The sequence below is a fragment of the Lysinibacillus sp. RU7 genome (assembly GCF_057837305.1).
Map to the genome: position 1 here is coordinate 57672 of NZ_JBYQFK010000009.1, position 57671 is coordinate 115342.

A 57671-nucleotide genomic window follows, 5' to 3' on the forward strand; every position below is an offset into this window, starting at 1 on the left:
TCAATTTCGATACACTTGCAACGAAAGCGTTCCAATATGCAAGTGATGAAAAAATTATGGAAGCATCCCAAGCGTCCCTATTCATTATCGCAATTAGTGCCCTTGCCATTTTTATCTTTAACAAGTTACTTGAAAAGGAGCAGAGCTAACATGTACTTATCGATTAATAATTTGTGCTTCTCGTATCCTTCTGCCAAGACAGAAACAATCCAGTCATTTACAATTGACATTGAAAAAGGTGAGGTTATTTCCATTTTGGGGAGAAGTGGTAGCGGGAAAAGTACAATTTTGCGCATATTAGCCGGGCTTGAATATGCAAGTAATGGCTCTTTTCATGTGCAAGATGAAGTCATCTTTGACAGTAAAACCTTTATACAGCCTGAAAAGCGTGGCATCGGCATGGTGTTTCAAGATTATGCCCTGTTTCCACATATGACGGTTGGGAAAAATATTTTATTCGGTATTAACCACTTACCGAAAGGCGAACGTCGCAAACGGTTAAAAGAAGTGCTACAGCTAGTTGAAATGGAAGAATATGAAAATAGATATCCTTATCAGTTAAGTGGTGGGCAGCAGCAACGTATTGCAATTGCACGAGCGCTCGCACCCAATCCGCGTTTGCTATTATTAGATGAGCCATTTAGTAATTTAGATACCGAGCTACAAGTAAAAATCAGAAAAGAATTACGTGACATTTTAAAGCGGGCAAAGATTACATCGATTTTTGTGACGCATGATGAGGATGATGCCCATGCTATCGCGGATCGTATCGTGAAGCTACATCACGGCAAAATCGAGCAAATGGGTCGTCCATGTGATATTTTAAAAGAAGACACAAAAATGGTATTATCTTAAGCTTTAAATGACCAAAGTAGGTAGAGCACTGTCTCTACCTACTTTTTTTATGACACTACTTATATTTATATATGCATTTTAATGTTCCAGCATAGGGATTGACTTTAACAATCAGCCTACATGTTGTGTGCTTTTAATCGGATACCATAGCTTTTTGATCGTTCAATGTCGACAGTTTTAAGATGATTTATATAGCTTAAATTTTCGTTAAAAAAATACTCGTACTTTGATCGAGCGACTCGGCCGTTTTAGCAATCTCGATAAACCCTGCTGTTGTTTGTTCAATTTGTTCGGCGCTCGCGTGTACATTGGCCGTAATCGATTCAATACTTGCAGCGACCGAATCAATTTTTTCAATAATGCCTTCTACATTATTTTTTACTTCTCCAATGGATTTTGACACTTTATCGGATAAATTACGTACCTCTTGTGCTACGACGTTAAATCCTCGACCATGCTCCCCTGCCCGTGCGGCTTCAATCGCTGCGTTTAATGCTAACAAGTTGGTTTGTGCTGCAATTTCACGAATCGTTTTCACAACGGCAGTAATTGATTCTGCTTCTTGTTGTAATACTTTTAAATTTTGTTGATTTTGGTCTGCTACTTCTTCAATCTGCTGAATATTACGTAAAAGCGTCATACTATCGTGATGACCGATTTGAGACTTTTCATTTAACACTTCTGCCGTGTCCTTTAAGTTGCTAGCTAATTGTAATACTGTATTATTCCGTTCTGTAATGTCCGTTGCAATTTTACTCACACCGATGACTTGATTACGCCCGTCCGATGAAAATATAGGCATGTATGTAGCCTCTAACCAAATCGTCTTACCTGATGCGTGGCGACGTTCAATTTTGTCTTGAAAACTTTTCCCTCTTAACAGTTCACTCCAAAAACGCGTATACGCTGGGCTATCTGCAAACTCTGGGAAACAAAACATACGGTGATTCATGCCAATCATTTCTGAAGCGTTGTAGCCCATTGTTTTTGCAAATTGATTGTTTACATATTCTATTTCTTTGTTTGTATTGAAATGGATAATGGCTAGGTTTTTTTCGAAGGCTCTCATAAGATGTTGTTCTGTTACTAATTCGGTATGTCTTGTATTTTTCATAAATATCTCCTATTGATGGATTGGATTGCATACAAATACTTTTATGATTCAAAAAATAAAAATATGACTTATAGAACTACTTCAATCATTCTAAGCAAGTCATAAGAACTTCATTTCATATAAAATACACTTTATATACTATTGAAAAGGGACGTTATTACTATAATATGAGTATTATACAATTCACCGTTCTGTACATCAAATATGTGATTTCTAGCGTTCCATCATAACGATTGAATTTTAAAATTAACCTATATTTTGCGAGCTACTACCTTATGTGCTTGCATTTTGGCTAAAAAATGAAGGTTTTTTGACCGGATACCGCGGCGTTTTGCTCGGATACAGTAGCCTTGTGACCGTTTAACAAGGGCTTTTGCTCGGATAACGCAAAGTTTTGCTCCGATCCGCGTTTTTTGACCGGATGATAGTAGTTGATTATGCTATAAATGCTACAATAATTGGTGTTTTAAGGATAGTTTATATAGAAGTGAAACAAAATTTACAGTAAATGATTCTTACAAAACAATGAATACTATTGTTACATCTGTAAAGTGAATGTCATAAAATTCTTATGAAAATTCCACCTCAGTTGTTGGTATAAAAGCATTTCATGTAGATTTAACCAGTTTTCTAAAGCGTTACAGTTATATTAAAGGTCTGTTAAAACACACATTTTAATAGTTTTTTGATGTATGATGAAGTCAGTTCCAAATTCGTTTCTGCCTGTATCCTCGCAGAAGCGAAAAAACATTTCGCATGACGTTCACATTCCGCAAAAGTAGAAAAGCTACTTTTGAACGTGTATCCGAAATTCACTCACCCAACATTTGGACATTGTAAGAACACCTCTATAAGAAACGTGAAAAACCGCGCTTCCTGCTCAAGAAGCGCGGTTTTCATATAGTTTAAAAAATCAACCTTAATATGAACCCATACCACCACGGACATTTGTTACTTTTTCATGGCCTAGTTTTTTTAATTGTTTACAAGCTTGTGCTGAACGCATCCCACTTTGACAAATAACGACGATTTCTTTGTCTTTTGGTAATTTTGATAAATCGGAGCCAAGCGGCATATTTTTAAATTGCTTAATATTTCGAGCTTTAAATTCCCCTGGTGTACGAACATCAATAAACACCTTGTTTGAATCACTTAATTCTTGTTTTAACTGATGTGCTGATATCGATTTTACGCCTTTCGTTGGCTTCATACGCCACACTAGAAATAGTACAATGACTGCTATGATAATTCCGGTTTCCATATTGCTCCTCCTTATACCGCTATGGGTACATTAGTGTATCTTAAACACTTGTTAACGACTTTTTACAACTAAGTTAATCGCTTCTTGAATTGTATCGTTCATTTCATCTTCTGTATCTGCATTTTGAATACATGTCATCAGATTGTTACTTACGATTACACCGATTGTACGGTCTACGCCTGAACGAACAGCACTTAACTGTGTAATGACGTCTTTACAGTCCTTCTCTTCTTCCATCATGCGTAAAATTCCGCGAAGCTGCCCTTCAATTCTTTTGATCCGATTCATTGTTTTTGCATCGTACTTCATTGAATGCGCCTCCTTTTTATAGTTCTATTATATACCCCTGCAGGTATTAAATCAACTATCTTTATTTTAATGTATCAGTAATCTTTTCTAATGTCTCATTATCAATAGGCCCAACAATTCGTTCTACGACGCGCCCCTCTTGATCTAGAACATATGTAGTCGGAATCGATAAAATATTATATAACTCCCCTACCTCATCCACTTGATCTAATAAAATGGGATACGTTACCCCGTAATCACGAACAAACTGTTCCAGTACTTCTACTCCATCATCACGCTTTGTTAAATTCACACCTAATAATACAACGTCCTCTGTACTATTCTCATGAAACGATTGCAAGTGGGGCATCTCTGCTTTACACGGCGGACACCATGTCGCAAAGAAATTAAGGACTACGATTTTCCCCTCATAATCAGATAACGATACCGTCTCCCCGCTCAGTGACTGTAGTGTAAAATCTTGCTGGTCTCCCGCTACCTTCGTTTGCTCCGGTAGCGTTTGCTGCATCACAATTGCCATCATCGATAGTACAAGGATCTGTACGAGGAAAGAGCTCAGCTGTTGCTTATACTTTAGCAATCCATATATCACTATAACACCTAGTACATACGTGATGACTGTTACACTATTCCATTCGGTTGCAAGCTGTAGGAAAAAGGTCGTCACTACTAGCGCTAATCCATTTGGCTTCCACTGCCAAAATACTAACAATACTAGCCCAAGTAGCACGATGAGCATATCCTTTACGAATAAGGCCTGAATGAAAAATATGAAGGTAAACAGCTTCCCCCATATTTTTAAAAAGTCCTCATCTACTATACGTTTTCTGTATAATTGGACTGCCCCGACAATCACACCGAGTATATGCCCTACGTATCCGCCGTTAAAGTACAGTACCGATAACGGTGCAGCGATAAAGGCTGAAAAAGAGAGCGGAATATAGCTTAACTTCCATACGAGCACGTATGTAAAGACGGCATCACTTAACGCTTTTATTTGCTGGTTTTTTCTATATAAAAGAGATAATACGAGCAAAGCAGCCACTACGCTCATCCATAATGCCGGCACAGTTGCATTGCCTATAGTAATATAGGACATCCATTCTCCCCTCCTTTTTGATCAGTTTACAATACGCTAAAGGTTCTATCGATGAAAAAGGGGATTTCACTAGCTATCCGCCTATGAATCCCCTTTAGTATTCTATACAAAACTATTTTACTTCTAAAACAAAATATCCGCCCAAATTTTAATAGCAGTTGCCGCAATCATGAGTGCTAAAATAATTTGTAGCACTTTTGTATTCATTGTTTTCCCTGCTTTTGCACCCAGTGGAGCGGCTAAAATACTCGCGATAATCATAATGAAGGCAGGCCAGTAATCCACTTGCCCCGTCATTAATTTCCCTACGCTACCACCGATGGATGAAATGAATGTTACAGCTAGACTTGTAGCAATCGTCATACGTGTTGGAATGTGTAAAACCGTCAACATAATCGGTACTAATAAAAATCCACCAGCTGCCCCAACAATCCCAGAACCAACTCCGACAATGAGCGCTAAACCTGCTGCTAACGGTTTATTAAACGTGACTTCATTTAGTGGCTTATCATCTACTTGTTTTTTCGGTATAAACATCATCACCGCTGCGATTAATGCAAGCGTACCATAAACGATATTCACGGCCTCTTCCGATAAAAAGCCAGAACCATAACTACCGATGAAGCTACCAATTAAAATAGCTCCACCCATGTAAATAATTAACTCTTTATTTAAATAACCACCTTTACGGTAAGCCCACACACCTGCAATAGAGGCGAATAATACTTGGACTGCGCTAATTCCCGATACTTCATGTGCTGTAAACGCAGCTAAACCGAACATCGGTGGAATATAGAGCAACATTGGATATTTAATAATCGACCCTCCAACACCTAGCATCCCGGATAAAAAAGAACCAATAAATCCTAAGGCGAAGATGACGAGGATATACGTCATAGAGAAATCCATCGCTATTCCTTCTTTCTAATAGAAATAGCGAGTAAACGAGTTACCCGCTATTTGGTTTGATTATGCTTTTTGAATGTAGAAGTAAAACACGCCTGCTTCTTCTTTTTGTTCTACAATTGTGTGTCCACCAGCTTGTGCCCATGCTGTGAAGTCATTTAACGCACCTTTGTCTGTTACTAATACTTCTAATACTTCACCAGAGTTAATTGTATCGATCGCCTTTTTTGTTTTTACGATCGGCATTGGACATGCGAAGCCTTTTGCATCTAATGTTTTTGTAATATTCATGTTAAATTCCTCTTTTCTTTGATTTTGTAAGCGATTTTCAATTTTGCCCATCAGGACAGTTGCTTGCCTCTTGAGCATGAGGCAAGCATAGCTATAGCATTTCATTTTCTTTAATTAGCGTACTGCGCAACGATTTGAGGCCGACACGATGTCGGTCACATATCCGTTGCCGTACGGATACGGCGATGTTAGGATATGCTCCTCTATTTCCTACCGAACTGCGCAGCGGTTCGGTCCAATCTCCATTTCCGTTTGCTCATCGTTGTCTGGTGTCATTTTACCCATGTTCACTTGACGGATTTGTTGGTACGCATTTGGTTGTGGTGGTAAATTGTCTGTTACTGTGCGACGGAATTCTTCTTCGTCCTCGATGTTTAAGCCGTGGTTTTCAGCGAATAAGTCACCTAAACGTTTTGAAACTGTCCCATCCACGTTTAACTCTTCGATAATCATAAAGTGTGCTGGTAAAACGATTAAGTCTTCTGCTAATTCACGGTAACGCTTATACAGTGTTTCGCGTAAATCGCCTACCCAGTCCTCTGCTAAACCAGCTAAGTCTGGACGACCGATTGAATCGATGAATAAAATATCACCTGTTAATAAATATTTTGAATCGATGACAAATGAAGTCGAACCGATTGTATGACCTGGTGAGTAAAGTGCGCCCACTTCAATTTTTGATGCGCCAAGTGCTACTGTTAAACCATCTGTTAATGGTGTATATTCGAACACAACTTCTTCCGCGTCTTTTGGTGGTAAGTAGTATGTTGCGCCTGTTTCAGCTGCAATGTGACGACCACCTGAAATGTGATCTGCATGTAAGTGTGTATCAAATACGTGCGTAATTTTCACACCTTTTTCCTCAGCAAATTTAGTGAATACTTCTGTGAAGCGTACGGCATCAATAATTGCCGCTTCGCCTTCGTTAATAGCCATGTAAGAAAGACAGCCTTTACCTAAGCGAACGAATTGATATAATTCACCGCCACCAGCTAAGTCCCCTACTTTGATTGGCTCAAGGTACATTGACCAGGATTTCATACCGCCTTCTAAATAAGCTACTTCACGTCCTGCATCTGATAGCATTTCCGCTACCATAATAGACGAACCTTCTTTTGCACATACAACTAATACGTCTTTATCTGCTGGAATCTTTGGTAAGATTTCTTCCACACCATCTAATAATTCGAAGTAAGGAATGTTTAAATACTCAAATTTATGCCCATCAATCTTCCAATCTTCGAATGCATCTGCATTACGAACATCTAAAATAAATAACTCTTGATTGTCGATTACTTTACGTGCAACGTCTGCTGCTGTCCATTTATTTACTGTCATCTCTATTTACCCCCATAGGTATTATTTTTTCGTTTTTTTTATGCAGCGAGGTACTTTCCTCACTGCACGTAATAGCCCAAAACTCTTAGAACGTTAACGTTGGTGCTGCATCTTTGGCATATTCTAAGAATGTTACAGCGCCACCTACTTCAATCCCATCAACAAAATCTTCCGTTGTCAGACCCATTACATCCATTGTCATTTGACAAGCGATGAATTTTACACCTAGTTCTTGTGCCATTTCCACTAATTGTGGAATAGCCGGTACATTTGCTTTTGCAAATCCTTCTGCAAAATGTTCTTTTCCTGCTGGCATCTCTAATGCTTGCATGCCTTGTTTATGAATTAAGTTTAACCCTTCGAATGTAAAGAAGATCGCTACTTCTTTTTCAGAAGCGGCTGCTGCCGTTGCAATATTAAATACTTTATAAGCGTCGAACATGCCACCGTTTGCGGCAATAATAGCTACTTTATTTGACATAATTAGTTTCCCCCTAATTGATTAAATAGTTTTTTCTACTTCACTGTTCCACTCACTCATACCTGGTAGAACGTTATATACTTTTTTGAAACCTGCATTTGCAAGCATTTGTGCAGCCATATCCGAGCGTGTACCTGTACGGCAAATCACGTAAATTTCTTGATCCATATCTAATTCCTTCATGCGGGCTTCTAATTCACCCATCGGAATCGATTTTGCGCCTGGTACGTGACCAAAAGCATATTCTGCGGCTTCGCGAACATCTAACACGATGCCTTCGCGAGACATAATTTCATCGTTTGAAATCGTTTGTTCAAACTTTTTCTCCGCTTCTGCGGCATTTTCCGGATTGCACTTACGAATGTAGTGATATAACACATCGCCCTCTTCGTGCGTTCCGATATATTGATGTCCTACTGTGTTGGCCCAAGCGGCAATATCCGCTTTTGAACCTTTATCCGTTGCCTGCACTTCTAATACTTGCCCTTCGACTAAATCATTCATCGCTTTTTTCGTACGAACGATTGGCATTGGACAAGCAAGACCTTTTGCATCTAACTGTACATCCGCTTTAATCATTGATTCATCCTCCATACTATATAGGGTATTATTTTCTTCAAAAATTTTTTCGTGATACTTACTTAAATAAATAGGTTTACATTTCCGTCTTCGGCGTCCGCTAAATATGCTGCTACACCTGCATACTGTACGCCGTCTAATAGCTCTTCTTTCTGTAAACCTAGTAAATCCATTGTCATCGTACAAGATACGAGTTTAATGTCTTGTTCTTGGGCCATCTCAATTAATTGCGTTAATGTTAACGCATTATGCTTTGCCATGACGTGCTTAATCATGTTCGGCCCCATACCCATCATTTGCATTTTAGATAAGCCGAGCTTTTCAGCACCGCGCGGCATCATTTTGCCGAACATTTTTTCAAGGAAGCCTTTTTTCACTTGAACAGGCTCTTGTTTTCGTAGCGCGTTGATACCCCAGAATGTATGGAAAATCGTCACTTCATGGTCATAGGCCGCAGCGCCATTCGCAATAATGTAAGCTGCCATCGCCTTATCATAATCCCCACTAAATAACACAATCGTTGTTCTTTTCTTTTCCATTTCGCTCTCCTTCATACCTTATAGGGTATTATTTTATTGAAAATAAATAGCCGCTACCTGTGCGACTTTTAGTATTGTTTTACCTTACATCACTTACTATATACCCTAGTAGGTATATTGTCAACAACATTGTGTAAATAAATTTTATTCTCCACCATCCAATGAATATTTATGGTAGAAAACGTTTAAATGACATTTTTTTGTCATTTTTACTTCACAATTAAAAGGTTATTTTCCTATATAATTTAGAAAAGATTTGAAATACAAACATAGAGGTATGAGAAATGAAAACAACGGTGAAACGAAAATTATTTTTATCCTTTGGCGTCGTACTTGGATTAATGTTGATTATTTCTACCATTTCCCTATATTTTCTAAATAACAATAAAGCAACATTAACAGATATCCAAAAGGACTCTGAGTTAATTACGCTTTACGATGATATTTCATTCCAAGCGGTTCGTGCCAATGCAGCCATTCGCGGCTATATGTTATACGGGAATGAGCAGATGCTATCGAACCATTATGAAATCCGCCAAACATTACACAAATCAGCCGATCGCATCGATGCATTAGGCTATGGGAATGCAGATTACGATCAGTTCATTAGTCAATTGACGGAGTGGGAAACAGCGATTGATAATGACATCATTCCTACCTACCAAGCGGGGGATACAGAAAAAGCCTATGCGATATCGGTTCCTATATTGGGGCAAGGTTCACAAAATTTAGTTGTATTTGGAAAATCCATGTCCACTGCTGTCAATGAAGAATTACTAAAGAAAATTGAAGATACAACAACACGGAGCAATACTATCATCCTACAAATTGGTGTACTGGCATTAGTATCTCTCATTATCGGTATTGCCGTTTCTTCTATTTTTGGCCGCCGTGTAGCCGAAAACATCAATACGTTATCTGATAAAATGAAGGAATTTTCACAAGGGAATTTAAATACAGAGCTGTCATTCAAAACAAAAGATGAATTTGCAAGTTTAGCATCCTCATTCAATCAAATGGCAGCAGATTTAACCTTTTCAGTGAAAGGCATTACCCATGCTTCTGAGCAAGTCGCGGCCACATCTCAGGAATTAACAGCTAGTAGCTATGAAGTAACACAATCAACAGAACTTGTGACGAATGCTATGCAAGAAATCACTTCAAAAATTGAACAGCAAGATCACTATACAAAAGACCTGAAGCATTTATCTGAGCATATCGGAAAGAAGATGGAGGATATTACAACAAGTATTCACTCTGTTAATGCATCTACTTCGAATACTAAAACGTTATCAAACGAAAGTTATCATTCTATTGACGCTGTCACAACACAAATGGATACCATTTCAGAAAATACACAATTACTGAATTCACGTATTTCTGACTTAGATGAAAATGCAGAGGCGATTACGACCGCCGTTCAAGTGATAAAATCCATTGCAGAGCAAACAAATTTACTCGCATTAAACGCAGCGATTGAAGCAGCTCGTAGTGGCGAACACGGAAAAGGATTTGCGGTTGTAGCCGAGGAAGTGCGGAAATTAGCCGATGAATCGCATGTAGCAGCCATTCAAATTGAAAAAGTGGTCGCACAAATTACGGAAAGCACGCGCTTAATTGAAGAAGATATTACGGAGAGTAGTCAATCTGTTGATGTAGGGTTAGAAAAAGTATCCACTGCACGTACAAACTTCATTTCCATTAGTGACGCTATTCATAACGTAACAGAACAAACAGCAACTGTTACAAAAGCGGTACAAGTCATTTATACAGATGTCGAATCGCTTGTAAAAGAAATTGATTCAATTGCAAAACTGTCCATTGAATCCAATGAAAATGTGCAAAGCATTGCTGCTGCCTCCGAAGAGCAAATGGCAGCGATGGAGGAAGTATCTGCCTCATCAGCTCACCTTGCGAAAATGGCACAAGATTTACAACAAACCATTCAGCAATTTAAATATTAATAAAAAGCGTGCCGACCTGTTTCGAGCACGCTTTTCCTTTTCTTCTTCCTCAAATACTGCTGTTTACGGCTCTACCTTAAACCAACCCGGCACATTCGTAATCATCGCCCAAAGTGATGGTGGGATATCTAGCTCCTTTTCTTTACTTCGGTATAATGCCGAATAAATTTTATCTTGCTGCCCACTTGCAGCCTTTTGATACCATTCCGGATCCATAATCATTGCATGCCCGAGTGATACGAGAGGCACCAGAGTCAGGGCTTCTTCTACTTGTTCTACCGTTTGTAATCCCCCTACACCAATGATCGGCATGCGGTCCCCCACTGCTTCTTGAATTAACTGGATGCGCCCGCGCCGATCTTGCGTATCCCGCATAGAGCCTGCATGGAATTGGTTAACCGATACATGAAGATAATCGATTTCTTTATCAGCTAACGCATTGATAAATAATAATGTGTCGTCCATCGTAATTCCTGGCTCTTCACGTTCTTCGGGGCTAAAACGATAACCTATAGCAAAAGGCTTTGTTGCGCATTTCGCGACAGTTTCTTTTATAGCATCTACGACAGCTAATGGAAATGCCATACGAGCCTTCACGTCCCCTCCCCACTGATCCGTTCGACGATTCGAATGTGGTGAGAAAAATTGTTGCAGTAAGTACGTGTTCGCTCCGTGTAGCTCAATGCCATCAAATCCAGCTTCAATCGCACGGCGCGTCGCCTCTGCAAAATCGTCAATGGTCTTTTCTATTTCTTCTAGAGTTAACGGCCTTGGGGTCTCTGCATTCGGGCGTAAAGCAGGAATATTGCTCGCCGAAACCGGTTGCGTTCCCAGTAATGTAGCGTTTGACATACGACCCGCATGAAATATTTGTAAAATAGCACTAGCACCACCCGCTTGGATAGTCTGCGCTAACCGTGTTAAGCTTGGAATCCGTTCGTCACATTCCACACCAATAGAATGTGTAAAGCCTGGCGCTAACTCATTAATCGAAGCACATGCCGTAATCACTGTGCCAACACCCCTAGCACGGCGGTTATAATACATTAATTCCTCTTCGGTTACATCCCCATTTGCCTGTGAAGAAGAAATCGTCATCGGTGCCATGAGTACACGATTTTTTAATGCAAGACCAGAACGCAATGTAAATGGTTGTGTAAATTTCATCTAATCACCCCTTCTAAAAACATTTCATCGTAGAAAATAGTATCGCTTCTCTAGTTAATGATAACCCCTTCAAAACATTTCATGTTGTACAACAAACATACAACTAAAGTATTAACTTATTTCAAGGCACTAATCTAACAAAAAGAGGGTGTCTACTTTCTAGACCCCTCGTTTGTAACAGTTTCGCCTCAAAATACCTTTTCAGACGGAACCGTTCGTTATTATTTAAAATTATATTGTGTCACAATCAGTTCGCGACCTGTTTGGACATCTGTGAAATATTCGTACAGGCAAATGCCAAGGAATGAACCGGAGACATTAACAACCTGATCCCACCCTGCGCCTTGTAATGCCATTACCGCATTGTAACTACGCTGTGCAGAGCGGCAATGTACATAAACCGGCTTGTCTTTTGGAATTTCGTTCATGCGTTCACGTAATTGACTAAGCGGAATATTCAGTGCACCTTTAATATGGCCGTTAGCAAATTCATTTTCTTCCCGTACATCGACAAAGAGTGCACCTGCTTCGTAAAGCGCACGTACTTGTGACACTGGTACTTGACGGAAGCGACCAGCCATGATGTTATTCGCCACTAGCGCAGCCAGATTCACAACATCTTTCGCTGTACTAAACATTGGCGAGTACGAAAGCTCTAGCTCTTTTAAATCTTCAATTGTCCCGCCCATCGTAATGAGTGTGGCAATGACATCAACTCGCTTATCTGCATTCCCTTTACCAATTGCCTGCGCCCCTAAAATACGACCTGTTGGCACTTCATACACTAATTTCAAATGCAGCGGATTACTTGTTGGCATTAACCCGACTTTATCCGGTGCAATGACATACACACTATCCACTTGAAAGCCTGCTTTTTTCGCTACTTCCTCTGTTAAGCCTGTAGCAGCCCCATTTAAGTCGAACACTTGGATACTTGATGATCCAATGACCCCTTTATTGATGTTGGCTATCCCGTAAATATGATCAGCTGCTGCACGTGCTTGACGCTGTGCTGGACCAGCTAACGCTAAACGAACTGGTTTATGTAGTAAACGGTGATACACTTCGATTACATCGCCCACCGCATAAATATGTGGATCACTTGTCACATAGTTTTGATCGACTTTAATGCCACCAGATGTACCAATTTCTAATCCCGCTTCCTCAGCGAGCGTTGTTTCAGGGCGTACACCGATCGCTAACACAACGATATCAGCCTTTACCTTTTTACCCGAAGCAAGTGTGACCTCTTCTGCTGTAATACTGCCTAGTCCATCTCCAACGATGACCTGAACCCCTTTATCCACCATTTCCTTTTGTAAAATTTGCGCCATATCAAAATCGAATGGACGAAGAATTTGAGGGGCACTTTGTACAAGTGTGACATTCCGACCAGCAAGGCGTAAGTTTTCTGCTACCTCGACACCAATATATCCCCCACCGACAACCGCAATATGTTGGGCATCATTTTCTACGATTGCTTTTTGCAAGCGCTCAATATCGACAACGTTTCTTACCGTAAATACATGCTTCAGTGTTGCACCTTCTACACGTGGGACAATCGGCGCTGCCCCTGGCGATAACACTAATTTATCGTAAGTCTCATCGTATTCTTCTGTTGTAATCAGATTGCGAACAGTAATTGTTTTTTCTGCACGATTAATGCGGATCACTTCAGAATGCGTGCGCGCATCTAAATTATATTTCGATTTAAAAGAGTTCGGATTCATTAACACGAGGCGATTACTGCTTTCCACAACTCCACTTAAATGAAAGGGCAATGAACAGTTTGAAAACGATACGTGTGGCCCCTTTTCAAACATAATGACCTCCGCTTGTTCATCTAAACGGCGAATTCGTGCTGCCGTAGAAGCCCCCCCTGCTACACCACCGACAATTAAAATCTTTTTACTCATCTCAAAAATCCTCCTTTGTCCTTCCCTCACCGAACACGTTATACCCATATAGTTATAATAGGGAAAATCATACTACTTCCCTTGCATTGTAGCATGATTCATTCTCGTTTTCTTGCACTCTTCAATTTTCAGATTTCATTCTAAAGACTTCATTCACATCCCCATTAACACATCTAGTATAGGCTAATAACACAAAAAACTCTAAATAATGTAACAAATATTACAACTTTATTAACTCTATACTCATAGTATTTATGATATATATTAAATTAACTTAATTTACATTTAATTCACATTTAGGGGTTGTCAATATGTCTATACGAACTAGGGGTTTGCTCTCATTTGCTTTTATTTTTTTAACACTAATCATTGTAGGAATCGTTCAGTATAATAATGCGGATTCTCAAATGAAACATCTTAAGGAAATCGAAAATACTACATTACAAACGACTTTCTTAACAGAAGAATTAAAATTAGCAGTCGTACAAGTCCAACAGTATTTAACAGACATTGGTGCTACACGGGGACAAGATGGATTAGATGACGGCTTCGAATTAGCTGAAAAACATAGTCAAATTGTTTATAAAAATTTAAATGAATTAAAAGAGTTACAGCCAGAAAATTCAAATCGACTAAATGAAATCGAAGAAGCCTTTAACGTTTACTATCAATCCGGGAAACAAATGGCACAAAATTATATTGATGGTGGACCTGAACAAGGGAATAAAATTATGGGTGAATTTGATGCGACCTCAATTGCGATTAATACAATGGTCGATGAATTAAAACAGGCAAACGTCACTCAAACAACAAATAGTTTACAGGATATTCAACAATTAATTGATGATAATACAAACTTTTTTATCCTGACGTTTTCGTTTGTCATTTTAATCGGGATTATAATCGCTCTCCTATTAAGCCGTTCGATTATCAGCCCACTGCAACAAATTATTTATTCAACAGAGCAAATTGCTAAGGGAGATTTAGGGACGTCTGTACGCTTAAATCGGAAAGATGAGCTTGGGAAATTAGCAGAAGCATTTGAAGAAATGCGCTTAGAATTGCGGTTACTGATCACAAAAATTGATGATGCATCGGATAAAATGCTTGCTAATGCCTCATTATTAACTCATAACATGGATGAAAATGTAGCAGCAACAGAAGATATTACAAAAGCGATGCAAGTAGTGTCAGAGGGAGCAGAATCTCAAGCAACTGATTTAGCCCATTCCTCTAATTACTTAGAAGAAGTATCACAAGGCATACACGAAACAACGAAATCAGTTCAAACCGTAACAGACTTAAGCCTTCACGCAAAGGAAACGGCTCAGTCTGGTAATGCCGTTGTCCAACAAACACTGCAACAAATCCAGACAATTCAACAAACGGTCGATCATGCTAATAATGTCGTGTCTCACCTCGGCAATAAATCATCGGAGATTAACCAAATTATTTCGATTATCACCGATATAGCAGATCAAACGAATTTACTCGCTCTTAATGCAGCGATTGAATCAGCGAGAGCTGGAGAGCACGGCAAAGGCTTTGCTATTGTGGCAGACGAAGTAAGAAAACTAGCTGAGCAATCGGCTCACTCCGCTAATGATATTCGATTATTAATCAATGAAATTCAAGTGGAAACAGAAAAAGCCATTCAATCTATGACAGGTGGGATAAAAGCCGTTGAAGTGGGGAGTAACCTTGCGATGAAAACCGGCGATGAATTCCAAAATATCACAAACATTATCGAAGAGATTTCTGGAAAAACGGTGAATGTGTTTGGTGTCGTGGAAGAAGTTAATACAAATACAGCCAGCATTGTAGAAACAATTAACCATATCACTTCGATATCTGACAGCTTAGCAAATAATGCACAGGAAGTTGCAGCAATCGCAACGGATCAATATGAATCATCCGTTGAAATTTCCACATCCGTTGCTCACCTAAACGATATGGCAAAAGACTTAAAAAATACGATTAGTGAATTTAAATTATAGAAAACGCCAGCCTAAATGATTCATAGGTACTTTCTCATCTCGTATAAAAGCTGTTATGCCAGCTTTTATACGGCATTATTTTTATAAATGTGAATCATTTTTCTTATCTCCTCCAATATCCCCAATATTTTTTGAAACCTCACACTTTCTAAAACCTTTCAACTAGATAAATCTGTAATTTCGCTTGTGTAAGTTTTTAATTAATCCTTTTGACTTATTTCTTATGTATCCCCCTCTCCCTAAATATCAACAATGCTATAATTGGATATTATTAGGAATGGAGGGTGTACAATGAAGCAATGGTTATATATTTTTATTATTGGTATTGTGCTTTTAAGCTTTTCACCAACTTCTCAAGCAGCTACTCTACAGGATAATGACTCCTTTTATAAAACACAGGTTTTTCCTGATGTAAGTCCATCGGCATCTTACTACAACGCCGTTCAGTGGGCGTACCATAATAAAATCATCTCAGGGTCTAACGGCAAATTTAACCCGACCGACACATTAAAAGAGGCACAATTTGCGAAAATGTTTGCAGAGTTTTTCCAGTTTCCTATCTCAACACAACAAACCTCCAATGACTGGACTGCTACTTATTACAATCGGTTATTGACTTACAATGTTCCTTTAAATGGCTATAACTCGACAACTGTTCGGAATCAACCTATTAATCGTGGACTAGTAGCACGTATGATTGCGCATGCATTAGGACAAAAATCAGATTTAACGAGTGCGGTTACGTATTTAATGGAAACAGGAATTTCAACTGGACAAAATTTAAACGAAACAGATCCCGTAAAACGCTTCGGTGCCTCTAACACATTAACGCGCTCACAAGCGGCTGCCTTTTTATACCGCATGTATGAAAATGGCTATGTGGAGCTAGAAGCTACAGCAACGAGCAATGCTAGTGGTACGGTCACGAACAGTCCTACTAACTCCAAGGAATACTTTATGGGTGGTGCTATTACAGCACGCGTAGTAAACAATGATTATAAAAGCTATGAATTAGAATTTGTTTCAGATAATAAAGTCATTGGTGGCTATTTAACAAAAGATGGGGCAACTTTTGAAGGGTACACACTCGGTAGCGCTTTATCTGGCAATAAAAACGTCGAAAAAAATGGAAAAAAGATCACCCTCTTTGTCGATACACACGCAAAAAATAAAATTGATGCAATTTATTGGACAGAAAATTCGAGTACGATCGATTTAAAATTAAAAGCGTTACAAAATGATACATCTGCCAAGAAATATGAGCAGCTAGCACGTTTAATGGTCGAAATCACGAATGTTTCACGCGCAAAAGCTGGGATTGCTGCACTCACATACGATACGAAAGTAGCAGCTGTTGCGAAAGCTCATAGTGTAGATATGGTTAAGCATAAGTATTTCGCTCATAATTCACTAAATGGTTCAACACCTTCTGACCGGATGGAAGCAGCTGGACTTGATTATCGAAATACGGGTGAAAACTTAGCAGATGGGTATCCAACCATTTTCCATGCACATAATGGGCTATTTAATTCACCTGGCCACCGAAAAAATATTTTAAATAAAGAATTCAAACACGCCGGTGTAGGGATCGAAAATCGGACGTACACGATGAATTTCATCACATACTAAGAAAAAATCAGGTTATCTCCATGTCTCATATGTTTTTACGTGACTCTGCTATTTTATTTTGTATTTGCTCCCTCTTTTCGAACCGACATGCGTTGGGGATAGGCTCATACACAAAGAGCTGAGTGCTTCTTTCAATTAGAAAAAATGTATACTTTCTTATCTTTTAAAGCATAAAAACGCTGGCTACTCGCCAGCGTTTTCTCTTGGATTTAATTCTTCGCTTACAAACTGTAAAATCATTGCTTCTTCGTCTTCCTCTAAAGCAAAGTCTAAAATTTCATTATTTGCTTTATCGATTAAAAAGTAATTCAACAGACGAATTTCTTCATCCTGTTGTGCAACGATGACACGTACTTCAATGCCGGCTTCCGAATATAGTTCATCTTCTTCATCAATTTCGATGTCTAATAAAAATTCGTACCGCTTACCTTCAATAATATTCGTTGGATCTTTAATTTCCTCTACAGAAAAAGCTGTAATTTCCATGTTCGTCGCTCCTTATTTGCGCAATCTCTCCTCTTAATGATAAACAAAAAAATGTCGGCGTCAAATGAAGGATTCTTTGCATGTGTACGATACAATAGCGAGTAAAGGAGTGAGGCACATGAAAGACTTACTATATTATCAAGATGCGATGATCAAACAGTTTTCAGCAGACGTTGTTAAAACAGGAAAAGATGAGCAAGGGCCCTATGTTGTCCTATCTAATACAGCATTCTATCCAACTGGTGGCGGGCAACCACATGATACTGGTTGGATTAATGATGTGGAAGTCATAAACGTAGAAAAAGTGGACGAAGAAATTCGCCATTACATACAAGAAGAGGCCATGTTAAACGGACGAGTGGAAGGAAAACTGAACTGGGTACGCCGTTTTGACCATATGCAACAGCACACAGGGCAACATATTTTAACAGCTGCTTTTGTGGAGTTATTTGACTATCAGACGGTAAGCTTCCATTTAGGTGCTGAGCTTGTGTCCATTGATTTAAATACAGCAGCAGTAACAGCTGAAGAATTAGCCACAGCAGAAAAACGGGCCAATGATATTATTTTAGAAAACCATCCGATTGAAACAAAGTGGGTAACACAAGAAGAATTGGCACAATACAACTTACGAAAAGATGTCTCTGTCGAAGAAGATATTCGTTTAGTCATTATTCCTGACTATGATTACAATGGCTGTGGTGGCACACATCCCACATCTACAGGCCAAGTACAACTAATTAAAATTATGGAAATCGAAAAAATGAAAGCAAACATCCGTGTCCATTTCATATGCGGCAACCGTGTACGCGAACAACTAGCAATGCGCAAAACGGTCCTAACCGATGTAGCCCGTCAATTAAGCGTCCCGGAAAAAGAAGCAGGCGCTGCACTCACAAAACTGATGAAGGCGGCCAAGCAAACAGAAAAAGCGTTAGCGGAGAAGCAAGAGGCATTACTTGCTTTTGAAGCAAAAGATTTGGTTCATACAGGGGAAAGCATCATTGCCAAACCGTTTGAAAACCGTTCGATTCAAGAGCTTCAAAAGCTCGCCCGTTATATGACAACAGAAAAGCCCGATATCATTGCATTACTCGTAGCCAACAATGAAGACAAGCTTCAATTTGTTGCCGCGCGTGGTGCTAACGTGGACGTCTCCATGAAATCGATTTCAACAGCAGCCCTTCCTAGCATTAACGGAAAAGGCGGCGGGAATGATGCACTCGTTCAAGGGGGCGGCGAACAATTAATTACACCAGAACAACTATTACAAGCAATGAAAAGCGCTCTATAATATTAAAAAGGCTAGGTACCATTTATTATGTAGGAAGCAACGGTACCTAGCACTATACCCCCTAACATTTTTATTGTATGTAAATATATGGTATATTTTTAATAACAACCACTCTATAAAGGGGGAAGAAAATGAACAAAGGTCCTGTTTTTAAAATATTATGGCTCATTGGGTTAATTGTACTTGCCTACGGAACTCATCAAGTCCTGAGTGATGTGGAAAAGCAAGCCCATTCCACTTTTAATCCAACTGTCATTTATTGGGTAAAGGCCACATTTGATATTTTGACAGGATGCTATCTGTCTATTTTCTTTGTTCACTCTAGAAATATTAAATTAAATAAACAATTACTCTATTTGATCGCTCTTCCCTGTTTAATTCTCTCATTTCTATTTCCAATCATTGCTTCCTTATCCACTATAGATGTCATCGCTTATTGGCTGAATAAAAGTAATATCCCATTTTATGACCTCTATTTCATGAATATTTTTGGGATTGTAGGTGGATTAGCCTTCATTTTAAGTATATTCAACGGTAATAGTAAAAAAAGAAAATGAGTATAGTACAACGGATTGTTTATTTATTTGCTACTTCTACAAAACTAGCCATTTAAAAACCTATGAGCATTTCACGATGAAATGCCCATAGGTTTTATCGTTACTGCTCGTTTTGTTGCTGCATCATCATTTCCAGTTTGCCTGCATACGGCGGCATAATAAATGCCTCATAATCTGCCGGTACCGCTGTAAATACTGCGCGACTATGTGAAAACTCCTTAAAGCCATGAATGCCGTGATAGCTACCGATCCCCGAACTATTAACGCCGCCGAACGGTAAATTCGGGTGGGTATTATGGGCAACAATGTCGTTAATCGTTACACCACCAGAAGATGTGCTTTGTAATATATGCTCGACTAACGCTGGTTGGTCGCTAAAAATATACAATGCTAGTGGTTTCGGATTTTGACGAATATACGCCAGTGGCTCTTCAATATCTGTGTACGGTAAAACAAGCAATAACGGACCGAAAATTTCTTCATGCAAGATGAGCATATCTTCCGTCACATTCGTTAACAATGTTGGTTCGATGCGACGTGTATCATCATCAACATGACCACCTGTTAATACTTGTGCGCCCTTTTCCACTGCATCATTCAATAAGTTTTTCAATCGATTATAGTGTGCGGCATTGACAATTTGTGTACGGTCTTCATTTTGAATCGTTCCATTTGCATCATAATATGCTCGGTGCACATGCTGTTCAAAATGTTTGGCAAATACCTCAACATCTTCTTCATGTATACAGACATAATCAGGTGAAATACAAATTTGGCCACTATTGATCATTTTACCCCACGCTAATCGCATCGCTGCTCGCTCCAGGTCCACACCTTGGTCAATGATGACCGGGGATTTTCCACCAAGCTCTAATGTAACAGACGCTAAATGCTTCGCAGCCGCCGCCATTACTAGCTTTCCGATTTTTGTACCACCCGTAAAGCAAATATGATTGAAAGGAAGGTCTAATAATTCATTCGCAACGTCCACGTCTCCAATGACGACAGCCAGCTCCTGCTCATCAAATGTGGCTGCAATGACTTTCTGCAATGTTTCACCAAACGTTGGCGTCAGTTCAGACGGCTTTAAAATCGCACAGTTTCCTGCTGCGATTGCCTCTGCTAATGGGTGAATCAACACCGTAAGCGGTGCATTCCATGTACCTAAAATACATACTACCCCTTTTGGCTCGTACATAATTTGCGCTTTTGTACCTGGCTGACTTTCCACAACATCTGGCTTCATCCACTCTTCTACATTCGCCATAGCATATTCAATGGCGCCGATGACAGCTACCACCTCATTGACTACTTCAAATTGTGGCTTTTGCACATCTTGAATCGTCGCCGCTACAATCTCCTGCATATTGTCTTTTAGTGCCTTCGCAAGTTTTCCGAGCGTCTCTTTACGTGTCGCTGCATTCGTTTTACGTAATTCCCATTGATACGCCTGTTGCTTTTGAAAAATTTCTTGTATGCGTGTTACCGTCGTTTGTTGCATAACAATACCCCTTCCAAATTTGAATTCGCGGCTCCTGTAAGCTCGTCTCCAACATCAACCCTCTATATAAATGTATTACATTAATATGCTAAATATTCAATCAAAAACTATAATTCTCTTATATTAAAAAATTTATTACTGAGATTTACTTCACTCCATCTACGATTAGTCAATATAACTACTATTAAACAAAATTGATTTATTGTTCTTCGCCATTCGAAAATATGTAGACTTAAGTAAACATACATTAACCTCCTTATGTGCATACGTAATACAATAAATGCCATTCTATCCTGTAGAGGAAAGAACAGCATTTATCGAAAATCTTTAAATGTTTAATAGGTGTATTAGCAGCAACAACCTATATTTCTAGCAATAGTAAATGGAGATACTATTGCAAAATCTTCTGTCCATAATTGCTTGATACCCGTGAAAAGCCAGACATTAGGAGAGGTACTTTTTTTGCACCTTAAAACCCTTGCGACTCTAAAGCGGATATTTATGAAATTGAATAACTATAAATTAATGTCGGTAAAGCCTTCACAAGTAAAACGAACATCTGTTGAAATATAATTTTTAACACCTGTTTCGACATTAATTATCCCGCCCGGCTGATGTATGCGAAATTTTTCCTCTTTACCTTTTGATAAATAAATACCTAATGCGAGACTTCCGGATCCACATGCTTGCTCGAAAAATCTAGATCCCGTTTCTTTAACGTAAACAAATGGCCATATCTCATATTCTTTTTCCATTAATCTTCTATAGGGAATAATCCCAATTGCTTTATTTTCAATTTTTTTAGAAACCTCTTCAATAATAAGATTAAAATCATCCTTGGACGGCCAATAATCCGTTAAGAAGTGAGTTATGCCATCTAGTTGCACACAACTACCTGAAATGCTTTTTCCATTAAGATTAAAAACAATATCTTGAATAGAAAGAGGATCTGGCATTTCAGCTTTCGCGTCAAAATGATTAGAAGATTTCGCTTTAACTAAACATGTAAGTGGTGATTCTGCGCCAGAAGTTTCTAACAAGAAATTATTTTTTTCTGTTAGCCCATTGTAGTGACAGTATGCAGCAGCCCCTAAGAGTGCATTTCCGCAAAATTCCCCTCCCGACATTTCTAATCTAATTAGGGATTCCTTATTTTTCGGTGTACCAATAAAGCCTACCTGTTCCGCATTAACATATTCATAGTCCATAATTGTACTGGCGATTTGCGAATAATGAGTAGGATCAACATAGTTAGTTATTAAAACGGTCATATTTTTTGAAGGACTAATCTTTACAAAGTTAAGCTTCATTACAACTAATCTCCTTTTTTATTAAATAGCTATTAGTAAATTTTTTATTTAAATGATGTATCAATCTGCTTAAAATGCTCTAGTAAAAACAATCAGAGGGACTGCCTAGACCTATGGCAAGTCTTGTTAGTTTATGCAAAAGGAAAGTTCACTTTTGAACTGTAGCTGTAATTCCCTATGTGCTGTAGCGTTTTTTTATGAGACTTAGTAAATCCATACATTACCAATTTACTGATTATTAAGAAAATTCTTAGCATAAAATCCCTTTAATTCCAAGATTATAATCAGTATCGATTAATGTTTTGACTAATGTACACCTTATAACTGGTTTAATTAAATTGAGTTTAAAGCACCATTGCAGCAATGAGACCAAAAATAAATAAAGGAATATTATAATGCAAGAAGGTCGGTACACATGTATCCCAAATATGATTGTGTTTTCCATCAGCATTTAACCCTGAAGTCGGTCCAAGCGTACTGTCTGATGCTGGTGAACCTGCATCTCCAAGCGCTCCAGCAGTACCAATTAATGCGGCAGTCGCCAATGGAGAGAAACCTACGGCTGCACAAAGCGGGACGAACAAGGCTGCAAGAATAGGGATTGTGCCGAATGAGGAGCCGATTCCCATCGTGATTAGTAAACCAACTAGAAGTAACATGGTCGCAATAAACATTTTATTATCCCCTAACATCTCTGTTGAGGACTGTACAAGGCTTTCAACAGCGCCTGTTTCTTTCAAAATCGTTGCATATCCTGAAGCGATCAGCATTACAAATGCGATCATCGCCATCATATTAATCCCTTCATTGATAACCTTTTCCCCTTTTTTGAATGGGACTACCGTTAATAAAAACATGAGGACAATACCTGTAAGCGCTCCCAAAACGAGCGAATTACTTACAAGTTGCACAACAAGCGCACAAATAGTTGCAACAATTGTAAACATGTGTCGTGATGTAAATGACAATTCCATCTCTTCAGATGCTGCTATCTCATTTACAACCTCATATTCACTTAAAGACAGTTCCGCGCGTTCACTAACAGGCAGTTCACGATTCTTCCGATAAGAAATAAAAATCGCAACGAATAAACCAACGATCATACCCATTCCCGGTATTAACATCGAAGAAGTAACAGATGTAACAGCGATTTCCATACCGTTTGCTTTCATTTCATCGGCAATAATACCATGGAAAATCAAACCAAAACCTGCAGGAATCATAATATATGGAGCCTTCAATCCAAACGTTAGCGCTGCGGCCACACCTCTACGATCGACTTTCATTTTATCGAACAAGTGGAGTAAAGGCGGGATTAAGATTGGAATAAACGCTATGTGTACAGGAACAATATTTTGGGAGCAACAAGCCACTCCAGCAATTGTCAACAATAAAACTGAACGCTTCCCTTTTAAAACGCTTACAAGTTTTTTTACAAGAAATCCAGTAATTCCTGAATAGCCAATCATAACTGCGAATATTCCAAGCAAAACATAACTTAACGCTGTATTTGCTTGTCCTCCCATTCCGGAGATTAACATACTCATCGTATCAGACAGCGACAACCCTTCCATCAAACCTGCAACACAAGCTGCAAACAAAATTGTCAACATTACATTAACCCGAAGAAGACTCAATACGACCATGACTATTACTGAAACTACTACAGCATTGAACATCCAATCATCCTTTCTTAATTGAAGCGTTTAGTATTTTTTTATTTTATATAAAGAGAACCATGCTGGTATACTGAACATCAACATCCCATTGCGTAGATTCCTAGATAACAGTTCTCATATTTTTTGCAAAACTGTTTAGGTGAAAGAACATTTCCAATCTAACTCTTTTTGTAGTTTTAGTGATTGGATTTCTAGGAGGAGTGTGGCAAGAGGATAAGCTAACAAGTTTATTCTTCGTCATGCCCAAAATTCCCACACCCCTCCTACACTTTGTATTATCTTCTATAATTGTATTGGTCCATTAATCTATCTTTTTAATGATGAGTATTTGATAGATTTTTATCAAACAGGAAAGTACCAACTTTTAACCAATTATTCATTGCTTCAATATCCTTTGAAAACACTCTATCTTCACTAATAAACGGCACGATTTTTCTACCATTTTCTAAAAACCATCTTGTTGCAGAAGCCATTTTTTCTTTACCGCGAATTTCTGCTGCCTGTATTGCACAAATAGCTTCGATTGCTAATACACGACGAGTATTTGTAATTACTTGATATGCATGTCTTGATCCAATCGTTCCCATACTCACGTGATCCTCTTGGTTTGCTGATGACGGAATGGAATCTACACTTGCAGGGTGTGCGAGTGTTTTATTTTCAGATACAAGAGATGCCGCGACATACTGCATGATCATGGCCCCTGATTGTAAACCTGGTTCAGGGCTTAAAAATGGCGGTAAGTCATTTAATTGTGGATTTACTAAACGTTCAATTCTACGCTCAGATATATTTGCTAGCTCCGCTACAGCAATTGCTAAGAAATCCATCGCAAAGGCAATCGGCTGCCCATGGAAGTTACCACCAGATAATACTTTTTCACCATTATCAAAAATTAATGGATTATCAGTAGCTGCATTCATTTCAATTTCTAATTTCTCTTTTACATAATTTAATGTCTGCCATGTTGCTCCGTGTACCTGAGGAATACAGCGAATTGAGTATGCATCTTGTACACGTATTTCCCCTTGTTTTGTTATTAATAAGCTGTCAGAAAGATGTGCGCGAATTCGTTCAGCAACCTCTACTTGCTCTTTATAGCCACGAGCCAACTGAATATCTTCGTCAAATGCATCAATAATTCCACGTAATCCTTCAATCGTTATGGATGCTATTAATTCTGTTTGATACGCTAATTTTTCTGCTTCCAAATATGCAACTACACCCATTGCGGTCATTGCTTGTGTTCCATTAATAAGCGCTAATCCTTCTTTTGCTGTTAATGTGATTGGAAAAATATCTTCTTTCATTAATGCATGAATCGCTGATGTTTTCTCCCCTTTATAAAAAACTTCACCCTCCCCTATTAACACAAGAGCTAAATGTGAAAGGGGTGCTAAATCACCACTTGCACCTAGTGATCCTTGTTGAGGAACAACCGGATGAATACCAGCATTTAATAGCTCAATCAATTTTTCAATAACGACAGGTCTTACACCTGAAAAACCTTTCAGTAATGCATTTGCTCGAAGCAGGATCATCGCACGTGATACAATTTCCGGAAAAGGTTCCCCAACTCCACAAGCATGTGAACGAATTAAATTTAGCTGTAGTGCCTCAACATCTTCTTTGCCAATAAAAACATCACTAAATTTCCCAAATCCTGTCGTAATGCCATAAACAATACGCTCTTCAGCAACGATTTTTTCAACCGCTTTTCTACTTTCTTGAACTTTTTTCATGCTCTCCTCAGTAAAAGTAACTCTTTCTCCATCCAAAAGGACTTTTCGTACCTCATCTAAAGTAAGCTTATTTCCATTTAATGTGACCATCTTATTGTCTCCCTTCCATTTCCTTTAGTTAAGTAAAGTCATAATAGAAAAGGGGGCTATATCAATGAAATCACACAAAAAATGATTTCACGATATAGCCCCCTGTTAACTAAAAAACTATGGGCAAATTATATATGATTAATTCCTAAACCAATTGTTTCATGCTCCGACCCCTTAACCGGTGCACCGATTGTTCCATATAAAGAAACGGCAACCCAATCTCCCTCTTGCTCATTATCATATGGATTCCCACGTAAAACAGCAAAAGATAAGCCAACAGTTCTAAGTACAGATCCTAATTGTACCTGACCTCTTGTTACACCATGTAGTGCTTCAATAATGGCATGGTATAATGCATGAGATTCACGATAAACGTCCGTCTGGATAATCCCGTTTTTCTTAGCTGCTGTTTCAATTGCAGCAACTATTTTTTGAGAGTCCATCGAACCAACTTTTCCTGTGCATCCCTTCCAATTCCCCTGCTCAAGTTTTGCTAATTGTTGAGTTGGATCATCTGAGAATAAAAGAAGAATGGATAATCTACCTATACAACGATTTTTACTCAATGCCATATTAACACTCTTTCTATTTTTTTAGCTTATAAATTCTAATGACTACTAACTAGGTATCGCGTAATTGCTTTCTAAAATGACTACTAACTAGGTATAGTGTAATCGCTTTCTAGAACAGTGTCAATAATATTTTTTGAATAGTAAAACTATTTTGATATATAAAGTTAGAACCTTACTATACTATTAAATATAATAAGAGAAAAACATCTTCTTCAATAATCTTTGGTTGCTAATTCAGAAAAAATAGGCAAAAAACATACCGTTCCTTTTTTGGTTTATCTCATATCCAACAGACAAGAGTGAATTTTAATCCACGTGTATATATGCTTGTAACAGTCGGCGGAGTGCCGAAAAAGTTAAGACCCACTGTTCACCATTTTAGGTGCCTTCACGATTGAAGAAGAACTTCGACAGATTTTTCTACTTCACTGTTATTTATTCAAACATTTTATGGATGAAGCTGCTCGCTTTTAAGGTTTACATACATTTGGCTTTAATTAGTTCAAAAACTTAAAAACTTAAGTTTATAACTGCAATTAGTAGGGAGAAAAGATTCAACTACGGTTTCTTAATGCAAAACTATTTATAAACTCTCTCATTTAATAATTTATTTTATTGCATGTTAAAATCGGGTCATCTATAATACCCCTATAGGTATAAAACAAAACGGAGGTACTCTACATGAAAAAATGGTTATTCGCTATGATGGCTCTTTGTATATTAGCACTTACTGCTTGCAGTAATGAGGAAGGAAGCTATGAAACGATTGCGCTCAATGAAGTCGAAGAAAAGATGAATGAAGGCTATGTTGTACTCGATGTACGTGAACCGAATGAATTTGTAGAAGGACATATTCCATCCGCACAAAATAAACCGTTATCCGCCTTACAGCAAGAAGATTTCAGTGAACTGTCAAAAGAGGAAAAATACATCGTCATTTGCCGTAGTGGCAATCGCTCTCAAACAGCAAGTGACATTTTAGTAGCGGAAGGCTATGATGTGGTTAACGTATCTGAAGGAATGTCTAGCTGGACAGGCGAGATTGAATAAAGCAAAGCATGGGGACTAGAAAGCTTTCACTTTCTGGTCCCCTTCACTTCTTAAGCAATAGCTACTAAAACAGACGGCTCCTTCGTCTTTTTATTTCCGCCTCAGCCATTCTTTCCGTAACATCCCGTAAACAACGTGATCTACATAGTGATTGTATAGCCATTCTGCACTTCGAATCGTTCCTTCCTGCATAAACCCAAGCCGCTCCGGAATGGCACGACTTTTTTTATTTCCTTCTGCTGCGTGAATTTCGACTTTATGCAAATCGTATTCAAATAGGGCAATATCGGTCATCGCTTTAACCGCGCGTGTCATAATACCTCGCCTCTCATATTTTGAACCTAACATATAACCGAGCTGTGCTGTTTTATTTGCGTAGTTAATGACGTTAATACTAACTTTCCCAACCATTTTCCCCTTATAAATAATTGCTGTATCCAACGCTTCGTTCTGGATAAACTTTTGTAAATTCATATCAATCACTTTACGTGTCACACTCATATCAGTAGAAAAATCGAGCCACCCTAGCCACTCTCGCAAATGCTCACGATTTTCTTCTATTAAATCAAACACCTCTTCCGCATCCCGTTGTGTTACAAGCTTTAATGCCACTTCATCATCCACTCGATATGTAAACATGTCCGCTCCCCCTTATGTGAAAATAAAAATTTCCTACTTCCATAGTAAATGATTATTTCTACCATTTTTAGAATATACATTGAATTAAAAATAAGAAAAAGCGTACCACTTTTGCGATACGCCCTCTTCTACCTATAATTTAAACTGACTAACGGCTACACGTAGTTCCACAGCCATATTGTTTAGTTGTTCCGCTTGCTTGCCCATTGCTTCTACAGCGTCTCGTTGTAAGCCTGTCGATTTTGTTACTTCTTGAATATACTCTGTAGAAGCATTGGCTGTTGCGGCCATTTCCTCTATCGATGCGGTTACTTCCTCTGTATTGGCACTCATCTGCTGAGCAGAAGAGCTTAGTTGTTCAATTTCACGTGTAATTCTCTGAACGGAATGGACAATTTCCTCAAATCGAGATTCTAATGAATGAATCGTCACTAATCCTTGTTGAGCATTTTTTTCACCAGACTCCGCTGCTTTAACTGCTTCTGTCGTATATCCTTGTACTTTGCCAATGAGGGCATTAATTTGGGCAGCTGATTGTGCTGTTTGTTCAGATAATTTTCGGACTTCCTCTGCTACGACTGCAAAGCCTTTTCCGGCATCGCCCGCACGAGCTGCTTCGATGGACGCATTCAGTGCAAGCAAGTTCGTTTGATCAGAAATATCCGTAATCATTTCTGAGATTAAGCCAATTTCTTTCGATTCATTTTCTAATTCCCGGATCACTTCAAGCTCAAGTGTAGTCCCTTCTTGAATAGCTGACATTTGTTGAATGGACGCATTTACCGCTTGATGGCCACTATAAATTTGTTCCTCAATTTGTTGTGTATGCTCTGCCACTGTACTCGCTACTTCCGCCACTTGCTGTACACCTAGTGCCATCTGCTCCATCGCATGAGCACCTTCATCCGCCATTGTAGACTGTGCTACGGAACCGCGTTCTACTTCCACAATCGCGTTAGAAATAGCGCTCGTCATTTCTGTTACTTTATTTACTTCACCCATTAACTCACCAGAAGCCTCACTTACACTACTTGCATTGGTATTTACTTTTGCAATCATTTCTTTCATGCTACCAACCATTTTTGACAGCGAGCGAGCCAGTAGCCCCATCTCATCGTTGCGCTTACGATACTTTTTAGGCACTTCACGAGTAAAATCACCTGTTGCTAAATGTCCGCTAATATGGACAAGTTCTTTTACAGGTTTACTAATAGAACGCGATACAAAAATCGCAAAACCAATGGCAATCATTAAAGAAACAAACGTTGAAATGATTAAGCTACGTGTTAAGTCACTTAGTCCCGCCAACATTTCACTACGATCCACTGTAACAGCCATTGTCCAACCGTTATTTAGGTTATGATAGCCAATCAGTCGCTGTTGACCTTCTGCATTTTCAAATTCAAAGAAGCCCTTGTCATTCGAAATGATTTCCTTGATGGCTTTTGCCTCTCCCGCCATCTCTCCTGTTTCCTCAGCCTGTGTCATAAAATTCACTTGATTTTTTACATGCTCTCGGTTGCTATGCCCTTGAATCGTTCCTTCACTATTCACAATAAAGGCATACCCTGTCTCACCGACACGAATTTCATCAACGACATCGGATAACACATAGCCATCGATTCTTGCTAACAAAAGCGCTTTTTCACCTGTTGTCGTATCAATTGGTGTTGCAATCATAATAACGGGCTCATTTGTCACACGGCTAATTAAAATATCTGACATCGCTGTCTCACCTTTGAAAGCATTAATGACATACTCACGGTCAGATAAATCAGCTGTTGTGCCATCTGAATAATAGGAAGTACCATTTTCATCAATAATTCCAAACGCCAAATAGTCTGCTCGCTCTGTTAGTTGAGTATTTAAATAAGCAAACTGTTGTTCAAGATTCATCTCTTTTAAGACATTTTGATCAGCAATGGATTCTACCTCTATAAATAAACGCTTGAATACTTCATCAATATAGTGGGATACATCCTCCGCTTTCGACACTACATTTGTTTCTACTTGTGCTTGCAGGGCAGATGAACTATTAACGTAGCTAGATATACCCAGTGCTATACAAGTAGCAGCTAATAAGAGCACAATCGACGCTGTTAACTTTGTACCAATACTTTTAATCCACATAACATCCTCCCATTTTTATATTTTTACCTTTCCTGTAAAAATAGTATGTATTTAGACTTATCATATACAAATAATAGGAAGGAGTAAATGCCGTTTCTTAAATAGGCTCTCCAAGTAACAGGCTACTGTTCGTATGAAATTATTCCATGTAACTTATAAAGAGCATAATAAAAAAGAATGTCTGAAAAGGCGAAAGCCTCCCAAACATTCTTTTCTACGTATTATCAGTCTCTACTAAAATACTTTGATCTATCAAGAGTTCATCATACACTCATTACCGTGATTTTAGCTCGACGACCACGATTTCTGGCAAGTTGAACAATCGCTGTGTGACGATGCTATTCCCGAGCCCTCTGCTGACGATCATCTTTGTCTCTTCTGCTTCATAAACGCCACTTGTATACGTTGGCAACCAGCCTTGACCTGGTGCTACAAGCCCACCGATAAACGGTAAACGGACTTGACCACCGTGTGCATGTCCGGTAAATGCAATATCTATTACATTCTCAACATATGTTTCGAATTTTTCTGGTCGATGCGACAATAAAATTTTATATGAGTTTGGATTGATTGTCGCCATCGCTTCGTCTAGCATCTGTTGCGGCTCTTTGCCCATTAACGGATCTTCAATGCCGATAATCGTTAAACGCTCCCCGTCGCGTTGTATTTCCAACGATTGATTCGGCAATATTTGTACGCCAAGACGCTCAAGTGCTTCGTAAATTTCTTCTACCTGATTTACGGCTACTTCATGATTGCCTAGTACATAATACACATCCGCAAATGTCACAAATTGCGCCACCGCCTCTAAACTGTTTTGCAAATCATAGCGGCGACTATCGATTAAATCCCCCGTTAAAAAAATGGCATCTGGATTGGTAGCCCGCACTTTTTCTACAAGTTTTTGTTGGTTGTCGCCAAATGTTGCATCGTGTAAGTCGCTGATTTGCGTAATTCGGTAACCATCAAACGCTTTTGGTAGCTTCTCCGATTCAACGACATGCTCCGTTACGACCAATAACTGATTATTGGCATATAAAAACAGCACAAACACAACGACATAACACACTATCTTTACTAATTTTTTCACATCGACCGCTCGATTCTCATTCATTTTAGGGTATATATATACCGCTACTGTTAATGATATGCACATCAGCCGGAACATTCAAGTATAGAAAACGCATACCGAATGATTGTCTTTGTAAGTCCTCGCCGACAACACCATGATAACGTTGATTTGCTACCTGGATAGTAGGTTCAATTTGCATATATTGAATTTCTTTAGCAGTAGCAGCTAACCTGAGGGAAAATGTATCATCCTCTAAATCTATTTCCGGTTGCTGTATATAGCTTGATAAATCAACCCCGTAACGTACATAGGGCGTTTCGTAATATTTCACGGTCACTTCTTTTGCCTCAGAATCTCGATTTCTCTCTATTATGATATCATAAAAATAAGACTGATCCTGGATATCCAGTGTTAATGTATCACCTTGCATTTCATAAACGAGTGTTTCCTTTATATATTGTTCATCTAACTTACTATAAGCCGCTCTATCTAGCTGTTCTCGGAAGGACCATTCGTTTTCTTGCATCACGTTTAACTCTTCCTCCGCTAAAATCACAACATCCTGTTCAGATGTTGTTAACACGATCATCGCAATGATACCCGCTACAATATATGTTCCTAGAAACCAGCCAATTCTTTTAGGCGTCCATATTTTCACTTTCGTTAACAGCTTTCGAACGAGCCATATCGACACACCCGCTATACAGCCAATTGTGATAAATAACATCCAAATACTCGTACTCATCGTCTGCTCACCTCCTGCAGATTACGAATATAAATAGCCACCCCATAAACCACTGCACTAATACTTAAGCACTTAAAAATAAAAGGCCACATACTTGTATTCGTTACGAGCGCTTCTTGCCCGGTAGACGTGTTAGTTGCGATAAATACATACAATCCAATGACAATCAGTACCCCTATACTCGAGATGATCCATTTGTTCATTTGTAAAAAAGAACCAGCAAAGAAACCAGCCGCTGATACGATGACAAGTAAACTAAAAAATAAAAAAACTGTTTCTACTTCAACAACACGACCAATTAAAAATTGTGCGTCTGAATTTCTCAGACGATGTATTAAAGCAAATATATAAAACGAACTTAACGCTGTCCATGTAGCGATAAAACAAAGGACTAATTGGGTAATAACCGTTGAAATGGATGCAGTCAACCGTGTTGTGACAATACTAAGATTTTCTTGTGTCATCTGCTTACTTGCAAGCATTGTACTAATAATAAATAATGTAAGCATCGAAAACATAAGTATACCATCCAAACTATAACCTAGGATTGTTATGCTTAAATGAGCAGAACCTAAACTTGAATAAGTTGTTCCATTAGAAAAAATAAGCGATGAGATGATTTGTATAGCAATGATTGTCATAAAAGCGGAACTATAGGAAGAAAGCTTCCATCTGACTTGATCCTTAATATTTTGCGTGATTGATACACTATTTAAAGACACGGTCGATGCCCTCCTTCTTCTCGCTCGTTATGAATTGGCATACTTCACTCGCTGACACATTCAATACAAATACACCTTTTGCTTGTAATGCTTCCACATTGAGCTGTGCTGCTGGCACTACCACCTCATAAAATGGTGCTTCATCATATACATGCAGTACTTCTAAGTGTTCGATTAACGGTGCAATTTGCGCTTGATCTCCTCGTAGCCTAACAGCGAATGTCTGGATTTCATCTAGTGGTGCATGTAGCTCTACTACTCCTCGGTGGATACATAAAATTTCTTCTATTAAATGCTCCATTTCGGATAAATAATGGCTCGAAATGATGATTAGTCTCGGATAAGCAATATATTCCTTTAAGATGGCTCGATAAAAATCTGTACGAATCGCTTCATCCATACCGTTCATCGGTTCATCTAGTAGCGTAATTTTAGAACGACTGGCTAGCCCATATACTAAGTTAAAGGTAGCCCGTTGCCCCGTCGATAATTGCTCATGATAGGCTTGAAGTGGGATATTTGCATAAGCAAGCAATTTTTCTGCTAAGTCTTGCTGCCATTTTGGATAAAATGTTGCGCCCTGCTTTAAAATATCTGCTAGTGTAAACGGCGAAGGGAATGTTAGAGACTCTTCTATTAACACTGTATTTGATGCAACGTGTAAGCTATTAAAAGGATTGTCACCTAATACCGTAAGTTTGCCTGCAGTTGGTTTTAAATGACCGGCAATTAAACGAAGCAATGTCGATTTCCCTGTACCATTTCGACCAATTAACGCCATAATTTTCGGTTCAGCTATTTGAAGAGAAATATTACTTAACACCGTACTCCTACGAAATTTCTTTTGAAGTTGTTCACAACAAATCATACCGCTCACCCCTTTTGCTGTACTTTTTGAATGAGGTCCATTAGCTCTTCGTCTGAAACAGCTAGCCTTCTTGCCTCCTGCACAAGCTCTTCCACAAGCTGTGTTAATGTATGTGTTCTCCTCATCGCTAAAATTTTGTCTTTCGCATTTTCCACTACAAACATGCCAAGTCCCCTTTTCTTGTACAAGATGTCTTTCTCAAGCAAAATTGTTAATCCTTTACCCGCTGTCGCTGGATTAATATTGAACATTTCTGCTAGTTGGTATTGTGAATAGACTTTGCCATCTGCTACGAGCCGATTAGCTAGTATTTCATTTTCAAGCCATTCCGCAATTTGGATATAAATCGGCGTTTGGCTATTCGAATTCAGAATCAAAGAGCCCCCTCCTTCCATGCAAATTAGTACATTAGTGTTGTAATGCACTATATATTATACAGCAATATTTGTCAATTCACCTGATTGTGTGGATAACTTTTCGCAAATTCCCTAAAACTTATCCACATTCTGTACTTCTCCACAATGTTATCCTCAAATTTCGTGACTATCCACAATGCTTGCCCTAAACCGCTCGTTATACGGTAAAAACTTATCCACAAAAAAGAGCGTGTCCGAGAAGGTATTCTGGGACACTCCCTTTCGACCACCGCAGGAGCAATCATTTTTAATCGATCATTATTTAACGCGTAAAGGAGGTGTTCTGAAAGTAAAAACTTTCTGAACACCTCCTTCGATTACATATCTGAACGCTTTTCTCGTTCCATTGCTAAGTCTTCTTCTATTGCTTTACACTCTTCGCTTGCATCCTGTCCAAATAATACTGGCTTTAACGCATCATCGCCTGAGCCTTCTGCTAGCGGTACGCGCGAACGATACGCTGCACGACAAACAAGATGACCTGCGACGGGAGCTGTAATAAAGGTAAACACAATCCCTAAAATTAACCGAATACTGACAAATCCATCATGACTCCAAAAATAAATAAACGCTCCGACTAAGCAACATAAAACAGAAAGTGTCGCGCTTTTTGTGGCCGCATGAGAGCGAGTATACACATCTGGTAACCTCAGCATCCCTAACGCACTAATAACACTCACAATGGCCCCTAAAAGCATTAATAGTACCGCAACCCATTCAATCGCCTGATTTTCGTTCAACGATAACGCCCCTTTCAATATACTTAGAGAACGCAATCGTACCGATAAACGCCAAAATCCCTAATATTAAAATCGCCTCTAAAAATGCCTTTGTATTCAACACAATCGATACAATGGCAATGGCCGAAATCAAGTTCACGCCAATCGTATCCAGTGCAATCGCTCTATCTGGCATGGATGGCCCCTTCACAACACGATATAACAATAGGGCAATGGCTACCATAAATAGCGCCAGTGACAGTAGCATCACTTTCTCAATCATTGCGTGTCACCTCCAAAATCGCTCGTTCAAACTTGCCAATTGAACGTACAATTGAATCCTGGGCTTCTTCTAAATCCATTGCGTGAATATAAAACAGATCGCCCTCTTCCGATACTTCCATTACGACGGAACCCGGTGTTAATGTGAGCAGTAACGCCAATGTTGTCACTTGCCAATCACCCTTAAGCTGTGTTTTGTATGTGAAAATACCAGGCGTAATCGTTAACTTCGGTGAAAGTACCCAGCGCAGCACAGACATACTAGATAAAACGAGCTCTTGAATAAAAAGGAGGATAAGCTTCAGGATTTTTGCTACTCGGCGCAAATAAAAACGTGTCCCAAAGAAACGATGCATCGCATATAAAATGACGACCCCAACTAAAAAGCCAGCAACAAAATTGGAGAAATTGGCATTTGGATCATCTTTTAATAAAAACCATAATGCCGCAATAAATAAATTTAATATAAATTGTCCTAACATCCACTTCTCCTCCTTTACTCCATATTCCCTAAAACCGCTTCAATATAAATGGATGGGTTCGCTAATGTTTTCGCTGCATTTTCCACATACGGCACCACACCTTCTGCCGCTATCCCGATACTCACAATACAAACAGCAAGCAATATAAATGATGTCATAGCCAGTTTAGGCAGTGGCTTTTGATGATCTTCACTAATCGTTGTTTCCCCAAAGAAGGAAGCTAAAAAAATACGCAATAATGAATAGAGTACGATAACACTAGAAGCAAAACCAATTGCTAATAACACATAATTTTGTCCTTCAATAGCACCTTGTCCAATGAGCACTTTCCCAATAAATCCGCTCAAAGGTGGAATACCCGTTAACGCGCACATCACAACAAAGTAAATCCACCCAAATAACGGGTAGTTACGAATAAGGCCGCTCATATTTTTTACAATGCTTTCACCGGTTAAATAAATCATTGTCCCAATGAGTAAAAACAGCAACGCTTTTGCTAACATATCGTGAATTAAATAATAAATCGCACCGGCAAATCCTGTTTCCGTTCCTGATGCAAGCCCAATCAAAATAAACCCTACACCGATGAGTACATTATACGTCGCAATCGTCCGCACATCTTTTCCTGCTAGTGCCCCCATACAGCCTGCTATGATTGTCGCACCTGCCATGATCCCGATGAGTACATGCGTCACGTCTTGATTGAATGGGAACATGAGCGTAAACGTACGGAACAATGCATAGATTCCTACTTTTGTTAAAAGGGCGGCAAACAACGCTTGCACAACTGTTGGCGGCACACTATAGGAACCAGGTAACCAAAAGAATAGAAGCAACCCTGCTTTTAGTGCAAAAACAATTAAAAATAAAATGGCTACTGTCGTTAAAATCGGCTCTTGCCCTACTTCGGCTACTCGCTGTGCAATATGCGCCATATTGAGTGTTTTTAAGGTGCCATATAAAAATGCGAGTGCTACTAAAAACAGCCAAGAAGCGATGACATTAATTAGCACATATTTTAACGATTCACGTAGCTGAAACTTCTCTCCGCCCAGCGCTACTAATACGTAAGAAGCAAGTAGCATTACTTCAAAACACACAAATAAATTGAATATATCCCCAGTTAAAAATGAACCGTTTACCCCCGCAATGAGAAACAGCACAAAGGGATAGAAAAACATCCGCTCATGGCGCTCACCAATTGTCGCAAATGCATAAAGTAAGCAAATCGCTGTAACAAGGCTTGCCGTTAGTACAAGTAGCAATGCAAATGAATCCGCCACAAATAAAATCCCATACGGCGGTAGCCATCCACTAAAATCAAGCTTCATAATGCCTCGCGTTTGTACTACATGCAACATCAGCACTGACATACTACTAACAAACACCATCGTGGTTAGACTAATAATGCGTTGTAGCCTTACATAATCTCGTAAAAACACAAGTATAATAGCGGTTATGATCGGTACAATCATCGGTAAGACAATCATATTATTCATCAGAAGATCCCCCTAACTTACGGAAATCGTCTGTTCCATTTGTGTTATACATACGGTACGCGAGCACTAATACGAAAGCTGTTACAGCAAAGCTAATGACAATCGCGGTTAAAATAAGCGCCTGTGGTAAAGCATCTGTGTAAGGCCCATCTGACTGGCTCAGGAGCGGTACATCTCCTCTTTTTAATCCCCCTACGGTCAAAATGAGTAGATGCACTGCATGGGAAAGGATAGCCGTACCTAAAATGACACGAATAATTGTACGAGAGAGGACTAAATAAGTCGCTACGGCCACTAAAATACCAATCAGTATCATCATTAAAGACTCCATATTATTCATCCTCACTTATACTTAAAATAATTGTCACTAATGTCCCAATCACCGTTAACGCAACACCTGCTTCAAAAATCATGACGGTGGATACATGCGTTTTGCCAAGGAGCGGGAGGTCGAAGTACTGATCTGTTTGTGTTAAAAAAGGCGCATCAAAAAAGAGCGACCCGATTGCTGTTCCTGTTGCTAGGAAAACACCGAGTGCAGCGACCTTTTTAAAATCGAACGGCATGCCTTTATGTACGGTTTCAATATCAAATGTGATATATAAAAGCACAATCCCTGAGCCTAATACAAGCCCGCCAATAAAGCCTCCGCCTGGCGCATTATGCCCAGCAAAGAAGAGATAGACACCGAGCGTTAAAACAATAAATACAACACCTTTTACAACCGTTCGTAAAATAACATCATTAATTTTCAACGTCTGTGTCCCCTTTCTTTGCCTTTAATTTAATAATGGTATAAATACCAAGACCAGCAATAAATAACACAACAACCTCTAGCATCGTATCGAATGCCCGGAAGTCCCCTAAAATGGTATTAACAATGTTTTTTCCGCCTGCTAATTCATAGGCATTTTCAAAGTATATTGAAATGGCTGAAAACTTTTCATAATGCATCACCGCAAGACCGATGAACGTGACCGTTGCCCCAACGCAAATAGATACAATGGCTTTTGACAATACGACTTTTCGTGGTGCTTTTTCCGGTCGTAAATCCGGTAAAAACTTAAAACTAATGAGGAATAAAGCGGTCGTTACAGATTCTACGACTAACTGTGTTAACGCTAAGTCGGGTGCTCGGAAGACGACGAAGAAAAATGCCACAGCGTATCCTAGTACACCGTTTAGTAAAACCGTTGTAATGCGCCCTTTCGCAAACAAGATCATGACTGCCGCAAATATCATGATAAATACCAAAATCAATTCGTAATAGTCAACCGGTGAATCTTGTGCCGGGTCCCAACTAAATGCATCTGATAATAAGAAATAGCCCGCAACAACGGCAACAAAGAAAATATAAATATACATAAAGTAATACGTTAAATGACCATTCATATAACGACGCGTCATGCTCCCTGAAACCGATTCACTCGTCCCAATCACACGTTCATATATAGCATTCAACGTATAATTTTCCGGAAACACACGATACATTGGTCGCCATTTTTTTAATGTCACATACAACACAATACCGGCAATGACGACACCGATCGTCATGAATAATTCCGGTTTCATGCCATGCCAAGCATGAATATGTGGCGTTAACTGTTCAGCGGATGGAAACGTCGGGTAAATACTTGCCATCGCTGGTTGTAAAATATAGTGTCCCAGTATATTAGGAAATAGGAATATACCTATAACAAAGCCAACCAATATAAATGGTGAAATGAGCATACCGACTGGTGCCTCATGGGGTGGCTTTTCCAAACGCTCTGGCTGTAGTTTTCCAAAAAATGTGCGTACAACGATAATCGTGCAGTAGACAAATGTAAATACACTGGCAATCCATGCCACAATCGGGAATAAGAGCCCGAACGTTTCTAGAGAAAAAATATTGACCTGTGCAATATTTAACGTCGCAACGAAAAACATTTCCTTGCTTAAAAAACCGTTGAACGGTGGAAGGCCTGCCATTGAAAAACTACCAATCACCGCAATGGTAAAGGTCAATGGCATTAATGCCATCAATCCACCTAAACGGCGAATATCACGTGTCCCGACTTCATGGTCGACAATACCGACCATCATAAATAGCGCACCCTTAAATGTTGAATGATTCACTAAGTGGAATAACGCTGCAAAGACTGCTTGCGTATAAATAACAGACTCTGTAGAATAACCGAGGTTTAATGCCGCGGAACCAAGACCAAATAAACACATAATTAGTCCGAGTTGACTAACCGTTGAAAATGCAAGTAATGCTTTTAAGTCAAATTGTTTGACTGCATTGAAGGAGCCCCAGAAAAGCGTTATAATGCCTGCTAAACTGACCGTCCAGAACCATACTTCATGTCCACCAAAAATAGGTGTTGTGCGCGCTACGATATAAATACCCGCTTTGACCATTGTAGCGGAGTGCAGATAAGCTGATACAGGTGTAGGGGCTTCCATCGCATCTGGTAGCCAAATATGAAATGGAAATTGTGCGGACTTTGTAAAAGCACCTAGTAAGACGAGTAACATCGCAGGAATAAATAACGTATGCACCTGTAATAGTTCAACATTCGCAATCATTTCTCGAACACTAAACGTGCCTGCAATGGCATATAGCATTAAAAAACCAACAAGCATCGCAACACCACCGATCACCGTGATCGTCATCGCCTTACGTGCACCTGCACGAGAAGCTTTACGATGATGCCAAAATGCGATTAACAAAAACGAAGAGACACTTGTTAACTCCCAAAATGCATACAGTACGATTAAATTATCCGATAAAACAACGCCTAACATCGCTCCCATAAAGAGCAACAAGTAGCAATAAAAATGATGTAACGATTCTTTTTTGGATAGATAAAAAATTGAATATAAAATGACTAAACTCCCGACACCTGTAATCAGCAAGCCAAATATCATGCTTAAACCATCTAAGTATGTCGCAAAGTTTATATGGAACGAGGGGATCCACTCTAGTGTATAGGTGTAGACATTCCCCTTCGCAATATGAGGGATATATGTAGCTAATAATCCAAATAAAAGCACTGGTACCGCTAGCACGAACCAGCCAATATGCAGTTTTGTAAATCGCCTATAGATAAGCGGGATACAAGCTGCAACAAGAAATGGAAGCATAATGGCCAAAATAATTGTCACAAACTAAAACCTCCTAAAACAGCTTAAAATATGAATTTTTAAAGAAAAAAATGGAAATTCCGAACAAGCTTGACTAACGATATAACTCACTTCATAATAAGGTGTCATATAGATGAAGCAAAACAATTTCGTACGTAACATTTGGTTATTTATCAAAAATCATAAAAACATTACATACTGTTAATAAGCCATACAAAATATAGTATACAATATAAATGTGCTCGTTGCACTGCAATCGTTCTAATTAAAACGGAAATTTGCTATTTCTATCACATTCTTGCTCATATGAATAAACAGATAGATTTTATTATTTTAAAAGAGGTGCAGACTAAGATGAAGCATTTGAAAGGTCGAATGGATGAAAGTATTTTAGTGTGTGTGTACTACGGATTGAACGGGGAACGTCTTATTCGTAGAGGACATAAACTAGCAACATTGCTCGACTGTCCATTATATGTATTAACGGTAGATCCAAAACCACTTGATGCATTCGATGCTGAAAAATCTGGCTACATTGAACGTTGGAAACAACTTGCAGAAGAGCTTCAAGTAGAAAAGTTTATTCTGTTAGATAATGAAAAACGACCGATCCAAAAAGTCATTAATGAAGTAGCACGCAACTATGACGTTACACAAATTATTGTTGGACAAAGCGCGCAAAGTCGTTGGGAAGAAATCACAAAAGGTTCATTCTTAAATGTCTTATTAAAAGAGGTGCCATTTGTTGATTTTCACATCGTTGCCATTAAGCGACCAACAGAAGATGATTCCTATGATATTTATGAAAAAGGCGTTCGCGCTTATTTAATAGAATCGGAAGAGGATTTTAAAATCGCATTTACATGCCCAAAATTTGCGGCGATTGAAGGGATTTTCTTTAAAGAAATCGGCACAGATTTTGATAATGGGATTTTCAAATTTACTTATGCCAATAAGATGAATGAATTAACTATTACAGAAGGGATTGTCGTAAATCCACAAAAAATCCCAGTCGGTGCTAAACCATCATCTAACCCTAAAGTATAGCTGTTTCCTTATGGAGACAGCTTTTTTTAATAGATGGCTCCCCTAAAAATAAAAGGGGACTTAAGTATATACTTAAGCCCCAGTTCATCATGGCGAGTATTCAATTATCCTCTCGCTACCGTATCTTTCGGTAGCGCAAACGCCACTAGCATTAAAATAGGTAACAATGAAATTACACTCATCGTTGTTTCAATCCCGATTTTATCTATTAACCTACCAATGGCGACCGAACCAATGGCCCCCATGCCAAATGCAAGCCCTAACGTTAAGCCTGCCATTGTACCAATTTTAGATGGTACTAGCTCCTGTGCGTAAATAACCGTCACAGAAAAGCTAATCATTAGCAGCGAACCGATAACAATTAATAACACGACAACTAGCCAAAGCGGCACATACGGTAAAGCTAAGCATAGTGGGATTGGTGCCACAACGGACAACAAAATCACATTTTTACGACCAATTCGATCTGATAAGGATCCACCAAAAAACGTACCGACTACGCCAAAAGCCATAAATAGGAAAATGAGCATTTGTCCTGTTTCAATCGGTAAATGATAGTGACCCTTCAAATAAAACACATAAAAATTTGTAATATTTGTTGTATAAAATGAACGGGCAAACGTGATAACTAATAGCAAGCTAAGTGCCATCCCTACTTGCTTTTTTGTTAATGGCGGTAGTGACGAAACGAGCATCTTTTTGACCTTTGAAAGCTTCTCTTCTTCTAATTGCTTCCGATACCAAATAGCAATTTTAGTTAGCATAAAAATACCAATGGCCGTGAAAACAAGCACAACCGATGCCCCATACATGCCAAATGGCAAAATTAAAAAAGCACTAATTAACGGCGCAAGCGCTTGTCCAGAATTCCCACCCACTTGATAGATAGACTGAGCGAGACCTCGTTTATTCCCTGCAGACATAAAAGATACACGGGAGCCTTCTGGATGAAAGACAGCTGAACCGAGTCCTAAAAATAAGACTGCTATTAAAATCATCTGGTAGTTAGGCGCAAAAACGAGCAATGCAATACCGATGAAAGAGCTTACCATTCCTAGCGGCAACGCAAATGGTAACGGCTTTTTATCTGTTATTGCTCCTACGACAGGCTGTAATACAGAGGCAAACATATTTAATACAAATGAAATGAATCCAAGTTGCGTATAAGTTAACCCCATGTCCCGTTCTAATAACGGAAACATCGCAGGAATAACCGATTGCATCGTATCATTGATTAAATGACAAACACCAATGGCAATCATCATCGGGTACACAGGATTATTCAATTTGGTCATAGGTATAGCAGTCGTCATTTTTTTCACACTTTCTATATATAAAATATCCGTATAGTTTGCCTTTTTTCGCTCATCCTACGCTTTAAGGAGTGAGAATTATGGAAATAAACTTTGTTGAAATGTTGCTACGAACAACAGGCGCATTTTTCGCAATATTATTTTTAGCTCGTATTATCGGAAAAAAACAGCTCAGTCAATTAACTTTTTTCCATTATATAACTGGTATTACATTTGGCTCAATCGCAAGTGAAATTGCCGCACAAGCTGAAACACCTTTTTGGGACGGTCTAATCTCCCTTATTTGGTGGGGTATATTAACCCTACTTATTAGTTACTTATCCCTTAAATCATTCAAATTACGTAAACTTTTTGATGATAAACCAACAATTATTATTCAAAACGGTACCATTCTTCCTGATAATCTCAAAAAAGCCCGACTCAGTATTGATGAGCTCTTAATGCTGCTACGAGAACAAAGTATATTTTCAGCAGCAGAAGTTGATTATGCTGTCTTTGAGACAAATGGTGAGCTGAGCATTATGAAAAAAGTAGCCGTATCCAATGCCACAAAGCAAGATGTCAAAGCTAATACAGCCCCTGCACAATATATCCCAATGGAAGTCATTTGTGACGGAAAAATTATATTCAAAAATTTAATGGAACTAAATTTAACCGAAGATTGGCTCATGAAAAAGTTAAAAAAGAAAAATATTACGAGCGCAGAAGATGTTTTTTTAGCCCAAGTATTAGAAGATGGTTCCCTTTATGTAAGTAAAAAACAAAACGCACCTCTTAATCTACCTTCATAATATCGAGAGGCGTCACAATCCCAATTAATTTTTGTTGTGGCTTTCCGTGCTCTGTTATAAGCAGTGCTTCAAAACGGCGACCACGTTCTACCCCTTGCTTAAAAATTTCTTCTGCTTCATAAATCGTTATGTACCTACTTATGAATTTATAGTTTACTTGATTTTTTTCATGGTGCAAAATATCTTGCAGGATGGGTGTTTTTTTCGGTAGACATGCCCCTACCATGGAGGTGGCTAGCCAGTTTGTGATACCTACTGTTGTAATAAGACCTTGGAACACGTTTCCTTCATATACCGGAAATTGTGTATACCTACGTTTGCGAATGGCCTTTAATGTATGTTGCAAAGAATCTGTCGTTTGAAACGACATGACATGTTTTCTAAACATTTGGTCGACAAGCTTTGGACGAGCAAGAACTTCATCAATATGTTCAATTCTTTCTACCACTTGATTATGCGGCTCTGCAATCACGTATTCTGGTGATGTACGATGGTGAACAATAGCATTTCGTAAATCCGCATAGGAACGTAAATCATCCTCATATTTTCGGATAAGTGGACTTTTCTTCTTCGCCTGATCCACTAACCGATAAAACGGCATAAAGTCTTTTGCCCCTATAATATTACGCATTGTATGATCAATCCGATTGAATGCTGTTAAAAAACGATCTGAATTTTTGACCGTCATCACTACTCATCTCCCTTCTCTAAAGTCATTAGTAGCCTGTACCTAACATTATTATATTCCTAATTTTCTCACATTTAAATATCAATTAAGTCTCAGCGTACTTACGTCAAGGGGGATTCCCTTCATTCAATAGTGGCAGCGCTTATTAATAGTAACGTGTAAAATTTATTTACTTTAGCTACACCTTTAAAGCGACCAACATATTTGATCGTAATTAACTAAAATACACATATCTCCAGTCTTCTTTAGACCAGGGATATGTGTATTTTACTTTTGATGCGATATACTTCAACTGCACTTAAAAAGGACTAGCAATCCAGTCATTTAAATCTAAGTATTATTACATAATCCCATCTGATGGCTTAATATTCTCAATGCTAGTCAAATTTCTACAGCGATGAAAAGGAGAGAGCTTTTATGAAATGCAATATATTTTGGCTTCTTCTACGCGTTAATAATTGGAATAAAAATTATTTTATCATCTCAATTAATGAACCTACTACCTCCGATGGATCCTTCTCTCCTTGAGGGTTTGCTTCTGATATGACATTTTGGGGGTCAAACAAATGAACTTCAATTCCATTGTCTTTCTCTTCTTCGGCAATGGTTTTCATGAGCGATTCAACGCCTGCTTTGCTGGCTGAATAAGCACTAAATCCGTTCATATAAAAATGGGCCATAGCAGAGGTAACGGAAATTATTTTTCCATTTCCATTCTGACGCAAGGCAGGTAGAAATGCTTTTGTCACTAAAAATTGGCTTGTTAAGTTTTTATCAATAACTTGTTTCCATTGTTCTAACGTTAAATCATCAACCCGCCCCATAGCCGGAACGCCCCCGACATTGTTCACCAGCACATCTAAATTCCCTCCCGTTAGTTCCAGCAGTCTGTTTCGAAGCTCGTTGACACTTTCTTCGTCTGTTACATCGGCTGGAATAACAATGACTTTAGCTTCCCCCACTTCCTTTTCGACTTCTCGTAGTTTGTCCTCACGTCTACCGTTTAAAACAACGGTAAATCCTTCATTTATTAAGGCTTTTGCAATTGCTCGACCTAGACCTGTTCCAGCACCCGTGACGAGTGCTACTTGATTAGCTAATTGTGTCATATTCAACATCCCCTTTATTAAAAATTGTAAAAATTGCCTTATAATGATATTTTAAAATGAAGAGAAAAAGAATGTAAGTATGCACATTTTTGTGACCTAGTATCAAAAAGAGTACTGAAAGGAGATGAACAATTTGAAGAAAGATATGGATCCTCATCAATGCGAGGTCGTAACTGCCCTTAGTACATTTGTTGGTAAATGGAAGCCCCTTATTCTGCTACATTTATTTGTAGAAGGAACGCTTCGATTTAATGAATTAAGAAGACGAATACCTGATATTAAACAACGAATGTTGACACTTCATCTCCGTGAGCTTGAGGAACAAGATTTAATAAAACGTGTTGTATACGCACAAGTCCCGCCCAAAGTCGAATATTCACTTACTGAATACGGTAGAACACTCGGTCCCCTGATGCAGGCTTTACATGAATGGGGAGAAAATCACATTAAACACCTTGAAAATAAGAAAAGTCCACCGTTCACTAAAATGTAAACTTGCACCCAGTGATGTATCGTTATTAACAAAAGGTGTCATGTGATTGATTTAACGAATTGAAATTACACATGATACAACTAAAGATACTCTCCAGCATAATGCTGAATTCAAGATATTACCTCATCATTGAACTTCTATCATAAGGCAAGCGAAAAAGGTGCTTATATTCCGTAAGCACCTCAAATTCATTTATTATATTTTTGTTGTGGCAGCATTCTTTTTCACAAATACGATTCCGATAACCATGGCCATCACCATTAATGCAAATGTGAGTATGAGTGTCATTGTATAATGCTCACTTGTACTGCCACTAATAAACTGTACACCATATGTGGCAAGCTTCCACGGTGTCACGCTCCAAAAACTACCGATGAGTGAATCAATTATTAATCCAATCGGTAATAACACAATTGCCATTGTGATTGCCATCGCTGTTTTAAACATGGCGCTTAACGCCATCGTGACCGCTGCTATAAACAAAATCCACACACAGTATGTGAGTACCATTTTTATAAATGCACCTATTTCCACTGGACCATATAAAATGGCTGTATAGTACATACTCCCTGCATAACCGGCAATAGCACTCATGATGCCCAGTAAACTAGCGACTGCCCACTTACTTATAAAAAATGTTGCAAAGGATATCGGTCTTACATAGAGTAGTGTCGCTGTACCATTTTGTCGTTCCCGACTAATCGCACCTGCAAATGTGACGACAAGAACAATTAACCCAATAGATTGAAACTGACCAGTAGAAGCATATAAAAGATCAATCGGTAAATAATTAGGCAATGTAATCGAAAAGCCTTCTGGTACATTACCGACTGTATTCAAAATATCTTCCATGAAATAATTCATGAGTGGATCACTTATCCCTAAAACAATAAATAGTAAGGGCATCCATAAAAATTTAAATCCACGCCATGCTTCACGGCATTCCTTGCTAAATAATGTAATAAAATTACTCATTGTCCCGCCACCTTCATAAAAATGTCTTCCAGTGTTACGGTTACACGCTTCACTTGTTTCACATGAAACGGTGATGCTACTAATTGTGCCATTAATTGCTGCATTGTTGGACGTTCTTCTATGATTTCAACATACACACAATTGTTCACGGGTGTGGCAGCAAATTCAGATTGGGAAGAAAATTGCAGAGCCTCCGCTTCTGTTTCAAATTCAACTTTGTAACGTGCCACATCAAATTGCTCTCGGATGTCTGCTAGCGAGCCTTGCTCAACAATAATACCTTTTCGTAGAAATAGCAGCTGGTCGGTCATTTCCTCCGCATCATTTAAAATATGCGTAGAATATAATAGCGTCGTTTGCTGTTGCAACTCTTTTAATAAATTCATCATCTCACGGCGACCGACTGGATCGAGCGCTGATACTGGTTCATCAAGTAATAATAACTTAGGCTTATGGACAATGGCCTGTGCTATTCCAAGTCGTTGTTTCATACCACCTGAAAATGTCGATGTTTTTTGACGCATTGCCTCTTCAAGTCCAACAAAGGATAGTACCTTTTGTGCTTCTTTTTTTACCTCTCGACCTGACATACCGCTCAATTTAGCCACCATCTCTGTAAATTCAAGTGCTGTTAACCACGGGAAAAACTGTGGGTACTGTGGAAGAAAGCCAATTTCTTTTCGAATATCTTTTACACCTTCCATTTCAACCGTACCACTTGTTGGTGCCAGTAACCCTGTTAACATGGATAAAATCGTTGTTTTCCCTGCCCCATTCGGACCAATTAATGCTGTCGATGTGTTTTGTTCAAGCTTGAATGATACATTGGATACAGCGGTTTGTGTACCAAATGTTTTGGTTAAATCACGTACCGTAATCATGACGTTTTTCTCCCGAAGATAAAGTAAACGATTGGACCGATTGTATTAATGAATACCACCACTAACACCCATACCCATTTTGGACCATTCGTAGCATGAATACGTGCTAAGTCAATTAATGCCACGATGGCTAATATCACTTGGATTACAATTAACGGTGCAATAAGTCCCCAATTAATATTTGCTAATTCCTCTAACATTCATTTTCCTCCTCTATTTTTAAATGGTGTTTCAAATTCGCTATTATCGCCTTATATTTTGGATCATCGTATAACGGTGCAAACACAGGTTGCTGCGTTAAACTATTGACTAAATCCTTTTTAATGGAAAGATCATCACGCGGTGCTTGCCCGCCTAGCTGTATATGTTCTTCCATCCAGTCGGATAGTAAGTAAAAATAAGCATCTCCTTGAAGTTGAATTGGAAATTTTAATTGATAACAAATACGACAATACGCTTCAATCATTTCAAGTGCACGTTCTAAACGATTTTGCATCACATAGCCCGCTGCTGCTTTTAAATAAAAAACAAGCGGGGCATTTACATTTAAATGTTCCACGTGAAAAATTTGGATAAAACTTTCCGTGCGGTGTACAGTTTCATCAAAGTTCTCTACATGCCCTACTTCCAACATTAAATTTTCTGTTGCACATGAAATCATATGCATGACATGTTGATACATACTGACTTGCAACGTTTCTTTTGCTTTCGCTGTATCCCCAAGCATCGTGTGTGCCATGGCAATGAGTTGTTCCGTACCAAATTGAATGGGCACATCCTTCCCTAAAATGTGAAGGACTTCTTGTGCTTGCCCCTGCATGAGCATAGCAGATGCTTCAATCATCACGGCTTCATTCACTAACTGATAGTCTTCACTCAATTCCTTTACCCTTCCGCAAAGCTCCTGCACCCTTGTTAAAATCGTATTCGGCTGTGTTGCTTGTGTATGATAATTCAAGTAAAGCTGGGCCATCTTTAAGACGAATGGAAAACAAGCGTAGTACTCTGTTAGTAACTGCTCCATTTCTTCTTGCACGGTTTCAAATGACTGCTGACTAAATTGGTTAGCAAGTTCACGATACATCATCGTAATCCGTTTTTTCGTCAACTGTGGCTCATATCCAAGTAATGTATCGATCGACACATTGAAATATGTCGCCAGCTTCGGTAATAACGTAATATCAGGATAGCTCAGTCCCTTTTCCCATTTGGAAACTGCCGCTCTCGATACACCTACATACTCGGCAATTTGTTCTTGTGTCACCCTAAGTTCCTTACGCCTTGTCGAAAATACAGATGAAAATTGAAAGTGTTTCATATGATCAGCTCCTCTTACTAGTACTATATCCAAAAATATACGAGGAAAATAGCGATTGATTGTTTACTTTATTAGCATTTGTCAACTAATGGTTTACTTTTGACATGTAAGTTAGGATGAATATAAAAAAGCAATGACGTGTGCTCTCATACGTTCATTGCTCCTGTAAGTTAAAATTTATTGTGTTGTATAGCCACCATCGAGTACAAGCGATTGCCCTGTCATTCCTCTTGCCTCGTCGCTCGCTAAAAATTTAGCGACAGCAGCGACTTCTTCTACATCCAGTAATCTTTTCTGAGGAATTAATGGATATAATACTTCCTCTAATACTTGTTCAGCTGTAATATTTCTTGTTTGTGCTAATTCCTCAAATTGACCACGTACTAACGGTGTATCTACATACCCTGGACAAATGGCATTCGCTGTAATATTATAATGCGCTACTTCTAACGCTGTTACTTTCGTTAAACCGATAACCCCATGCTTAGCTGAATTATACGCTGACTTCCCCGCAAATCCAATCAAACCATTAATTGAGGCAATATTAATAATTCTTCCGAAATTGCGCTTCTTCATATAAGGTAGGGCGTGCTTAATCGTTAAAAATGGTCCAACCAGCATAATTTTAATCATTTGTTCAAACTTCTCAGCAGGGAAATCTTCAATGAACGCTACATGTTGTAATCCTGCATTGTTAATTAAAATATCAAGTGCTCCAAATTGCTCAACTGTATAAGAAATGGCTTGTTTTACCTCTTCTTCTTTCGAAACATCGCATACGACCCCTTTTACATTTCCAGAAAACGTTTTGACAGCATGATCTAACTGCTCCGCATCTATATCCGAAAGCATCACCTGTGCTCCAGCCTCTAAAAAAGAGGTTGCCATCTGATAACCAATGCCCCCTGCACCACCTGTAATGAATACAACCTTATCCCTCACCTATTTCCCCTCCCTTTGTATACCTACTATAAATTGCTTATGTTTGCAATGTATGTTATTCATTTCTTGACTTCATAGACAAAATCCTTGTTCATTCCTAACTTCTTTTTAGTAGGTAGCTTGCAAACAAAGGAAATAATTTTATGAACTAAAAAATTCATCATTAAAAAACCAATGGGGACTTGCTGACTAGAAAAGAGGTAGAAATGGAAGCATACTACTTCGGCAAAGTATTTCAAACAGAGGATGTAAAAGAAAGCGTTGTTATTTTTATTGAAAAACATAAACCTGTTTAAAAAAATCAATAAGGACTCTATATTTCCATTTAAAAGACACATCCTGATTAAAATTGATAATATTAACGAACAAAGCCACCCATTAAGGGCGGCTTTGTTTTAATTTATTTATATAATTTTTCTAATGCCTCACGCATATTGGGGCGAATGTTTACTTTTGGTCTAGCTTGTTTAGCGATTGTCTCGGCTTCATCTAATGATTCTGCTACGCCTAGCTCCATTAACGTAGCAACGGCCATGACGCCTGCTCGTCCACCCCCACTACCACAGTGGAAGTAAATTTTTTCTCCCGCTTCGTACGCTTTTACGACTTCCTCGACACCTCGTTTAATCGAATGTGCAATGTGTTCACTTTCATCTGCAATCGGTTTATGAATATATGTGTAATCTACTGGCTCTACTCGACCGTTTACGCGTACATCCATCACTTTATCGACCTGTTTGTCACGGACGACTTGCTCTGTATCATCGGCACCCCCAAAATACACGCGTCCTGCAATTAGTTCATCGTACATATGAACCCCACCTTATAATAAGTTTTTAATCTCATCATAACGTGGAAGCGCTGTTAATGCACCTGGTTTTGTTGCAGCCATTGCCCCAAGCTTGTTCCCAAAGGACACACAGTTATCAAGAGATTCCTTCGTTGTTGGTAAACCATTATAGTGAACATAGCGCATGATACCTGCCATAAACGCATCACCTGCGCCTGTTGTATCCACTGGTACGATTTTTTCAACGGGCACATGCATTACTTCTCCGTTTAACACGGCGTACGTACCGTCTGCGCCTACCGTGATCAGAATAATGGGGATATTTAATGGCTTTAACATTGCTAACCCCGCCTCAATCGAATTGACTTCGGTTAAGAAAAATAATTCTTCATCTGTTAGTTTCAAAATATGGGCATCTTGAAAGAATGATACAACGGTTTCACGGCAGTAGGATTCACTGCTCCAGCGAAGCGGACGGATATTGGCATCAATAGCAATAATGGCATCATGACGCTTAGCCATTTCTACTGCAGCACGTGTTGTGGCAAGGGCTGTTGGATGGAACATTGTGCCCGAACAAAAGTTAAAAATAGACGCCCGTTTAAATGCTTCCTCATGTAAATGTTGGGCCGTTACTTGTAAATCTGGTGCCTCATCTACATAATCCTTAAAAACGCGTTCACCATCTTCTTTTAGATGGACATATACACCACTCACCCGTTTTTCAGGTACAAATACAGCGTAATCTAGATTTACTCCCTCATTTTTAATTTCATGTCGTACAAATTGGGATGTTTCATCATCACCCGTAATCGTAATGAGTGCTGAAGGCGCACCAATCCGACTAATCCCAGCTGCGACATTAATCGTTGCGCCCCCTAAAAATTTTGTGAATGAAGTGTTTGTCGCATCATTCGCTATATAATCAACAAAAGCGTCTCCGTAAACTAAAATAAAATCCTTGCTTAACTGAGTCATCAGTTGTCTAACCTCCGAAGATAATGTTCTATCTAGGTTATCATAAAATCCTAAGGTTATTAAAGTTTTGTACTATTCTAACATTGGACATATGTCGGCACATTGTTCATAGTTTTGTTATACTTTGTTCGAAAGGGAGCGATCAATAATGAATATAGATCTGAATATCCGACAAGCCACACCTCAGGATGCACCACGTATTGCACCGCTCATTTATGATGCAATTGGCGATATCGCAGGCCGACTCACGGGCGAGCATAATCTACAAAATATAATGACAGAACTAGAAGAGCTTGTACGTGCTGACGATAACCGTCACACATATCGCAATACATTTGTTGCTTGTCGCAATGAACAAATTTTAGGCATCATTGTTTTATATGATGGACAAACAGGGAAAGAATTAGATGCACTTTTAATGAAGAAACTGCAACAAAAGCATGCCTCGTCTCTTCAAATTGATCTAGAGGCACATGACGATGAATATTATATTGATACAATTTGTGTAGCATCACATGCACGTGGACTAGGGATCGGTACAAAACTGCTACATTTTGCTGAGGAGCAAGCAGTAAAATGTGGATACAAAAAAGTTTCATTAAATGTAGACGAAGCAAAAATAAAAGCCCGTCAATTATATGAACAACAAGGTTTCGTCGTGACAGAACCGTGGGAAATCATAGGCGAAAAATTCTATCATATGGTAAAGGAAGTATCGTAACATGCCACTAAATATAATTTATCCCCTTATGATTGTCATTGCATCTAGTAGTTACGGCATATTATCTACTATCGTGAAATTAGGGATGCAAGATGGTTATACTTCCTCAGAGGTAGTTTCAAGTCAATATATTTTTGGCTTTTTACTAGCATTGCTTCTAGTATTGGTAACACAACGTAAGTTACCGGATATTCAACTAAAAGGCTGGGCGATACTAGTACTCGCCGGGATTTTTACTGCTACTACAGGGATGGTATACGGACAGTCATTAAATTATTTACCTGCATCACTTGCCGTTGTCATGTTATTCCAATTCACGTGGATAGGGTTATTATTAGATTGTGCACTAAAAAAACGCCTTCCGACACGAGCTGAGGTGATTTCACTCCTGTTTTTATTTGCAGGAACGATTTTAGCAGCAGGGGTTTTAGATGTTGACTTAACAGCAATTGCTTGGCAAGGTTGGGCGCTCGGTTTAACTTCTGCACTAACCTTCTCTATTTTTATTCAAATTAACTCGCGCCAAGTAACAGGGATGACTAACATCACACGAACATTTATCGTATCCTTTGTCGCACTCATTGTGATTAGTATCTTTTTATCTCCAGAGATTATGTGGAACGGACAGCTAACAAGCGGCCTGTGGAAATACGGACTAGCACTCGGGCTTTTCGGGATTATTTTGCCGATTTTATTATTCTCTATTGCGGTGCCGAAAGTTGGAGGTGGCTTAACATCCATTTTAAGCGCTATGGAATTACCTGTAGCGATTCTTGTTTCTGTCATCTTCCTTCATGAGGTTGTGACAGCACTTCAACTGTTTGGTATTGTGCTTGTACTAGTCGGGATGATCCTACCATCCTACCTCTCGATGCGTAAACAATCACTTAAGAATACTAGGTGATACACTTCAGCATAATGGATTTAAGGCGATTTTTTAATGAACATTAGGGGGGCTTTTCAATGGAGAAAAATGCAAAACTGTATATGCTCGCAGCGTTTGCAGTAGCCATTATCGGCTTTACACAAGTGTTACATTATTGGGAATCAGATATTTTAGTGTCAACGATTTACTTAGTCTTTAGTAGTGCATGCGCATTTATCGGGCTAGAACGATGGCGCGCCATGAAAAAAAATCAGCAACAACAAGCAGAGAAATAATTATGCTTACATAACTTCACCGTTCGTACGGTGAAGTTATTTAGTATTTAAGATGGAGGAAATAGATGATTATTGATGATACCTCACAAGATGTGCAAAGCTTGAAAAATAAGCATTTATATTTAGCCATCATGATGATGATTTTTTGTATATTCTTAACGGATTTAGCTGAATACGCTCTAGTAAACATATTTCATTTTTTTTATGTAACGTATGATGAATCACTCAAACAACTCATTGTATTTTTATCGATTTTGTTAATTGGGATCATATATTTCTTTAAAAAGAGCAAACGTACTATTATTATTTGTGTATTTTTCCTTATCTTATCTAATGTCCTTTTATTACAGTCTTACACTGCGATTAATGATACGGGGATTAAAAAAAATCATTTTTTCTTTTTTCACAATCAATATGTTCCTTGGTCTGAAGTATCAGTCGTCAACATTTCAACTAGAAGTAAAGTAAAACTTGCTCATATGCCAAGTATGACTCGAATAAATCCATTTAAAACCATGATAGAGCCGCAAATTCAAATACATACTAAGCAATATGATGTACTATTAAATGATTTTTCTATATCCGAAATCATTTACTTAAAAAAGTGGCTAATCGAACAGGAATCGATGTCGCTTCAAATCTATCCAATACCTGAAAAGTATCGAGATACATATTTTTTAATGAGCCATTCCTACCAAGAGCAGCTGAATGAATTGTACGAAATGAAAGAGTCATTCAATGAAAAGATCATTCAATATTAGGCGCTAATGTTATTCCATAGCTCAAATACATATGTTTGATATTGAAAATAACCTTTTTAACTGAATACTGTAGTGTTTTGACCGTTTACTGTGGGCTTTTGCTCTTACCAGTTTATTTTACCCGGATGCAACGTATTTGCGAAGCACGAAGGCAACGATATGAACGCTACAAATATCGGAAGTGTTCGACTGGTTTATAGAGTTGAAGCCGTGCTTGCTTCTTCCACTTCGCTTTCTTCGGAAATCAATTTGAGTTTGCACACATTCTGATAACTTCACCGTTCATACGGTGAAGTTATTTTTTATGCTTAACAGCTTATATAACTATTCGGAAATAATACTTAACTGTTTTGTATTTATATGTACCTATCGTTTTTTTTTATTTATATAGGGATAAAAGTCGACTTCTTATTATAAGATTCTAAGAAGCGCAAATATCCGCGCTTGTCGGTGCAACTTCAAAACAAGGAGGTTTTTAGTATGAAAAGATGGGGACTACTTTCTTTATTACTCGTTGTACTCCTCGTATTTTTAGCTGCCTGCAACGACACATCAGATGACACAACGACGCAGAACAACGAAGAAAATGATGCCAATGAAACCGAAATAACAGAAAATGTAGAACAGAGCCCTTCTGGTAAGCTCGTCATTTATACCGGGCGAGATGAAGGATTAGTGCAAGACGTCATTGCGAAATTCAACGAGCGCTACCCTGATATTCAAGTCGAATACATGACAATGGGTGCCCAACAAATTTTAGAGCGTACACGCGGTGAAAAAGCAAACCCACAAGGTGATTTTTGGTGGGGTGGTACACAGGCAGCGATGATGGTCGCGGCCAATGAAGATTTATTAGAATCTTGGGAGCCGTCCTTTGTAGAAGCCATTGATCCATTACATCGGGATGGAGAAAATCGTTGGATTGGTGAAATGTTATTACCGGAAGTCATTATGATTAACCGTGATGTTTTAACACCGGAGGAAGGACCACAAGACTGGGATGAATTATTGGACCCGAAATGGCAAGATGATATTTTAATTCGTGGTGTTTTAGCATCCGGTACAATGCGTACGATCTACTCCTCTATGATTTACCGTCAAGGAGCGGATACACCGGAAAAAGGCTATGAATGGCTCGCAAAATTAGATAAAAATACAAAAGAATATACACAAGATCCAAACGCGCTGTATTTAAAATTAATACGTCAAGAAGGCTCGATTTCACTATGGAACTTACAAGATATTTTATTGAAAAAACATACAACCGATTATCCATTCGATTATATTTATCCAGCAAGTGGTGCCCCTATTTTAGTCGATGCAGTAGGGATTATTAAAAATGCCAAAAACGTAGAAAACGCCCAGCTCTTTGTGGAATTTTTATTTGATAAAGAGATGATGACAGAGCTTTCACATGATTACTATCAAATTCCAACACGAACAGATATTGATTTGGCAGCGATGCCTGATTGGTATCAAGCGCTAGAGCTAAAGACATTCGATATTGATTGGCAAGTCATGGCCGATAAAGAAGCGGAGTGGATGGAATACTGGGATACAAATATTAAAGGAAAAGGCGATAACTATTAACGAAAGGTTATATTCCGACTGACCATGTAGATGTTTGCAGATGTAAGGGTTGCTCCGGGTATTCGGACCAACCCTTTTCTCTTCATTCAGACGGAACGAATTGTATATACCTCAACATAAAGGATGGTGCCTATGATGAAAGGTGTTCGCATTGAAAATGTCACAAAAAAGTTCGGTAATGTACTTGGTGTGAGTGAATTGAATCTTGCTATTCAACCAGGCGAATTTTTCACATTTTTAGGACCAAGTGGTTGCGGGAAAACAACCACCCTTCGAATGATTGCGGGCTTCTATTACCCGACGACAGGGAAAGTCTATTTCAATCAACAAGATGTTACAACATTACAGCCAAATAAACGCAATATCGGAATGGTGTTTCAAAACTATGCCCTCTTCCCGCACATGACGGTCGATGAAAATATTGCATTTGGTTTAGAAGTACGGAAAATGCCGAAAGCAGCGATCAAACAAAAAGTCGATCGTATCCGAAGTCTCGTTCATCTTACTGAGTATGGTCATCGTAAAATTAATGAACTGTCTGGTGGCCAGCAACAGCGTGTCGCACTTGCACGAGCACTCGTCATTGAACCGGATATTTTATTGTTAGATGAACCCCTTTCCAACCTAGATGCCAAATTACGTGAAGAAACGCGTGTGGAAATTAAGCGGATTCAATCCGAACTCGGCGTAACGACGATTTATGTGACGCATGATCAAACAGAAGCGATGTCGATGTCTGACCGCATTATGGTCATGGAAGCAGGTGTCGTCAAACAAATCGGCACACCACAAGAAATTTATCACCAACCAAATAACCGTTTTGTGGCAACGTTTATTGGGGAAACTAATATGCTAGAACTAAAGGTGAAATCGATTGACCGGGATGTGATCACTGTTGAACATGACAATGGGCTTATCCTACATGGTCTCACAACAAACTACGCCAAAAATGTAACACCCGTTATTGGTGAAACAGTTTACGTCTCTATACGACCTGAGGGCTTTGAAGTAGGTCCTGGTCATAATACGGTCAAAGGTCGTATCGAATTTTTGGAATTTACGGGACTGAGCGTTAATTATATCGTCAATGTACATGGGCTCTCACTTAAAGCGATGATTATTAATGGTGGCAATCAGCTAAAACAAGTGGGAGACGAAATGGAGCTACATATTCCACCGAGAAATCTGTATTTTCTCGGAGAATAGGAGGCGATTACAATGAAGCAGCAAACAGCATCTCACACAAGTTGGTGGTCACGTGCAACACAGTCACCGTATTTTGTTTACTTATTGATTTCGCCATTATTTTTCATTTTATTCGCCTATGTTGTGTATCCATTTTATTCGACGTTTTTACAAAGCTTTGCTGGAGACAATCGATTAGCGAACTATGCGAAGTTTTTCAGCTTAGAAAGTTCAGCTAATTTAGAGGCACTATGGAATAGCGTGTATATTTCGGTTCTTAGTGTCATTAGTTGTGCGGTTGTTGGCGTCACGATGGCCTTTTTACTCGAGCGCTATGAATTTCCAGGGCGTAGACTATTAGCTGTCCTCGTACTCGTACCAATGGCCTTACCACCACTTGTAGGTGTCCTTTCCTTTACGTTCTTATACGGGGAAAGTGGTATATTTCCGCGCTTTTTCCAACAGCTATTCCATTTAGATGAAGTGCCTTTTGCATTAA

At 38.8% G+C, this 57671-nt stretch carries 60 protein-coding genes (2 of these 60 cut by a window edge); 18 read left to right on the plus strand and 42 right to left on the minus strand.

What is annotated here, in order from left to right; all coding sequences use genetic code 11:
• Both AC3II9_RS08470 and AC3II9_RS08475 read left to right on the plus strand, forming a co-directional pair.
• Nucleotides 1-149, plus strand: partial view of an ABC transporter permease gene (locus tag AC3II9_RS08470; protein ID WP_489154787.1) — the 3' portion only. Its footprint begins 1483 nt before the window's first position; the window shows 149 of its 1632 coding nt (coding positions 1484-1632); its start codon lies off the left edge, out of view; its stop codon occupies nt 147-149.
• 1 nt (nt 150) lies between these two features.
• Nucleotides 151-855 carry an ABC transporter ATP-binding protein gene (locus tag AC3II9_RS08475; protein ID WP_489154789.1) on the plus strand — a complete coding sequence of 235 codons (705 nt, stop codon included), beginning with the start codon at nt 151-153 and terminating at the stop codon, nt 853-855.
• Between the two features lie 196 nt (nt 856-1051).
• Here AC3II9_RS08475 and AC3II9_RS08480 read toward each other — a convergent pair whose 3' ends face one another.
• From AC3II9_RS08480 to AC3II9_RS08525, 10 genes are all read right to left on the minus strand, one after another.
• Complete coding sequence (locus tag AC3II9_RS08480; RefSeq protein ID WP_489154791.1) at nt 1052-1969, minus strand: methyl-accepting chemotaxis protein; 918 nt, start codon at nt 1967-1969, stop codon at nt 1052-1054.
• A gap of 919 nt (nt 1970-2888) precedes the next feature.
• Nucleotides 2889-3230, minus strand: a complete 342-nt coding sequence (locus AC3II9_RS08485; RefSeq protein WP_489154793.1) for a rhodanese-like domain-containing protein — start codon at nt 3228-3230, stop codon at nt 2889-2891.
• A gap of 51 nt (nt 3231-3281) precedes the next feature.
• On the minus strand, nt 3282-3539 hold the full coding sequence (locus AC3II9_RS08490; protein WP_489154794.1) for a metal-sensitive transcriptional regulator: 258 nt from the start codon (nt 3537-3539) through the stop codon (nt 3282-3284).
• A 61-nt stretch (nt 3540-3600) separates the two neighbouring features.
• Nucleotides 3601-4638, minus strand: coding sequence for a TlpA family protein disulfide reductase (locus AC3II9_RS08495; protein WP_489154796.1), 1038 nt, complete (start codon nt 4636-4638; stop codon nt 3601-3603).
• A gap of 123 nt (nt 4639-4761) precedes the next feature.
• Nucleotides 4762-5547 (minus strand): sulfite exporter TauE/SafE family protein, encoded by a 786-nt coding sequence (locus tag AC3II9_RS08500; protein WP_489154798.1) that lies wholly within the window; start codon nt 5545-5547, stop codon nt 4762-4764.
• Nucleotides 5548-5607: 60 nt separating this feature from the next.
• Nucleotides 5608-5835: a sulfurtransferase TusA family protein gene (locus AC3II9_RS08505; RefSeq protein WP_489154800.1), complete on the minus strand. Its 228-nt coding sequence runs from the start codon at nt 5833-5835 to the stop codon at nt 5608-5610.
• A gap of 210 nt (nt 5836-6045) precedes the next feature.
• A complete protein-coding gene (locus AC3II9_RS08510) occupies nt 6046-7173 on the minus strand; it encodes an MBL fold metallo-hydrolase (protein WP_489154802.1) in 1128 nt (375 codons plus the stop codon).
• A gap of 85 nt (nt 7174-7258) precedes the next feature.
• Nucleotides 7259-7654 carry a DsrE/DsrF/DrsH-like family protein gene (locus AC3II9_RS08515; RefSeq protein ID WP_391372862.1) on the minus strand — a complete coding sequence of 132 codons (396 nt, stop codon included), beginning with the start codon at nt 7652-7654 and terminating at the stop codon, nt 7259-7261.
• Between the two features lie 21 nt (nt 7655-7675).
• Nucleotides 7676-8233, minus strand: coding sequence for a sulfurtransferase TusA family protein (locus AC3II9_RS08520; RefSeq protein ID WP_489154803.1), 558 nt, complete (start codon nt 8231-8233; stop codon nt 7676-7678).
• A gap of 62 nt (nt 8234-8295) precedes the next feature.
• Complete coding sequence (locus AC3II9_RS08525) at nt 8296-8772, minus strand: DsrE/DsrF/DrsH-like family protein (protein ID WP_489154805.1); 477 nt, start codon at nt 8770-8772, stop codon at nt 8296-8298.
• A gap of 284 nt (nt 8773-9056) precedes the next feature.
• Here AC3II9_RS08525 and AC3II9_RS08530 point away from each other — a divergent pair, with 284 nt between their 5' ends.
• Nucleotides 9057-10736: a methyl-accepting chemotaxis protein gene (locus tag AC3II9_RS08530; RefSeq protein ID WP_489154807.1), complete on the plus strand. Its 1680-nt coding sequence runs from the start codon at nt 9057-9059 to the stop codon at nt 10734-10736.
• A gap of 63 nt (nt 10737-10799) precedes the next feature.
• Here AC3II9_RS08530 and AC3II9_RS08535 read toward each other — a convergent pair whose 3' ends face one another.
• Both AC3II9_RS08535 and AC3II9_RS08540 read right to left on the minus strand, forming a co-directional pair.
• Nucleotides 10800-11903, minus strand: coding sequence for an NADH-dependent flavin oxidoreductase (locus tag AC3II9_RS08535; RefSeq protein WP_489154809.1), 1104 nt, complete (start codon nt 11901-11903; stop codon nt 10800-10802).
• Between the two features lie 221 nt (nt 11904-12124).
• Complete coding sequence (locus AC3II9_RS08540; RefSeq protein ID WP_489154811.1) at nt 12125-13819, minus strand: FAD-dependent oxidoreductase; 1695 nt, start codon at nt 13817-13819, stop codon at nt 12125-12127.
• A gap of 407 nt (nt 13820-14226) precedes the next feature.
• Between AC3II9_RS08540 and AC3II9_RS08545 the strand changes: the two genes are divergently transcribed.
• Both AC3II9_RS08545 and AC3II9_RS08550 read left to right on the plus strand, forming a co-directional pair.
• Nucleotides 14227-15816: a methyl-accepting chemotaxis protein gene (locus AC3II9_RS08545; RefSeq protein ID WP_489154813.1), complete on the plus strand. Its 1590-nt coding sequence runs from the start codon at nt 14227-14229 to the stop codon at nt 15814-15816.
• 291 nt (nt 15817-16107) lie between these two features.
• Nucleotides 16108-17445, plus strand: a complete 1338-nt coding sequence (locus AC3II9_RS08550) for a CAP and S-layer homology domain-containing protein (RefSeq protein ID WP_489154815.1) — start codon at nt 16108-16110, stop codon at nt 17443-17445.
• Between the two features lie 183 nt (nt 17446-17628).
• Here AC3II9_RS08550 and AC3II9_RS08555 read toward each other — a convergent pair whose 3' ends face one another.
• On the minus strand, nt 17629-17931 hold the full coding sequence (locus AC3II9_RS08555) for a DUF6509 family protein (RefSeq protein WP_489154817.1): 303 nt from the start codon (nt 17929-17931) through the stop codon (nt 17629-17631).
• A 64-nt stretch (nt 17932-17995) separates the two neighbouring features.
• Here AC3II9_RS08555 and AC3II9_RS08560 point away from each other — a divergent pair, with 64 nt between their 5' ends.
• A complete protein-coding gene (locus tag AC3II9_RS08560) occupies nt 17996-19225 on the plus strand; it encodes an alanyl-tRNA editing protein (RefSeq protein ID WP_489154819.1) in 1230 nt (409 codons plus the stop codon).
• Between the two features lie 131 nt (nt 19226-19356).
• Entirely contained in the window at nt 19357-19782 is a 426-nt protein-coding gene (locus tag AC3II9_RS08565) for a hypothetical protein (protein ID WP_489154821.1), read from the plus strand.
• Between the two features lie 100 nt (nt 19783-19882).
• Here AC3II9_RS08565 and AC3II9_RS08570 read toward each other — a convergent pair whose 3' ends face one another.
• The 5 genes from AC3II9_RS08570 to hutP form a co-directional block, all read right to left on the minus strand.
• On the minus strand, nt 19883-21283 hold the full coding sequence (locus AC3II9_RS08570; RefSeq protein WP_489154823.1) for an aldehyde dehydrogenase family protein: 1401 nt from the start codon (nt 21281-21283) through the stop codon (nt 19883-19885).
• A 515-nt stretch (nt 21284-21798) separates the two neighbouring features.
• Nucleotides 21799-22593 carry a histidine racemase CntK family protein gene (locus AC3II9_RS08575; protein ID WP_489154825.1) on the minus strand — a complete coding sequence of 265 codons (795 nt, stop codon included), beginning with the start codon at nt 22591-22593 and terminating at the stop codon, nt 21799-21801.
• A 344-nt stretch (nt 22594-22937) separates the two neighbouring features.
• On the minus strand, nt 22938-24272 hold the full coding sequence (locus AC3II9_RS08580) for a Na+/H+ antiporter family protein (RefSeq protein ID WP_489154826.1): 1335 nt from the start codon (nt 24270-24272) through the stop codon (nt 22938-22940).
• A gap of 314 nt (nt 24273-24586) precedes the next feature.
• Entirely contained in the window at nt 24587-26104 is a 1518-nt protein-coding gene (gene hutH, locus AC3II9_RS08585) for a histidine ammonia-lyase (RefSeq protein ID WP_489154828.1), read from the minus strand.
• A gap of 128 nt (nt 26105-26232) precedes the next feature.
• Nucleotides 26233-26676 carry a histidine utilization transcription antiterminator HutP gene (gene hutP / locus AC3II9_RS08590; protein WP_489154830.1) on the minus strand — a complete coding sequence of 148 codons (444 nt, stop codon included), beginning with the start codon at nt 26674-26676 and terminating at the stop codon, nt 26233-26235.
• Nucleotides 26677-27357: 681 nt separating this feature from the next.
• Between hutP and AC3II9_RS08595 the strand changes: the two genes are divergently transcribed.
• Nucleotides 27358-27726 (plus strand): rhodanese-like domain-containing protein, encoded by a 369-nt coding sequence (locus tag AC3II9_RS08595; protein WP_489154832.1) that lies wholly within the window; start codon nt 27358-27360, stop codon nt 27724-27726.
• A 90-nt stretch (nt 27727-27816) separates the two neighbouring features.
• On the opposite strand, the gene AC3II9_RS08600 is transcribed toward AC3II9_RS08595, so the two are convergent.
• The 14 genes from AC3II9_RS08600 to AC3II9_RS08665 all read right to left on the minus strand — a co-directional run bounded on the left by AC3II9_RS08600 (nt 27817) and on the right by AC3II9_RS08665 (nt 40450).
• The gene (locus AC3II9_RS08600; RefSeq protein ID WP_489154834.1) at nt 27817-28365 is read right to left on the minus strand and encodes a GNAT family N-acetyltransferase; all 549 of its coding nucleotides are present in this window, start codon (nt 28363-28365) and stop codon (nt 27817-27819) included.
• 132 nt (nt 28366-28497) lie between these two features.
• Nucleotides 28498-30495, minus strand: coding sequence for a methyl-accepting chemotaxis protein (locus AC3II9_RS08605; RefSeq protein ID WP_489154835.1), 1998 nt, complete (start codon nt 30493-30495; stop codon nt 28498-28500).
• A 274-nt stretch (nt 30496-30769) separates the two neighbouring features.
• Nucleotides 30770-31585 (minus strand): metallophosphoesterase, encoded by an 816-nt coding sequence (locus tag AC3II9_RS08610; RefSeq protein WP_489154918.1) that lies wholly within the window; start codon nt 31583-31585, stop codon nt 30770-30772.
• Between the two features lie 25 nt (nt 31586-31610).
• The gene (locus AC3II9_RS08615; RefSeq protein ID WP_489154837.1) at nt 31611-32312 is read right to left on the minus strand and encodes a hypothetical protein; all 702 of its coding nucleotides are present in this window, start codon (nt 32310-32312) and stop codon (nt 31611-31613) included.
• Nucleotides 32309-33034, minus strand: coding sequence for a hypothetical protein (locus tag AC3II9_RS08620; RefSeq protein WP_489154839.1), 726 nt, complete (start codon nt 33032-33034; stop codon nt 32309-32311). Before AC3II9_RS08620 ends, AC3II9_RS08615 begins: the two co-directional genes overlap by 4 nt.
• Nucleotides 33021-33902 (minus strand): ATP-binding cassette domain-containing protein, encoded by an 882-nt coding sequence (locus tag AC3II9_RS08625; RefSeq protein ID WP_489154841.1) that lies wholly within the window; start codon nt 33900-33902, stop codon nt 33021-33023. The genes AC3II9_RS08620 and AC3II9_RS08625 overlap by 14 nt, the downstream gene beginning before the upstream one ends.
• A 5-nt stretch (nt 33903-33907) precedes the next feature.
• Nucleotides 33908-34279 (minus strand): GntR family transcriptional regulator, encoded by a 372-nt coding sequence (locus tag AC3II9_RS08630; protein WP_489154843.1) that lies wholly within the window; start codon nt 34277-34279, stop codon nt 33908-33910.
• A 356-nt stretch (nt 34280-34635) separates the two neighbouring features.
• Nucleotides 34636-35058, minus strand: coding sequence for a Na+/H+ antiporter subunit G (locus AC3II9_RS08635; protein WP_489154845.1), 423 nt, complete (start codon nt 35056-35058; stop codon nt 34636-34638).
• On the minus strand, nt 35036-35320 hold the full coding sequence (locus AC3II9_RS08640) for a Na(+)/H(+) antiporter subunit F1 (RefSeq protein WP_391372799.1): 285 nt from the start codon (nt 35318-35320) through the stop codon (nt 35036-35038). Before AC3II9_RS08640 ends, AC3II9_RS08635 begins: the two co-directional genes overlap by 23 nt.
• Nucleotides 35313-35801, minus strand: a complete 489-nt coding sequence (locus AC3II9_RS08645; RefSeq protein WP_431028695.1) for a Na+/H+ antiporter subunit E — start codon at nt 35799-35801, stop codon at nt 35313-35315. Before AC3II9_RS08645 ends, AC3II9_RS08640 begins: the two co-directional genes overlap by 8 nt.
• A 14-nt stretch (nt 35802-35815) precedes the next feature.
• On the minus strand, nt 35816-37300 hold the full coding sequence (locus AC3II9_RS08650) for a Na+/H+ antiporter subunit D (RefSeq protein WP_489154847.1): 1485 nt from the start codon (nt 37298-37300) through the stop codon (nt 35816-35818).
• On the minus strand, nt 37293-37631 hold the full coding sequence (locus AC3II9_RS08655; protein ID WP_391372792.1) for a Na(+)/H(+) antiporter subunit C: 339 nt from the start codon (nt 37629-37631) through the stop codon (nt 37293-37295). Before AC3II9_RS08655 ends, AC3II9_RS08650 begins: the two co-directional genes overlap by 8 nt.
• Before the next feature lies 1 nt (nt 37632).
• On the minus strand, nt 37633-38055 hold the full coding sequence (locus AC3II9_RS08660; RefSeq protein ID WP_489154848.1) for a Na(+)/H(+) antiporter subunit B: 423 nt from the start codon (nt 38053-38055) through the stop codon (nt 37633-37635).
• On the minus strand, nt 38045-40450 hold the full coding sequence (locus AC3II9_RS08665) for a Na+/H+ antiporter subunit A (protein ID WP_489154850.1): 2406 nt from the start codon (nt 40448-40450) through the stop codon (nt 38045-38047). Before AC3II9_RS08665 ends, AC3II9_RS08660 begins: the two co-directional genes overlap by 11 nt.
• Nucleotides 40451-40783: 333 nt before the next feature.
• On the opposite strand from AC3II9_RS08665, the gene AC3II9_RS08670 reads away from it, so the two are divergent.
• Nucleotides 40784-41476: a universal stress protein gene (locus tag AC3II9_RS08670; protein WP_489154851.1), complete on the plus strand. Its 693-nt coding sequence runs from the start codon at nt 40784-40786 to the stop codon at nt 41474-41476.
• Between the two features lie 104 nt (nt 41477-41580).
• On the opposite strand, the gene AC3II9_RS08675 is transcribed toward AC3II9_RS08670, so the two are convergent.
• Nucleotides 41581-42789: an MFS transporter gene (locus tag AC3II9_RS08675; protein WP_489154853.1), complete on the minus strand. Its 1209-nt coding sequence runs from the start codon at nt 42787-42789 to the stop codon at nt 41581-41583.
• Nucleotides 42790-42869: 80 nt separating this feature from the next.
• On the opposite strand from AC3II9_RS08675, the gene AC3II9_RS08680 reads away from it, so the two are divergent.
• Complete coding sequence (locus tag AC3II9_RS08680) at nt 42870-43580, plus strand: YetF domain-containing protein (protein ID WP_489154855.1); 711 nt, start codon at nt 42870-42872, stop codon at nt 43578-43580.
• Here the strand turns inward: AC3II9_RS08680 and AC3II9_RS08685 are convergent.
• Nucleotides 43564-44268 (minus strand): CBS domain-containing protein, encoded by a 705-nt coding sequence (locus AC3II9_RS08685; RefSeq protein ID WP_489154857.1) that lies wholly within the window; start codon nt 44266-44268, stop codon nt 43564-43566. The two genes, AC3II9_RS08680 and AC3II9_RS08685, sit on opposite strands and share 17 nt — an antisense overlap.
• A gap of 470 nt (nt 44269-44738) precedes the next feature.
• Complete coding sequence (locus AC3II9_RS08690) at nt 44739-45377, minus strand: SDR family NAD(P)-dependent oxidoreductase (protein WP_489154859.1); 639 nt, start codon at nt 45375-45377, stop codon at nt 44739-44741.
• A 145-nt stretch (nt 45378-45522) separates the two neighbouring features.
• Here AC3II9_RS08690 and AC3II9_RS08695 point away from each other — a divergent pair, with 145 nt between their 5' ends.
• Nucleotides 45523-45870, plus strand: a complete 348-nt coding sequence (locus tag AC3II9_RS08695) for a winged helix-turn-helix transcriptional regulator (RefSeq protein ID WP_489154920.1) — start codon at nt 45523-45525, stop codon at nt 45868-45870.
• Between the two features lie 195 nt (nt 45871-46065).
• Here AC3II9_RS08695 and AC3II9_RS08700 read toward each other — a convergent pair whose 3' ends face one another.
• From AC3II9_RS08700 to AC3II9_RS08730, 7 genes are all read right to left on the minus strand, one after another.
• On the minus strand, nt 46066-46845 hold the full coding sequence (locus AC3II9_RS08700; RefSeq protein ID WP_489154861.1) for an ABC transporter permease subunit: 780 nt from the start codon (nt 46843-46845) through the stop codon (nt 46066-46068).
• On the minus strand, nt 46842-47726 hold the full coding sequence (locus AC3II9_RS08705) for an ABC transporter ATP-binding protein (RefSeq protein ID WP_489154863.1): 885 nt from the start codon (nt 47724-47726) through the stop codon (nt 46842-46844). The genes AC3II9_RS08700 and AC3II9_RS08705 overlap by 4 nt, the downstream gene beginning before the upstream one ends.
• On the minus strand, nt 47723-47926 hold the full coding sequence (locus AC3II9_RS08710) for a PLD nuclease N-terminal domain-containing protein (protein ID WP_489154865.1): 204 nt from the start codon (nt 47924-47926) through the stop codon (nt 47723-47725). The genes AC3II9_RS08705 and AC3II9_RS08710 overlap by 4 nt, the downstream gene beginning before the upstream one ends.
• The gene (locus tag AC3II9_RS08715; protein ID WP_489154866.1) at nt 47920-49044 is read right to left on the minus strand and encodes a helix-turn-helix domain-containing protein; all 1125 of its coding nucleotides are present in this window, start codon (nt 49042-49044) and stop codon (nt 47920-47922) included. Before AC3II9_RS08715 ends, AC3II9_RS08710 begins: the two co-directional genes overlap by 7 nt.
• A gap of 177 nt (nt 49045-49221) precedes the next feature.
• Nucleotides 49222-49986, minus strand: a complete 765-nt coding sequence (locus tag AC3II9_RS08720) for a 3-hydroxybutyrate dehydrogenase (RefSeq protein WP_489154868.1) — start codon at nt 49984-49986, stop codon at nt 49222-49224.
• Between the two features lie 400 nt (nt 49987-50386).
• Nucleotides 50387-50797, minus strand: coding sequence for a protein-tyrosine phosphatase family protein (locus tag AC3II9_RS08725; protein ID WP_489154870.1), 411 nt, complete (start codon nt 50795-50797; stop codon nt 50387-50389).
• Between the two features lie 12 nt (nt 50798-50809).
• Nucleotides 50810-51754 (minus strand): carbohydrate kinase family protein, encoded by a 945-nt coding sequence (locus AC3II9_RS08730; RefSeq protein ID WP_489154872.1) that lies wholly within the window; start codon nt 51752-51754, stop codon nt 50810-50812.
• A gap of 148 nt (nt 51755-51902) precedes the next feature.
• Between AC3II9_RS08730 and AC3II9_RS08735 the strand changes: the two genes are divergently transcribed.
• The 7 genes from AC3II9_RS08735 to AC3II9_RS08765 all read left to right on the plus strand — a co-directional run.
• Nucleotides 51903-52475, plus strand: coding sequence for a GNAT family N-acetyltransferase (locus AC3II9_RS08735; RefSeq protein WP_489154874.1), 573 nt, complete (start codon nt 51903-51905; stop codon nt 52473-52475).
• Between the two features lies 1 nt (nt 52476).
• A complete protein-coding gene (locus tag AC3II9_RS08740; RefSeq protein ID WP_489154876.1) occupies nt 52477-53379 on the plus strand; it encodes an EamA family transporter in 903 nt (300 codons plus the stop codon).
• Between the two features lie 59 nt (nt 53380-53438).
• Nucleotides 53439-53636, plus strand: coding sequence for a hypothetical protein (locus tag AC3II9_RS08745; RefSeq protein ID WP_431028672.1), 198 nt, complete (start codon nt 53439-53441; stop codon nt 53634-53636).
• A gap of 65 nt (nt 53637-53701) precedes the next feature.
• The gene (locus tag AC3II9_RS08750; RefSeq protein ID WP_489154877.1) at nt 53702-54397 is read left to right on the plus strand and encodes a hypothetical protein; all 696 of its coding nucleotides are present in this window, start codon (nt 53702-53704) and stop codon (nt 54395-54397) included.
• A gap of 480 nt (nt 54398-54877) precedes the next feature.
• On the plus strand, nt 54878-55987 hold the full coding sequence (locus AC3II9_RS08755) for an extracellular solute-binding protein (RefSeq protein ID WP_489154879.1): 1110 nt from the start codon (nt 54878-54880) through the stop codon (nt 55985-55987).
• 135 nt (nt 55988-56122) lie between these two features.
• Nucleotides 56123-57193, plus strand: a complete 1071-nt coding sequence (locus tag AC3II9_RS08760; RefSeq protein ID WP_489154922.1) for an ABC transporter ATP-binding protein — start codon at nt 56123-56125, stop codon at nt 57191-57193.
• A 12-nt stretch (nt 57194-57205) separates the two neighbouring features.
• Nucleotides 57206-57671: the 5' end (the start) of an ABC transporter permease gene (locus AC3II9_RS08765; protein WP_489154881.1), read on the plus strand. Its footprint extends 1250 nt past the window's final position; only the first 466 of its 1716 coding nucleotides appear in the window; the start codon lies at nt 57206-57208; the stop codon falls past the right edge of the window.

Excerpts from the sequence above, each read along its gene's own strand:
- AC3II9_RS08475 (WP_489154789.1), top strand. The coding sequence starts at position 151 with ATGTACTTATCGATTAATAATTTGTGCTTCTCGTATCCTTCTGCCAAG.
- AC3II9_RS08480 (WP_489154791.1), bottom strand. The coding sequence starts at position 1,969 with ATGAAAAATACAAGACATACCGAATTAGTAACAGAACAACATCTTATG.
- AC3II9_RS08485 (WP_489154793.1), bottom strand. The coding sequence starts at position 3,230 with ATGGAAACCGGAATTATCATAGCAGTCATTGTACTATTTCTAGTGTGG.
- AC3II9_RS08490 (WP_489154794.1), bottom strand. The coding sequence starts at position 3,539 with ATGAAGTACGATGCAAAAACAATGAATCGGATCAAAAGAATTGAAGGG.
- AC3II9_RS08495 (WP_489154796.1), bottom strand. The coding sequence starts at position 4,638 with ATGTCCTATATTACTATAGGCAATGCAACTGTGCCGGCATTATGGATG.
- AC3II9_RS08500 (WP_489154798.1), bottom strand. The coding sequence starts at position 5,547 with ATGGATTTCTCTATGACGTATATCCTCGTCATCTTCGCCTTAGGATTT.
- AC3II9_RS08505 (WP_489154800.1), bottom strand. The coding sequence starts at position 5,835 with ATGAATATTACAAAAACATTAGATGCAAAAGGCTTCGCATGTCCAATG.
- AC3II9_RS08510 (WP_489154802.1), bottom strand. The coding sequence starts at position 7,173 with ATGACAGTAAATAAATGGACAGCAGCAGACGTTGCACGTAAAGTAATC.
- AC3II9_RS08515 (WP_391372862.1), bottom strand. The coding sequence starts at position 7,654 with ATGTCAAATAAAGTAGCTATTATTGCCGCAAACGGTGGCATGTTCGAC.
- AC3II9_RS08520 (WP_489154803.1), bottom strand. The coding sequence starts at position 8,233 with ATGATTAAAGCGGATGTACAGTTAGATGCAAAAGGTCTTGCTTGTCCA.
- AC3II9_RS08525 (WP_489154805.1), bottom strand. The coding sequence starts at position 8,772 with ATGGAAAAGAAAAGAACAACGATTGTGTTATTTAGTGGGGATTATGAT.
- AC3II9_RS08530 (WP_489154807.1), top strand. The coding sequence starts at position 9,057 with ATGAAAACAACGGTGAAACGAAAATTATTTTTATCCTTTGGCGTCGTA.
- AC3II9_RS08535 (WP_489154809.1), bottom strand. The coding sequence starts at position 11,903 with ATGAAATTTACACAACCATTTACATTGCGTTCTGGTCTTGCATTAAAA.
- AC3II9_RS08540 (WP_489154811.1), bottom strand. The coding sequence starts at position 13,819 with ATGAGTAAAAAGATTTTAATTGTCGGTGGTGTAGCAGGGGGGGCTTCT.
- AC3II9_RS08545 (WP_489154813.1), top strand. The coding sequence starts at position 14,227 with ATGAAACATCTTAAGGAAATCGAAAATACTACATTACAAACGACTTTC.
- AC3II9_RS08550 (WP_489154815.1), top strand. The coding sequence starts at position 16,108 with ATGAAGCAATGGTTATATATTTTTATTATTGGTATTGTGCTTTTAAGC.
- AC3II9_RS08555 (WP_489154817.1), bottom strand. The coding sequence starts at position 17,931 with ATGGAAATTACAGCTTTTTCTGTAGAGGAAATTAAAGATCCAACGAAT.
- AC3II9_RS08560 (WP_489154819.1), top strand. The coding sequence starts at position 17,996 with ATGAAGGATTCTTTGCATGTGTACGATACAATAGCGAGTAAAGGAGTG.
- AC3II9_RS08565 (WP_489154821.1), top strand. The coding sequence starts at position 19,357 with ATGAACAAAGGTCCTGTTTTTAAAATATTATGGCTCATTGGGTTAATT.
- AC3II9_RS08570 (WP_489154823.1), bottom strand. The coding sequence starts at position 21,283 with ATGCAACAAACGACGGTAACACGCATACAAGAAATTTTTCAAAAGCAA.
- AC3II9_RS08575 (WP_489154825.1), bottom strand. The coding sequence starts at position 22,593 with ATGAAGCTTAACTTTGTAAAGATTAGTCCTTCAAAAAATATGACCGTT.
- AC3II9_RS08580 (WP_489154826.1), bottom strand. The coding sequence starts at position 24,272 with ATGTTCAATGCTGTAGTAGTTTCAGTAATAGTCATGGTCGTATTGAGT.
- hutH (WP_489154828.1), bottom strand. The coding sequence starts at position 26,104 with ATGGTCACATTAAATGGAAATAAGCTTACTTTAGATGAGGTACGAAAA.
- hutP (WP_489154830.1), bottom strand. The coding sequence starts at position 26,676 with ATGGCATTGAGTAAAAATCGTTGTATAGGTAGATTATCCATTCTTCTT.
- AC3II9_RS08595 (WP_489154832.1), top strand. The coding sequence starts at position 27,358 with ATGAAAAAATGGTTATTCGCTATGATGGCTCTTTGTATATTAGCACTT.
- AC3II9_RS08600 (WP_489154834.1), bottom strand. The coding sequence starts at position 28,365 with ATGTTTACATATCGAGTGGATGATGAAGTGGCATTAAAGCTTGTAACA.
- AC3II9_RS08605 (WP_489154835.1), bottom strand. The coding sequence starts at position 30,495 with ATGTGGATTAAAAGTATTGGTACAAAGTTAACAGCGTCGATTGTGCTC.
- AC3II9_RS08615 (WP_489154837.1), bottom strand. The coding sequence starts at position 32,312 with ATGAGTACGAGTATTTGGATGTTATTTATCACAATTGGCTGTATAGCG.
- AC3II9_RS08625 (WP_489154841.1), bottom strand. The coding sequence starts at position 33,902 with ATGATTTGTTGTGAACAACTTCAAAAGAAATTTCGTAGGAGTACGGTG.
- AC3II9_RS08640 (WP_391372799.1), bottom strand. The coding sequence starts at position 35,320 with ATGATTGAGAAAGTGATGCTACTGTCACTGGCGCTATTTATGGTAGCC.
- AC3II9_RS08645 (WP_431028695.1), bottom strand. The coding sequence starts at position 35,801 with ATGTTAGGACAATTTATATTAAATTTATTTATTGCGGCATTATGGTTT.
- AC3II9_RS08650 (WP_489154847.1), bottom strand. The coding sequence starts at position 37,300 with ATGAATAATATGATTGTCTTACCGATGATTGTACCGATCATAACCGCT.
- AC3II9_RS08655 (WP_391372792.1), bottom strand. The coding sequence starts at position 37,631 with ATGGAGTCTTTAATGATGATACTGATTGGTATTTTAGTGGCCGTAGCG.
- AC3II9_RS08670 (WP_489154851.1), top strand. The coding sequence starts at position 40,784 with ATGAAGCATTTGAAAGGTCGAATGGATGAAAGTATTTTAGTGTGTGTG.
- AC3II9_RS08675 (WP_489154853.1), bottom strand. The coding sequence starts at position 42,789 with ATGACGACTGCTATACCTATGACCAAATTGAATAATCCTGTGTACCCG.
- AC3II9_RS08680 (WP_489154855.1), top strand. The coding sequence starts at position 42,870 with ATGGAAATAAACTTTGTTGAAATGTTGCTACGAACAACAGGCGCATTT.
- AC3II9_RS08685 (WP_489154857.1), bottom strand. The coding sequence starts at position 44,268 with ATGACGGTCAAAAATTCAGATCGTTTTTTAACAGCATTCAATCGGATT.
- AC3II9_RS08690 (WP_489154859.1), bottom strand. The coding sequence starts at position 45,377 with ATGACACAATTAGCTAATCAAGTAGCACTCGTCACGGGTGCTGGAACA.
- AC3II9_RS08695 (WP_489154920.1), top strand. The coding sequence starts at position 45,523 with ATGGATCCTCATCAATGCGAGGTCGTAACTGCCCTTAGTACATTTGTT.
- AC3II9_RS08700 (WP_489154861.1), bottom strand. The coding sequence starts at position 46,845 with ATGAGTAATTTTATTACATTATTTAGCAAGGAATGCCGTGAAGCATGG.
- AC3II9_RS08705 (WP_489154863.1), bottom strand. The coding sequence starts at position 47,726 with ATGATTACGGTACGTGATTTAACCAAAACATTTGGTACACAAACCGCT.
- AC3II9_RS08710 (WP_489154865.1), bottom strand. The coding sequence starts at position 47,926 with ATGTTAGAGGAATTAGCAAATATTAATTGGGGACTTATTGCACCGTTA.
- AC3II9_RS08715 (WP_489154866.1), bottom strand. The coding sequence starts at position 49,044 with ATGAAACACTTTCAATTTTCATCTGTATTTTCGACAAGGCGTAAGGAA.
- AC3II9_RS08725 (WP_489154870.1), bottom strand. The coding sequence starts at position 50,797 with ATGTACGATGAACTAATTGCAGGACGCGTGTATTTTGGGGGTGCCGAT.
- AC3II9_RS08730 (WP_489154872.1), bottom strand. The coding sequence starts at position 51,754 with ATGACTCAGTTAAGCAAGGATTTTATTTTAGTTTACGGAGACGCTTTT.
- AC3II9_RS08735 (WP_489154874.1), top strand. The coding sequence starts at position 51,903 with ATGAATATAGATCTGAATATCCGACAAGCCACACCTCAGGATGCACCA.
- AC3II9_RS08740 (WP_489154876.1), top strand. The coding sequence starts at position 52,477 with ATGCCACTAAATATAATTTATCCCCTTATGATTGTCATTGCATCTAGT.
- AC3II9_RS08745 (WP_431028672.1), top strand. The coding sequence starts at position 53,439 with ATGGAGAAAAATGCAAAACTGTATATGCTCGCAGCGTTTGCAGTAGCC.
- AC3II9_RS08750 (WP_489154877.1), top strand. The coding sequence starts at position 53,702 with ATGATTATTGATGATACCTCACAAGATGTGCAAAGCTTGAAAAATAAG.
- AC3II9_RS08755 (WP_489154879.1), top strand. The coding sequence starts at position 54,878 with ATGAAAAGATGGGGACTACTTTCTTTATTACTCGTTGTACTCCTCGTA.
- AC3II9_RS08760 (WP_489154922.1), top strand. The coding sequence starts at position 56,123 with ATGAAAGGTGTTCGCATTGAAAATGTCACAAAAAAGTTCGGTAATGTA.